Source organism: Leuconostoc kimchii IMSNU 11154 (assembly GCF_000092505.1).
GTDB lineage: Bacteria > Bacillota > Bacilli > Lactobacillales > Lactobacillaceae > Leuconostoc > Leuconostoc kimchii.
Window position 1 is genome coordinate 1,132,501 of the sequence record NC_014136.1, and the last position, 57,671, is coordinate 1,190,171.

Consider the following 57,671-nt stretch of genomic DNA (forward strand, 5'->3'; position numbering starts at 1 on the left):
CCACATTCTCCTTAGGTAAGTCTCAAGCAGAGAGTTACCGGAAATAATATAATCGCGGGATGGAGCAGTCTGGTAGCTCGTCGGGCCCATAACCCGAAGGTCGTAGGTTCAAATCCTGCTCCCGCAATTGGTCGCATGGTCTAGCTGGTTAGGACGCCTGCCTGTCACGCAGGAGATCGCGGGTTCGAGCCCCGCTGTGACCGTAGTATGAAAGTACTAAGATGGCGCTGTAGCTCAGTTGGTAGAGCATACGATTGAAGCTCGTAGTGTCGGCGGTTCGATTCCGTCCAGCGCCATAGGTACAGAGATGTATCGAAGCGGTAGTCTGCGAATGTAGTTCAATGGTAGAATTCCAGCCTTCCAAGCTGGCTATGCGGGTTCGATTCCCGTCATTCGCTTTTTTATATGCAGCGGGTGGTCATGGTCGCGCGGTATAAAAGAAAGGGGCCTGTAGCTCAGTTGGTTAGAGCACTGTGTTGATAACGCAGGGGTCACAGGTTCGAGTCCTGTCAGGCCCATGAATTAAGAAGCGAAGTCCTTGGGGCATCGCTTTTTTTGTGTGGGTTTCACGCCCGCTCTTTTTTAGCCTTACTTTCACTAACTTTTTGTTTATAAAATTTTTATAAAAGGTTATTTTGTCAACTTTTTTAACAAATTTATGAGAGAAAAAATATTTTTTTTGCGTCGCTTGTGAAAAAGTGGTATCCTAAAAATAACTGTTTCACGTTTACAATTTTTTCATGCAAGCGCACGGTGTAAAATTGAATGAAGGTTTCTGAAAAATGGATAGTACGCAAACAATCCTACGATTATCACCATCGCCAACATAGCTGAATGTATAACTGTTGAGCTGGTGAAAATTAAAGGATTACTCATGGAAGAAAAATTATTTAACAAAGGTTTTATTACAATCACAATTATTAACTTTATTGTGTATCTTGTTTATTACTTGATGATGGTTATTATTGCGGTTATGGCGCATAATGAACTACATGCATCATTTGGACAAGCTGGATTGGCATCTGGCATTTATATTATTGGTACATTACTTGCACGATTAATCATGGGTAAAGAATTAGAATTGATTGGTCGTAAGCGTGTTGCTCGATGGGGTGCCATCTTTTACTTAATTACAACGATTGCGTATCTTACAGTACCAACAATTGGTACTTTGGATATCGTACGGTTACTCAATGGGTTTGCCTATGGTATGACGTCAACAGCCTTGAATGCTATTGTAACGGAGTTTATCCCAGAAAAACGTAAAGGGGAGGGTATTAACTACTATGGCTTGAGCACAAGCTTAGCAGCTGCTATAGGCCCCTTTATTGGTTTACTGCTTTTCCATGCAACAAGTTTCCGATTTATTGTCATACTTTCAGTTGTTTTGATTGCTTTATCGATGCTCGCATTGTTTGCAATTCAAATTAATAACGTGGTATTGACAGAGGAACACAGAAAAGAACTAAAATCTTGGAAAGTTTCAAGTTTTATCGAATATAAGGTGTTGTTAATTGCATTTATAGGATTCTTGATGGGTCTATCATATTCGAGTGTCTTATCATTTTTGGCTTCGTATGCGGAGACTTTGAATTTAGTCGCAGTTAGTTCATTTTTCTTTGTGGTATATGCTGGTATTGTGACATTAACACGACCAATGTCAGGACGAATTTTTGATCGTTTTGGTGAAAATTATGTGATGTATCCTAGTTATATATTTTTGACAGTTGGTTTAATTGTACTAGGGTTGACAACTAATGCAACAATGTTATTAATATCAGGTGCATTTATTGGTCTTGGTTATGGTACGTTTATGTCAAACGGACAGGCAGTGACATTGAAGCTTGTAACGAGTCATCGTATTGGTATTGCTTTATCTACTTACTTTATAGGGTTAGACCTTGGTTTGGGTGTTGGACCGTATGTGTTTGGTGCGTTACATGCACAAATGCCATTCCGTGATCTCTACTTTATAGCAGCAGTTATTCCAATTGTTTCAGCAATTCTTTACTTAGTATTTTATCGGCCAAACAAGCATAGCAAACAAACATTGGAAGCAAATCAATTAGCCTAATGATATCATAAAAAAACGCATTGTTTCACGTGAAACAATGCGTTTTTTATATGATCCAGTCATCAAGTGTCTCAACTTCATGGGTTGGCTTTTTTAAGACACGATTAATCTGGTCATGTGTTGAAACACCTGAATAAACGAGTAGCGTGTCGATATTACTATTAATGCCGGCTAAAATATCGGTTTGGTAGTTATCACCAACCATAACGACGTCACTTTTTTGTACCGCCATACGTTGCAGGGCGCCAGTCATAATTGGCAGCTCCGGTTTAGCAATAACAAGGGGTTCGATTTGTGTTGCCGTTTTTACTGCAGCAATGATGGCGCCAGCGCCTGGTGTCATACCACGTTCGGTTGGCAAATTTGTGTCACTATTTGTTGCAATGAACTGTGCACCAGATTGAATTGCTAAGGTTGCTACTGTTAGTTTATCATAAGTTATATTACGATCTAACCCAACAACGACGACATCAACATCACTACGATTAACAACTTCAAAACCGGCATTGACGATGGCCTCTTGCAAGCCGTCTTCGCCAAGTACGTAAACGGTGGCGTGTGGTGCAACTGTGGCCTTTAAATAGTCGGCAGTTGCCATGGCACTTGTGTAAATCTGATCAGGTGTTGTTGCAATATCATGATTTTCTGTAAGATTTTTAGCGACTTCTATCGCACTTTTTGTTGAATTGTTCGTCACAAAGAGGTACGGAATTTGTGCCTTTTTAAGTCGATCTATAAAGCGTTTTCCTGATGGATATTTGATTTTACCTTGGTAAATCGTACCATCAAGGTCAATAAAATAAGTTTTATACTGTGACATCTTTAATCTCCATTTAACATCAGTGAATTATAGTATTATACATCAACAAGTGTTGATATTAAACAACGAATCAACGGACTTCTCTCTCCAATCTCAATCTCCTAATATAAAATCTCCCTAAAATATTTTATAAAACATGTCCGCCCGCAAGCAGTTGCGGGTTTTCGTTGCATTTGGGGGTATTTTGTGCAGATAATGGGTAAAACAGGTAAAATAGAATGGTACAACAACGCAGTATGATGATCATAATTAGCGTTTAAATAGTCGGGGAGAATTATGGCTAAAAAATATCGAACACCACCTTTTTTAACACCTTCCGCAATTGTATCACTTATCGTAGCTATCAGCGCAGGAAATATCGCTGTGAATGTGGCTACAGGTACAAATGAAGGTGGGCGCGTAGCGCCTAGTCAGAGTAGTCGTGTTAATTCATCAACATCATCAATTATGTCTGACAGCGATCGCTCTTCTAGCAGTGACAGCGATACAACAAGCACGGCTAATAGTGATAGTATAACATCTGCAACAAGCAGTGAAACAACAACATCTTCAACAGAAAAAAGTACAAGCACAGCTCCGGTGCCAGATAGTAGTCAGGCAACAACAAGTAGTAATGAGACGCCTGCTAGTTCAACGACAAGCAGTAGTACAGCACCAACATCATCGCCAGATACACGCCAAAGTAGCGTTTCAGGGGAGGGACAATAATGTTTACAGTTCTTGATTTGGTAAATCACTATTTAGGTTATTTCACGACGAATTCTAAAACTAAAGGCCGCATATACACAGTGGTAGCTGCTGGTGGTGTATGGTACTTATTGTATTTAGCGTACCGATTTTTTGCTAATGGCCGTTACTTGCGAGGCATGTTTATAGCAAGCTTATTTGTTTTACTATTGTATTTTGTTATATTGAATATTCTATATTATTTTACACAACAGACAACTAAGTGGGATGTGTCGCCACATATTGAAAAGATACTTGGGGGACCTCATCTTGAGGAAGATACTAAAAAAGAATCAATCATAGTTCCCGGTAATGGCATATATCAAAGTCAAAATGTGATGACAGGGGTTATTCAATCAGATAACATACAACAAAGGCATGTTACCACGTTAGCCCAAGAATTAAAGCAGTTAGGGATGATGAACAGTGATTATGGTCACCTTGGCGAACAGGCACAGCGACAAATCATTGCACAGCGAGATGTTATATTTGCTAATCATCCAGGCACGTTATTGCCTTATTTTGATATGGTTGTTACCGCTGAGGGCGAAACGAAGATCATGGGCGGGGTGAATCAATTACAAGCACACGATTTAGGGACACTCACGATGGTTGGTATGACGCCTACCAATCAAGCGTTATCGCACTATCGTTTGGCATTAGCTTCTGTTTTAATTACTGGTGGTAGTGGACATCAGGCAACACGGACTGAACTAAGCGATATAGAAAGGCCTTATAAAATTCAAGCAGTAGTGGCTTATGACAAAAAGAAATAATAATTAGTCCAAGTGTTTTTTCATGCTAATATGGACAATACCAGCATCTAAAAATTCTGAACCATAGGCTTCAAATTGAAGGTGTTCGTAAAAGGGTTTAGCTTGTACTTGCGCGCCAAGATCTAAGGTGTGAATATGATATTGCGGTGCGATACTTTCTATATAGGCAAATAGCTGCGAAGCAATGCCTTGTCCACGAAAAGAGGGCAGTGTTGCGACACGTTGAACATGCCATATGCCTGGTGTTTCTTCACGAACACGGGCAGTAGCAGCAGATATGTTATCTAAAAATGCTACCATGTGTAGCGCAGTTTCTTCTGCCAATTGATCAGCCATTTCGTCTTTGATAGACACGCCTTGTTCTGTTACAAAAACAGCCGTTCTAATAGTTAATGCTTCGTCATGAATAGGTCCAAGTCCGATTTGATGTTTAATTTTTATAGTCATATTGGTATTATAGCAAGATTTAATACAAGGTACACAAGTTATTGGTATAATGAAAGTTATGAAAAAACGCGTAAAAAAAAGTTTAAAACATTTCTGGTCTGATATACTTAGCCCTAAAAATTGGCAACGACAGCTGAATACACGACAAGGCTTTTTTACATGGATTGTTGTGTTATTAGCGCTTAAAACAGTTTTAGCTTATGGCGCGGATTTTGAGTGGCTTCATGTACAGGATCCCATTCAAGTATTTTTGATGTTAATCAATCCCATAGGTTTTACGATGGTCTTATTCAGTCTGACATTGTTTATTAAACCAAAGCAGCTCTATTATGGTGCATTATTATTTCTTGATATGCTCATGTCATTGTTATTATATCTTAATGTGATTTACTTTAGAGAATTTTCGGATTTTATGTCTGTTAATACAATGCTTGGGTATAACACCGTTAATCAAGGTGGTAAAGCTGCGGGCGCTATTGCGTTTTCACCACACGACGTTTTATTTTGGGTCGACATTATTGTGCTGATTGTGTTATTGGTCGTGCGTAAAATCCGTTTTGACAGTCATACTTTACCCAGATTTCAACCTTTTAAGATTTTAACGATTGGCTTTTTTGTGTTAACAGCTAATTTGTTGGTTTCAGATATTGATCGCCCACAGCTTTTAACGAGACAGTTTGATCGTGAGTATATGGTGAAGTATTTGGGTCTTGGGCCATTTATGATTTATGATGCGATTAATACCTATCAGACGGGTCAAGTACGTAAAAGCGCTACACCGGAAGAGTTTACACAAGTTAAAAATTATATTGCCAAAAACTATGCTAGTATTAATCCAGAATTTTATGGTAAAGCCAAGGGCAAAAATGTGATCGTCATTCATCTGGAAAGTTTTCAACAAATGTCTATTGATCGCAAAATTGATGGACAAGAAGTCACGCCATTTTTAAATAGTATCTATCACAGTAAAAGTACTTTGTCATTTGACAATTTTTTCCATGCTGTCGGACAAGGTAAAACTTCTGATGCAGAAAATATGTTGGAAACATCCACATATGGCTTGCCTCAAGGATCATTGTTTTCCAAACTAGGTAATGATCAAACATTTCAAGCGATGCCCGCAATTTTGAATCAACGGGCAGGGTATTCAAGTGCGGTTTTCCATGGTAATACGGGAGCCTTTTGGAATCGAAATAATGTTTATAAACATATGGGTTATCAAAATTGGGTGTCTGGGGACTACTTTGATTTGAGTGGGCAAAAAGCCACGACTTGGGGATTGAAAGACAAGTTATTGTTCAAGGAGTCTGTGCCTTACTTAGAAAACCTGCAACAACCTTTCTACGCTAAGTATTTAACGGTCACAAATCATACACCATATACCTTGGATCAAGAAGATCGTGATCCTAACTTTGTTACCACTGATAGTGGGTCAAAACTAGTGGATAATTATTTTGTCACGAACCATTATTTGGACCAATCAGTTAAAGAATTTTTCACTTATCTCAAAAAATCAGGGCTATATGATAAAACAATGGTTGTTTTATATGGCGATCATTATGGTATTTCAAATACGGATGCGCGCTATTTAGCACCTATTTTGGGTAAAAATACGGTAGACTGGAATGACTTAGATAACGCGAATCTACAGCGTGTTCCGTTTATGGTTCATGTACCGGGCTTAAAAAATGGTCATATTAATCATCAATATGGCAGTGAAATTGACGTGGCGCCCACAATTGAACACCTTTTGGGCATTAGTTCAGAACGCTATATTCAATTTGGTCAAGATTTGTTAAGTCAGAAGCATTCACAAGTTGTCGCTTTTCGTAATAAAGATTGGATCACGCCAGCGTATGCGAGTTTGTCTGGCCGATATTGGGATGTGAAAACGAATCAAATGATAACGGTGCCAAGTGAAGCGTTGCAAAATAAATTTGATAAAATACAAGCTGGTGTTGATGAAAAGTTAGCGATGTCTGATAATCTAAATCAAAAGAATTTGCTACGTTTCTATGAACCAAAAGATTTTAAAGAAGTTGATGCTAATAAATACGACTATAGTAAACGTGCCACGATTAGGCGTCTGAAAAAAGGCAACAAGACACTAGGGAACAAATCGAAAAGTGTCTTTTCTGAAAACGGTAATAAATCAACACTGAGCCAGTATGTGACAGATGCGCCAGAAGCAAACGATGAAAAGACCGATTCAACACGTCTTTTGCCACGTAATGCCGATGACTGGAGTCAAAGTGAATAACGCTTAAAAAAGCAATGCTGTTATGAGTGATAGTGCTGCTTTTTTTGTGAGTCAACAGCAGCCTGATTATGTTATAATTTAATCTTTGAGAGAACTAGAGCAAAATTTGACAACTAAGTTAACAAGAATATAATATGCTTAGAGGCCTATACGAATGAATTCAAAACCACATCCAAAAAAATTATTAAAAGTTAAAAAACCAACGCTAGATAACATGCAATTTCGCATTGGTGAATTAGCTCGGATGACCGGTGTATCAACACGGCAACTGCGCTATTGGGAAAAGCAAGGTTACGTTTCAACCATTGTGCGTGATGATGGTCAAGAGTCGCGATTATATAGTTTTAAAGCTTATGTTAAAGTATCAGTCATCAAGCAGTATTTAGATGCGGGAGAGGCTTTGCATGATGCTGTTGTAGCAGCCAATGTGACGCTTAAAGACGTTAAGGTGATTCAGCACATTATGCGGACAGCTTTTCAAGGGTTAGAAATGCATAATGATAAATTGATGGTTAATCTCGGTTTTTTCGATGAGCAAGAGACAAAACGGCTTTATGTTTCGATTGAATCAGGTAAAGTTAAGTATCAATTAGTTGATGTGCCTGATGAAGAGCCAAAATGATAGAGGGATGCAATGGCAGCAATATGGCGTTACCAAATGCTCGTGACGGACGTTTTATCTGGGCGAACAATTAAGCAGTTACTTGTGGGCTGGTTAATACCACAGCGTGTACGCGGCGCATTACGTATTAAGAAAAACTATCGGGTTAATGGTCAAGAGGTACCTACGAGCTATAATTTGCAGGTAAATGATATTTTGTCATTGATATTTGATGAGTCAGATTTTCGTACAGGCGTTTCACATTATGCGCCAAATAGCGAGAAGGTTGTTGATATTGTGTTTGAAAATGACGATTTAGTCGTTGTTAATAAACCTGCAGGCATGAAAATGCACCCGCATTCTGAAACAGAGGATGATACTTTATTAAATTATGTGGCGGCTAATTTTTTAGCACGAAGTGTTTTGAGCGCCGGTGTGCCGGCGAAACCCTACATGGTTCATCGTATTGACCGGGAAACATCGGGTGCGGTTATTATTGCTAAAAATCCAGTTGTCGTACCAATATTAAATCGATTATTGTTTGAAAAAAATATTCAACGTACTTATTTAGCATGGGTTGATGGGAATATGTCGGCAAAAGCAGGTGTTATTGATGCGCCAATAGGCATTGATCCTCAAAATAACCGTAAGCGCCTTGTGGATGGTATTGACGCGCAATCAGCAAAAACACATTGGACTCGTGTACATGTTGTTTATCAACATACTTTGTTACGATTGCAGTTAGATACGGGGCGTATGCATCAAATTCGTGTGCATTTGGCTAGTATGGGTCATCCGATCGTAGGTGATTCCTTATATGCTAGTAAAGTGATAACAACGCGAATGCTGTTGCATGCGGTATCAGTCGTCATACCGTTGCCCTTTAAAAATAAAACAGTTGTTATTAGTTGCCCTGTACCAAACGATTTTCCACGCCAGTTATTATCCACATAAAAAAGCATCTCTGCAGAGATGCTTTTTTATGTGGATAATGTTGTTTATGCTGCTTCTGGAACATCCTTGTTAAAGAAGTTAGCGACAAAGGCAGCCAGAACACCACCAAGTAGATCAGCAACAATGTATACCCAAACATGTCCTAGGGCTTTACCTTGAACAAAGATAGCAGGAGAAAGCGCACGTGCAGGGTTGAAGGCGCCACCAGTGATTGGTAGGGCAACAATGATCAAGACAGCCAACCATAAACCAATAATGATTGGTGCTGGAACATTAGCCAATTTTGTGACGATTGAAATAACCAAGATGAACAAGAATGTCAATACGAATTCGAACAAGAAGGCTGACAAAGCTTCACCATCGGCGAAGTTAGTTTGACCTAGACCAGCTAAATTAACGAATTGTGAGACTGTCATTTTTTGACCAGACAAAGCTTGTGAGACGGTTGGTGACTTCAAGTAAGTGGCAACACCACCAAAAACAGCAGCTGAGGCCACAATAGCACCAAGCAATTGTGCAATGACATAACCACCAAATTCGGTCCATGACAAGCGCTTTTGAATGGCCATTGATAGGGACACTGCAGGGTTAAAGTGTCCACCAGAGATATGACCAAAAGCAGCAATGGCAACAGCTAATGCCAAACCAAATGACAAAGCAATTGTTAATGGTGATGGTGTTGTAGCAGCTGAATAAACAACGCTACCAGTTCCAACGAACACAAGAATAAATGTGCCGAGGAATTCTGCGATATATTTACGCATGAATATATTCTCCTTAATATGTATGTAAAATTACCAATACAATCTATTATACACTTTTACATTAACTCACGTTTAAATTATGCAAAAAGGTTAAGTTGTGGTAAATATAGACCAGTATATTATGATTATTTATTCACAATATTATCAGTTAAAATGACTGATAGCAAAATGGTAGTATTTTGTTTTGACGTATGATAGTATAAATCAAGAAAGCGTTTACATTTATAGTAAACGGGTGCTTTTGAGTCGACAAAGAGTACGCTAAAGTTGTTTATGATAACACGTACAGCCAGAGGTTAACCATAGATTGGAGATGATGATATGATGTCATTTGTTGTACTTGCCGTGGGAATTTTATTTTTATTGTTACTTATTATCAGGTTTAAAATTAATACGTTTATCGCCTTAGTTTTGACTTCTGTTGTCGTGGGCGTTGGATTAGGCATGAAGTTAGACCAAATACCGATTTCAATACAAAATGGTATCGGTTCGTCGTTAGGTGAATTGGCAATTGTCTTTGGCTTTGGTGCGATATTGGGTCGTCTGGTGGCAGACGCAGGTGGTGCTTATCGTATTGCACATACGTTAATTTCAAGATTCGGTAAAAAGCGCGTTCAACTGGCTATTATGGTGGCAGCGTTTATTATAGGTATTGCCCTATTCTTTGAAGTTGGTATGGTTCTACTGATTCCTATTGTGTTTGCGATTGCTTTGGAAGCCTCGGTGCCGTTGTTGTATCTAGGTATTCCAATGGCGGCCGCATTGTCTGTGACACATGGTTTTTTACCACCGCACCCAGCACCAACTGCAATTTCTGGTGCTTTAGGCGCTAATCCAGGAACAGTCCTTGTTTATGGGTTGATTATAGCAGTGCCAGCAGCGATTATAGCAGGACCAGTTTTTACAAAATTAGCACAAAAATTTGCACCTGAGGCGTTTGTGATTAAACGGCAACTGAAAGCTTTCGGTGAGCAAAAGTCGTTTGCTTTGGAAGATACACCCAGTTTTGGCATTGCCGTTTTAACATCGTTATTTCCTGTTTTGATGATGGGGATAACAACTGTTTATACGATTGTCTTTAATGATGGCCAACCGTTTAGTAAACCAACAGGTTTTGATGCCTTTATAACCATGATTGGTAATCCTGTTGCTGCCATGATTATTTCGTTAGTGTTTGCGATGTGGTCAATGGGTTGGCACCAAGGTAGAAAAACCACCGACATGATGGGTACAGTTGAAGAAGCAATCAAATCAATTGCTATGTTATTACTCATTATTGGTGGTGGCGCAGCGTTTAAGCAAATTTTGATTGATGGTGGTATTTCTGGACAAATTTCTAACTTATTTATACATTCAGCTATCTCGCCATTGCTGCTAGCCTGGATTATTACTGTGGTATTACGTGTGGCTTTAGGATCAGCCACGGTTGCTGCGTTAACTGCAGCAGGCCTTGTTCAGCCGTTAATGGTTGCCTCTAGTGTTAATCCAGCATTAATGGTCTTAGTTATCGGCGCTGGTTCGTTAGCTGCTTCTCATGTCAATGATGCAGGATTTTGGATGTTTAAAGAATATTTTGATTTAAATGTGAAACAGACGCTGTTGATCTGGACCGTATTAGAAACAATTATTGCTGTTGTTGGTCTTGTTATGGTGTTAATATTGAGCCTGGTCGTTTAAATTTTTGCAAGATAGTTATATATATAGATAAAGCCGTTGCCTAACATTATGTTAGGCAACGGCTTTACTTAAGTTAATATCTTAGTGTCATGGCATTAAGTGCCACAATGATTGTTGAAAGAGACATCACAATGGCACCAACCATTGGATTAAGTGTTATACCGATAGGTGCTAGGACACCGGCAGCTAGTGGGATTGCAATGATGTTATAACCAGCTCCCCACCAGAGGTTTTGTGTTTGTTTTGCAGTTGCGTTTTTAATCAAGTGTAAGAAATTAATAATTTTAGGTAATTGGTTGGCAATAAGAACAGCGTCAGCAGATGCTTGTGCCACTTGCGTGCCCGCGCCAATTGCGATAGAAAAGTTGGCTTTTGCTAACGCAGGTGCATCATTAATACCATCCCCAATCATCATGACATCGCCGTTTTTTTGGTATTCAGCGACCAAATCAATTTTTTCTTGTGGTGAAACTTGCGCATGAATATCTGTGATACCCAGTTCATTGCCGACTAAGTGTGCTGCGTTGTGGTTATCACCAGTGACTAATATCGGTTGGATCCCTTGCTTAATGAGTTGCTTGATAAAGTCAGGTGCTGTGTCTTTAATTGTATCTCCTTGTACAATACCTGCAATAACATGCTGATGTTCTAGTAAATAAGAGATTGAGCCATTATCGTCTAGAGGTGTAAAGGTAATGTTGTTTTCAGTTAAGTAACGTGCTGATACTAATAAATAGTGTGCACCGTTAACCATACCTGATACGCCGTATCCAGCAATATTTTCGACGTGTGTTGCTTGTAACTTTTGTGCTTGAAGCGTTTTGGCATAAGCCACGATTGATTTGGCGAGGGGATGTGTTGACTGAGAATCAAGTGCTGAAGCAATAGCGATGGCCTGTGTCTCGTCAAAATCATGAGTCACCACACGCGTGACATTAAATGCACCAGTAGTGAGTGTGCCTGTTTTGTCCATTAATGCGTACTTTAAGTTGTTGGCAGCCGTCAATGCTTTACGGTTTTTAATTAAAATACCTTGCGCGGCAGCAATAGCTTTTGTGCGTTGAATAACGAGTGGTACGGCTAAACCAAGCGCGTGAGGGCACGCAATGACTAATACGGTCACAGCAATATTGATAGCGGTACCAAAACCACTGAGATGAGTCCAAACCACTAGTGCAGCAAAGGCAAATATCAATGCTAACCAAAACAGGTAGGCTGCTACACGATCAGCGAGTGTTTCAACGCGTGATTTTTGATCCTGTGAGGTAGACAAAGCAGATTGTAATTGTCCAATAAATGATTGAGAACCTACTTGAGTCAAACGGACATCCAATGAACCGTTTCCGTTTATAGTACCACCAACGACACGGCTGTTTTCAGTCTTGTCGATAAGTTTGCTTTCACCAGTCATAAGTGACTCATCAACTTGGCTTTGACCAGCTATCACCGTGCCGTCAGCTGGAAAAGATTCACCAGCTAGCACTTGAATAACCATATCATTTTCTAAAGTATTGACTGGCATATCCATTATCATGTCACCATGTTTGACGTGAGCAATATTTGGCAGCAAGGCACGTAACTTATCAGTGGCATCACCTGCTTTCATCGTTGCAGCCATCTCAATACGATGGCCTAATAGCATGATGACAGTTAGCGTGGCAAATTCCCAGAAGAAATCCATGATATGATCGCCATGAAAGAACTGATTAACCACTAAAGCGTATATAGAATACCAAAATGTGACAGTTAATCCCATACTAATCAAGCTCATCATTGCTGGTTTTTTTGCTTTGAGTTCGTTTTTTGCACCGTCAAAGAAAGGTTTTGTCCCGACAATGTAAAGCAGCAAGGATAAAAGTGCTGTGAGCCAGATACTACTTGGGAAAGTTAATGTCCATGGCAACGGCATACCCATGAAAGGTGTGATGATAATAATCGGTATCATCAAGCCAAATGACCACCAAAAACGACGTTTCATATCAGACATATCCATACTTGCCATGCCTGGATCATCAGACATGTGCATATGATGTGACGACATCCCTTGCATGTCTGCCATGTTCATGTCATCATGATGCTGATGTTCAGTAGGCATGGACATATTGCCCATAGCCATGTGGTCATCATGTTGGTGTTCTACAGATGACATTGGCATTTGATGTGGATGGTTTGAATCTGTATGATGCTCATGGTTCATGTTGTGATGTTTTGTGGTTGTCATTTTAATTCCTCCCAATGATTAGGCATACAGTTACACGTTACGGTTTCAGGTGCCGTGGCATATTTTTCCTTCAACACACGTTGTAAGTTCAAGATATCGCCTTGAGACAATTCTGTTGTTGCAATGACATTTGCCATGGCATCGCCAACACACATGGCGCACATTGCTTGGATTGTGTGATTGAGTGCATGCGTCATAGCATCGTGCTCTGCAACCGTCGGTATATACAATCGGTCCCGTGACGCGCCATTATCGGTTAAATAGCCTTTTGTTTGTAAGCGTGTTAGAAGGGTTTTAACCGTGGACGGGGCCCAATCCTTTTTAAGAGACATGATACGGATAATTTGTCGACTTGTTGCTTCACCTAGTGTCCAAATTACGCGCATAATTTCCCATTCGCTGTTTGTCATCGTTTGATTATGTTTTATCATATCTATAGTTTACATTTGTAGACTTAAAAAAGCAAGGCATATTTTGCAGTAGGTGGTATGGTAATATAGTTATTAAGAGGTTTTAAAATGGAGAATTGGTTAACAAAACGAGCGCGTCTAACACCAACACGTGTGGCCGTTACTGACGGTCAAAAACAAATGACTTTTTCAGAAGTCGCACAGGCAGCAGCAGCCATGGCAGGCAGAATCGCCATGTTGAAAAGTGCACAAAATCATGACCGTATCGCGCTTCTTATGGTTAACAACTTGAGTGGTTATTTAGTGATTATGGCGTTACAGCAATTAGGCAAGACGATTGTTTTTATTAATCGTCGGTTATCTGTAGCAGAAATTAATTATCAATTATCAGATGCAGATGTTGATATTGTGTTAACAGATGATCATTACGAACAAAAATTAGTTGTGCAACAGCAGGTGAAATTTTCTGATCTACCGATTGGCAAGCCAGTAACACCTACGAGTGACTATCCGGATGATTTTGTGACAAGTATTATGTATACGTCAGGCACAACTAGCCATCCTAAAGGTGTCATGCAAACATATCAAAATCACTTTATGTCTGCAATGGGAAGTGCCCTTAATTTAGGGCTCACCGCAAATGATGCTTGGCTGACTGTTGTACCCATTTTCCATATTAGTGGTTTTTCAATTTTAATGCGAAGCCTGCTATATGGGATGCGTGTGGTGTTGGTTGAAAAGTTTAATGCTTCTAAAATCAATGATTGGCTTATTCATGATACCATCACGACGATGTCGGTGGTGCCGGTGATGCTAAAAACACTATTAGCTGAGTTACCTGATGGTGTTAATTATAATGATCACTTTCGGGCGATGTTATTAGGTGGTGGTCCAACTGATAAACAAACATTGCAACAAGCACAGGCACATCACTTACCTATTATTCAGTCTTATGGTATGACTGAAACTGCCTCACAGATCGTGGCGCTGGCACCTGAAGATATTCAAGAAAAACTAGGCTCGGTTGGTAAACCGCTTTTCCCTGTGACTGTTGACATACGAGATGATCAAGGACAATCAACGGCAGTTGGAAATATTTGGGTTAAAACGCCCACTTTAACCCCTGGTTATTTAAACCAACCCGATCAATTAAATAAAAATATGTCATCAGGCTGGTTTAACACTGAAGATTTTGGTTATTTTGACACGGATGGCTTCTTATATATTCAAGGGCGTCAAGGTGATATGATTAGTTCTGGTGGTGAAAATATTTTCCCAGACGAAGTGGAGTCCGTGTATGCCAAAATGCCTGGACTAGAAAATATTGTCGTTATTGGCGTTCCTGATGAAAAGTGGGGAGCTATTCCTGTAGCTGTTGTATCAGGGACGCATTTATCAATGGCTGATCTTCGCACCTATGGACGTGAACGTTTAGCACATTATAAGGTGCCAAAACACTTTTATCGCGCTAAAACATGGTATCGTACTGCTAGTGGTAAGGTACAACGCCACCGTTTTGCGCAGGCATTAACTGAATTGCAAGCATTAAAATAATATAGGAGAAATACGTAACGAATTGATGTTACGTTTTAAAATTATGACACGATCACCAAAAAATACTGATGTTCAGGCACTATTTAATAAAATTGCACCTGAATATGACAAAATGAATAATATTATTTCCTTCGGTACGCATAAGTTGTGGCGTCAGAAAGTGATGGCTAGAATGACATTCCCAAATGGTGCGGACATCATTGATGTTGCTACAGGGACTGCTGATTGGGCATTGGCGTTGGCGGAAAAGAGTGATGAAACAGCGCATGTTACTGGGCTAGACTTTAGTGAAGAAATGTTGGCTATTGGGCAAGATAAGGTGGACATAAGTGATTACTCTGAGAAAATCACCTTGGTTCAAGGTGATGCTATGGCACTACCTTTTGATGATGCAGCCTTTGATATTGTGACCATTGGTTTTGGTTTGCGTAACTTACCAGACCCAGTGACAGGATTAAAAGAAATGTATCGTGTGTTGAAGCCAGGAGGGCAGCTTGTTATTTTAGAAACCTCACAGCCTGATAATCCCATTGTGAAACCATTATGGCAACTTTACTTCGGGAAAATTATGCCAGTGTTTGGTAAAGTATTTGCCAAGGGTAAGTATACTGAATATAAATACTTAGATGAAACGACAGAACATTTTATGGATTACATGACACTTGGTCAAGTGTTATTGAAAACAGGATTTAAAAAAGTGACCATTTCACGATTCAATTTAGGTGCGGCAGCTGTACATTATGCCACGAAATGAACAACTAGTTGTTCACTTCGTGGTTTTTTTATGATGTATAACTAAATAAAAAATGAAAACCACGAAAGTTATTATAACTTTCGTGGTTTTCATTTAAATATAATACTGCTCCACCTGGGATCGAACCAGGGACCTTCACATTAACAGTGTGCTATTCTACCGCTGAACTATAGAGCAATTAGTTGATTAATCAACTATTAAAGTATACCAAGATTAAAAATAAATGTCAATGGTTATTTTTAAGAAAGATAGTATTTAATTTGATCAAGCGACTTTAGCAATTGTTCTGTTGATATTGTGAGGGGCGGCAATAGTCTTAAGGTATTATTTCCGGCAGATAAGACAATAATATGTTCGCTTAGCAAATCAGAAACAACACGATTCACAGGAATATTTAATGTGATACCAGCCATCATGCCAAGACCATGAACAGATGTCACAGACGCCAACGTGTTAAACTCAGACAATTTTTGCCAGAAAAGGGTGATTTTGGCCTCTAATTCGGGTAATAGGCCTTCTAAGACAGTCAATGTTGCACTGGCAGCTGCCATGGATAGGGGATTTCCGCCAAATGTTGAACCATGAGTACCATAGGCTAGGGCAGGGGCTAATTTATTTTTTGCGAGCATAGCACCAACAGGGACACCGTTGGCTAAGCCCTTGGCACTAGTAAAAATATCAGGTTCAAAGTCATAATTTTCAAAGGCAAATTTTTTACCTGTTCGACCGATGCCGGTTTGCACCTCGTCAACGATAATTAAAATGTTGTTGTCATGAGCGAGTTTGACAAGTGCTGCAACGAATTCGGGTTCTGCCGGAATAACACCACCCTCACCTTGAATGAGTTCGAGCATAATTGCTGCAACATCATCGTTAATGAGCGCTTGTAAACTATTAATATCATTAAATGTGGCGTACTTAAAACCAGCTAACATGGGTAAACCGGCGTGAATACTGTCTTGTCCAGTAGCCGCCATTGCTGCGTAAGTCCGTCCGTGAAACGAATTTGAAAATGAAATAATTGTTGATTTACCAGTGGCTAATCGTGCTAATTTAATGGCCGCTTCATTGGCTTCAGCGCCAGAATTAGCAAAATAAGTGGTATAGGTGTCACCACCAAGTTTTTGAGCGACTGTTTCTTGTAATGGATTTTGGTACAAATTTGGCACATGCCAAATGTTTGCTGCCTGATCAGTCAAAGCTGTCAATACTTCAGGGTTATTTGCACCAACATTATAAACGCCAATACCACTACTTAAATCGCTATACGTTTGGTTATGGTCGTCAACCCAAGTGGCATTTTTAGCAGAAATAAATGTAACAGGTGCACGATGATAATTTGGAAATAAAGACATAATGATTCTCCTTGACTTGTTAGGTTATTACAACGTAATGATTGTGCCTGGATGTGTCACTGTATTCGTAATGTGAACATTGTGAACACCGCGTTCAACGGCATGAATGGCGCTGCTGATTTTTGGCACCATACCGCCAGTGATGACGTGCGATTCCTGTAGCTCTAAGGCTTTTTGTGGTGTGATTTTGTGCAACATATTGCCACTAACCTTAACGCCAGAGACATCAGTTAACAAATAAAGTTCGTCGGCTTGCATATACTTAGCAATGGCAGTAGCAGCATGGTCAGCATTAACGTTGAGCCATTGGCCATCATTTGACATGGCGAGTGGTGCAATGATAGGCACAAGATTTTGTTGCCACATATTTTGAATTAACTGGCTGTTAACTTGATGAATGGCACCGACATATCCATAAACGTCTTGATCTAACATATGACCTGTTAATAATTGATTACTACCAGCATTTAAACCAATCGCTGCGACTGAGTTTAAACGGAAAGTTTCGACTAAATCAGGTTGTACTTGGCCAAGCAAAGCCATTTTAGTGATTTCAATACCCTTTTGGGTTGTAAAGCGAATGCCATTAACTTTTTGGACAGGTTCGTTTAGTTGTGCCATGAGGGAGGAGATATGGTTACCGCCACCATGAACAATGATAATTTTAGCGTCCTGTTTTTGCCAGATTTTGATTGTTTCAAAAAATGCTGGTGATAGTTGTGTAGCGGCTGTGCCACCTATTTTAATGACTATTTTTTTTGTCATGACTGATTCCCCACGTTTGATTGTGGTAAGTTCATGGTCAGGTTGTGTAGAGTGCGTTGATTTTAACATATTCATATGTCAAATCGGATCCCCACGCCTGGCCACTTGCCTCACCGTTGTTTAAATTGATATCTATAGCAATGTTTTTTTGTTCCAATGCTGCGACCATACTTTCTTGATCAAAAGTTATGGGTGCCCCAGATTGCATAACTGGTATGTTGTTGAGCGCAATATCGATGATATCAGGATCAACAGCAACATCACTGGCACCAATAGCAGCAATAATACGCCCCCAGTTAGGGTCCTTGCCAAACATGGCAGTCTTAACTAATGATGAGCCCACAACCTTTTTAGCAATCATACGTGCTGCAGAGGATGATTGTGCGTGGGCTACCGTCACAGCTAATAATTTAGTCGCACCTTCACCGTCACTGGCGAGTGCAATGGCGAGCGCCGTTGTTACAGTATGTAGCATAGCTTTAAAGTGATCATAGTCTGCAGAAGCTGTGATAATTTTTTGATGGTTGGCTTGACCGTTTGCCATGACTAGGACGGTATCATTGGTACTTGTATCACCATCTATTGTAATTTGATTAAAACTGGTTTCGACATCTTCTGACAATGCTTGTTGTAGTAATTCAGATGAGATATTAACATCAGTTGTGATGAATCCAAGCATTGTTGCCATGTTTGGATGAAGCATGCCAGAGCCCTTAGCTACACCACTCATTGTGACAGTTTGATTGCCAATCTGACTTTGGATGGTAATTGATTTTTCCACGGTGTCTGTTGTCATAATTGCATGAGCAAATGCTTTCGAATCGCCTGAAATATGAAGTTGATGGATACCATGGACAACCTTATCAATTGGTAAAATTTGACCGATGATACCAGTTGAGGCGACAGCAACTAAGTTTGCGTCAATATTTAAGCTATCGGCAGCCGTTTGTTGCATCACGGCTGCATGTTCATAGCCAATCTTTCCAGTGACAGCATTGGCATTACCAGAGTTAACGATAATGGCTTGTAATTGGCCATCTTTGATCGTCGCCTTGTCTAGTTTGACGGGAGCGGCCTGAACTTGATTGGTTGTAAATACACCAGCTGCTGCCGCCGGAACATCGCTATAAATCCAACCAAGATCTTTGGATTTATGTTTAAGGCCGACATGTTGTCCATCAGCGTGAAAACCTAATGGTGCAGCAATATCGGCATCTGCTAACTGCTTAATTTTTTGAAGTGTATCTGTCATAGTTTCCCCTTGTAATGGTTTTGGTATTATGCGTATTGCGCAATGAGTTGTAAGCCTGTTGTTTCATCGAGATTAAACAAGTGGTTCATGTTTTGAATGGCTTGACCAGCGGCGCCTTTAATCATGTTGTCAATAACACTGACGATTGTGAGGTATTTTGTATCTGGGTTGTAGGTTAGACCAATATCTGCAAAATTAGTACCCACCACTTGTTTAATATTTGGCAAGTGATCTTTTGGCATGATACGTATAAACGGCTTGTCTTGGTAAGTTGTTTCGAAAATATCTTGCAAAGTATCGGCTGATACCTGCTTGTTGAGCTTGACGTAAGCACTGACAAAAATACCGCGGTTAATTGGCAGTAAAGATGTTGTAAATTGAATATGGTTAACATCTGGTTGCCATTGTTTGAGTTGTTGTGTAATTTCTGGGATGTGTTGATGTTGATTTGGCTTATACATACTGAAATTTTCATTGACGTTGACAAAGTGGCTGGATAAATTGAGTGACTTACCAGCGCCCGAGAGGCCGCTTTTAGCATCAATAATAATATTTTCTTGATCTAATAATTGCTGTTGCGCTAGCGGTGCCAAAGCTAATAATGTTGCTGTAGCGTAGCACCCAGGGTTTGCAATATAATGACGATCATTTTGATAAAAATCAGCGAGACTATAATTGGCCTGATCTAATAAAGCTTGTGTCGCAGGCGCTTTTTTATACCAAGTCTTATAGTCGGTAGCATTGAGTCGAAAATCACCGGAAAGATCAATTACAGGGAAGTTAGATTCAATGAATGGCTGTGCTAAATCCTTGGAAACACCACTTGAAGTCGCAAAGAATACTAAGTCAGCGGACTGCATAATATGCACAGGGTCAAAAGGCGTTGGCGTTATTTTATACATTGATTTGAGATGCGGATAACTGATACTAATCTCTTCTGAATCGGTTGAGGTGTTATGAATTGACACAACATGAACTGTCGGATGATTATGTAATAAACGCAGTAATTCAAGGCCACCGTATCCAGTAACGCCGACAATTGCGACATTGATTATTTTTTTATTCATGCTGTGCCTCCGTGATGAGTTAATGTTATAAATATAAACCTATATGTATTTAAATACAATAAATATGCAAAATGAGAGTGAATATTAGTTTCAATTTGTATAAAAATACATATAGACTAGCTTGTAAAGTATGATAGTCCATGTTAAACTAGCTATATTGTTTTACAAGTTAGGAGGTGTGACGTGTCAAAACTGAATACACAATTGTTAAAGGGATCACTTGAAGGCGCAATGTTATTGATTATTTCGCGAGAAAATGTGTATGGGTATGTATTAAATCAACGTCTACAAGCATCTGGATTTAATACAGTTGCTGATGGCACAATATATCCTGCATTGCAAAAGTTGCAGCGCGAGGGTTATATCATCGGGAAAATGCAACAATCACCTGATGGCCCCGCACGTAAATACTTTAAAATAACACCAGCGGGTAAGCAATATCTGGCATTGTTTATTAGCGCATGGGAGCAGTTGCAAACGAATATGGGGAGATTAATCGATGCGAACAAAACTATTAATTAAAGAAAATAATGCACTAAAAACGCAGTTGAATGTTGTGAATAGTGCTTACTATGAACAAGTCATTATTTATACGAGAGTACAGGCATTATTCAAACCCGATCGGATTGTTGAATCAATGTTATTGGATGTATTACGGGATATTTTGGCTGCACAAAAAGAAGGACAGATTGCCAACAACGTTTTTGGAGATGCAAGGGAATTAGTGAATAACACCCTTGCAGAAATACCTAACATGAGTTTGATGAGCACGTTAAAGTATTATTGGTTTGCGATTACAGTGGGCTTGCTTGCACAAATGTGGACACCACTGACTGAGTTATTAACCCACCATAGACTAAATGGAGCAACTATTCTAGCTAGTATCACTTTTCAAATGATGATATTATTTCTTATTTTTCGTTATCGTCAAAAATTTGCGACGATGTTGTTACAAAATAATAAATGGTTATTTTTTTATGGTGTCATGACAACGGTACTAATGATTGGCGGTTTTTGGTTGATAGATCTCATGACTAAAAACGCCTTAACGATACAATTCTAAATAAAAAACACTTCCGAAGAAGTGCTAATTACGGGCAGGCAGTTCTGAAATAGCCATAGCTAAGACATGGCCATTACTTTTTGTACGTAGTTCGTTAAGAAAAAAACCGTCTGTAATGTCTAGTTTCGTGTCTAGCGCGAACACACTGAGGGTATAATTGTGCGTTTGATCTGGTGGCATAGGCCCGATGTAGGCTTGATTAATGTCTGGATTTGCTGGCTCATTAGCTTTTTGAACCATATGCCAGGTTGAATTAGTACCAGAGATACCTTGTTTTGTCGCACGAAGATTTTCAGGAATATTGCTGACAGGTAAGTTAGCGGCCAGCCAGTGAATCCAAGGAAAACCTGTCACCGGTACGGCATCGTAATCAATTAGGCTGACTGATAAAGATTGCGTGCCTTCGGGGATGTCAGTAATCGTCACAGGAAAGTTGACGGTTGGCATGTCGTTGGTACGGTAATGACTAGGGGCAAATTTAGTGTATTTATCTGGTATGAATCCGTTATCTAATGTGACATGAATGTCCATATTATTCTCCTATTAATCTTTTTTTCGTTTGAGCTAAATGTGTGCGAACATTGATATTCATTTGTTTATTATACACGCGGATCTTGCTAATCGCAGTGATAACGGCTGCTGTGCGTTTATCCATGTCGGCAATCGATGCTGTTTCAGATTGTACCTGCTCTGCAAAACGATCAATGAATGCGATTTGTAAGGTGGGTTCGTTTGCACGTAGTGTTTCAGCTGCAGCAGTCTTACCTTCAGCTTCTAACTGAGCAATAGTATCATGATACCCAGTAAAAAAATCATCAGGAATCGTTGTGTTTTCCCAAGTGATCGGGTCAGATGTTGCCGCTTGATCAGGAGTGTTGTCAACACGTTGTGTCTTCTTTTTGAACAAATTAAAAAATGACATATTTTAAACCTTTCGTGTAAAATATTTATAACTTTATTGTACCGAACATTTGTTTTATTTGGTACAATAAATTTAACTTTTAAATCTTGGGGAAAAACATGACAGCACGTAAAACGGTATTTAATGATAAACAACGTATTCTACGACTTTATTCGGCATTGATTAGCCGACGAGCGTTATCAATTGAAGAAATTGAAGATATGTTTTTTATTGGCCGTAAAACAGTGCAACGTGATATTTCCGAAATTCGTGATTTTTTACATGATTTACAGGTTGGGGAGCCGATACAATCTGAGATAGTCTACGATCGCAATTCAAAAAAATATAAATTAACTGAGATGGAGAATCTCTTCCATGTCTTTGATAAAATTAATCAGATTGATGAGGATGAGAGTTGACTCGTTATTGTAAAGGAGGAACGTCATGATTATGCTAGTTGGGTACGTCCTTTAAGGGGGACGATGAATATCAAAATACCGTTTCTCTATTTAGATTGACGCAATTTAAAAATATGGAGAACGAACACATAACTATGGACTCAAATAATATTAGGAATTTTTCAATTATTGCACACATTGATCACGGCAAGTCGACGTTAGCTGATCAAATCATGACACTAACACATACTGTTGATCAACGGAGTGCAAAACCACAACTGCTCGATAATATGGCAGTTGAACAACAGCATGGTGTCACTGTAAAAGCGCAAACTGTGACAAATTTTTTTATTGCTAAAGATAACCAACGATACGCGCTTAATCTAATTGATACGCCGGGTCACGTTGATTTTTCTTATGAAGTATCGAAAAGCCTCGCTGCTACCGAAGGCGTTATTCTATTGGTTGATGCGACGCAAGGTGTTCAGGCACAAACTGTTGCGAATTTTAATTTGGCTAAAGCACAAAATATTAAAATACTACCTGTGATCAACAAAATAGACAGTCTAAATGCTGACGTGGCCATGGTCAAACAACAAATATTAGAGTTAGACGTCGATTTTTCGGATAGTGATATTTTAGAAGTTTCTGCCAAGCATGGGACTGGGGTTGAGAACTTACTAGAAGAAATTATCCAACGCATACCAATGCCAAAATTAGATCATTCTGTTTCTGGTCTTAAAGCGTTAGTATTTGATTTGTCATACGATAATTATCAAGGTATTATAGCGCATGTTCGATTATTTTCAGGTGAATTAAGAGCGAATCAAAAACTTCATTTGATGCATGCTGATAAAAAGTTTGAATCAAAAACAATTGGTATCTTTAATCCAAATATGGTTGAGAAAGATGCTTTACATGCTGGCGAAGTCGGATTTGTTGTTACCGGTATTAAAGAAACTGATCAAATTCGTGTAGGTGATACGATTACAACGCAATCATCGGGTGCTTTAGAACCGCTTCGTGGCTATGAAGCGGCTCATCCTGTTGTTTATGCTGGGATATTTCCTAAAGATGATTTTTTAACGATGAAATCTGCGTTATTCAAAATAGCGCTAAATGATTCTTCTTTGAGCATTGAGGAGGACTATTCTGACGCTTTGGGACCTGGATTTAGAGTGGGGTTCCTAGGAAATTTTCATTTGCAAATCATTAGAGAACGATTGAAATCAGAATATGACCTTGAGGTCATAACCACCTCACCAAATGTCACTTACAAAGTACACCTTAAAAACGCGCAGTTATTAGCTATTAATAATCCGATTAATTTTCCGGACTTTTCAGATATCGATTACGTTGAAGAACCGGTTGTAACTGTTCAAATCACAACATTACCTGAGACCGTGAACCAAGTGATTAATTTATCAGAAAAATATAAAGGCATATTAACAGATCTTAATAATCTCAGTAACCTAGTGCAACTCACCTATGACATGCCACTTTCAGAGATTGCTTACCATTTTTTTAATGCTTTAAAATCAGAAACCCACGGTTATGCAACGTTATCAATGGGTAAAATAGTCTATCAACCGGCAGATATTGTCAAAATAACGTTTGATATTAATTATAGTCGGGTGCCACAATTGACGTATCTCACACACAGAATTGATGCCAACAATGAAGCACAGGCGTTAGTTCACAAACTAAAATATACTGTGCCACGCCAACTATATCCAATGCCAGCGCAAGCCATTATTGAAGGCCATGTTATTGCGCGAGTCGATATTCCGCCCATCAGAAAGAACGCTGCTGTTTCTGGCGATAAAAAAAGTATCTCAAAACAACAAGCGTTACTTCGTAGGCAAAGCCTCAATAAGAGAAAATCAAAACAATTAACATTTGAATTGCCACAAAGCGTATTTGATATTTTCTTAGAAATATAAATCAACACAATGACTGTAGGTATATGCTAAGTCATAGGTCTTTTGTAGATTATGTCATATTTTGGTATACTGAGTGTAATTCAAAATAATTGATTACTAGGGGGGAATATTTTGGACGCAGTCAATCAAACGAGATTTAATGCACAAATGGCATTTTTAAAAACAGCAAACTTTGGTCAATATTTATATAAATGGCGTTGGTTTTGCATGACGATACCGTTAATTAGTCTGGTATTTAATTTTGATACGAACTCAATTGTGTTTAATGTTTTAAGAATGGCGATCATTGAAATTGTTGCACTATGGACCATCTATTCAATGTATCTATTTTTCAAACCTTTGGCTTCAACACACACGGTAGCATTTTCTAAAATGAAATTGTTCTTAATGTATTTTGTTAATATGACAGTGATGTGGTTTCTTTTAAATAGTCATCTCAATACAAGTCACTTCAGTATGCGGAATTTTCTAATTGAATTAGGTATTTCAATCGCCTTTGGTTTAATATTTTCTGGGATTATGGCTTCTTGTATGAATGAAAATATTAAGGTGTTTGTCCGAAATAAGGGGCATCAAATATGAGATGAAAAATGTGTAGACTGGATCAATATGGTTTGGTTTTATAAACATTTAATGTAGCCAGCAAAAATGACCATGTATATATATTCATACATGGTCATTTTTTGTTGTTCTAATTTAAGTATCGAGTGACAATGGATAAAGATGATAGTCACATGCTCAATCCAGAGAAAGCCAGCCATTGTAGGCCATTTGACCAGTCACCGCGCTGTAATTTTTCTAGTAGGGCATAACCTTGTTTTGAGAGACTTTGCTCTAAAGATAATTTTCGAAGACCAGCTATAAGTAAATTAATCGCTTTTTGTTCAGGTAATGTATGATTATTCATGTTTTCGATGACGTTAGCAATAAGATTGCGTTCCTGACTATTCAGGTCTTTTTCCTCTGATAGAAATGATGATAACGACGTTTTTTTAGTTTTTTTTGCCATTTTTACAACCATAGTCCTTAATAATTATATTTTCCGGAAACCCAATGACCCAATGTTGATGACCAGCCGTTCAGTTAAATTGTTTGCTTAAAATGAGTAATTCTTTTGCTTCTAAAGGTATATTTTATGACAATTATACTAGTTTTTATCATATGTTGTGAATGTGCCGTTCAATAATTATTTTTTAAAAAGTAAAACCATGCTATATTAGTAAGGTTATTTATTTTTTAGGAGAATAGAAATGATTAAGAAAGTTGTGCTTTTTGTTGTTGTGTTGAGTGGTGTGTTTGTGATGGATAATCATAAGGTTTTGGGAGATACGATGGGTGAATATAGTCAAAATTATCATTTGAATGCCAAATCAGGTTTTATGAATGATATTCAAAGTATTGTTTATGATGAAAAAACTCAGGAATATAAGTTCTACTATTTGCATAACAAGGATTTTAAGGTTGGTGGTAATGGCACGGAATGGGAAGCAGTGTCTACGAAAGATTTTGTACACTATAATAGCTTAGGAACAGCTATCAAAAAGTATACGACACCCAATGGGGATATAGCCTCCGGAACGATTTATAAAGACTATGATAATACGTTAGGATTTGGTAAAGATGCGTTAATTAGCTACGTCACTAGCTATGGCGAAAAAGGGCAAACACAAAATATTTGGTTTTCTGTAGATAATGGGTTAACTTTTCAAGCTTATAAAAATAATCCCATCATGACACCTGATAATAAAGATGCTAATTTCAGAGATCCGTATGTTTTCAGATTAGATGGTACTTTTTATATGTATCTCGCTGAAGGTAATAAAATTGGTGTTTACAACTCCAAAGATGGGATTCATTTTAATTACAAATCTGGTATTTATAATAAAATTGATCAATTAGGACTATTAGAGTGCCCTAACTTATTCAAATTAAAAACAACAGATAGTCATGAAGACAAATGGGTCATGTTGTTTGGTGGTAATGGTTATCAACGTCAAGAGACCACAGGTACTTATTACGTTGTCGGTAATCTAATTGATGGGGTCTTTCAACCAGAAACTGATGCCAGAAGAGTGGACGATGGTAGTGACTTTTATGGCGCCAAATTTATGCAAACCAACAATCATCAATTACTTGGCTTAGGGTGGCTGGGTAGTTGGGACTATAATAAGCAAGTGAAAACCAATACCGGCAAGGTTGGTTCTATGAGTATGGCACGTGTCTTGTCATTAACGCAAAAAAATAACTATCGTTTAATAACAAATCAATTTTTAACTTCGACTTTATTTAAAAACAAAGTTGATGAGCAAACGGTCTATACAAAAGAGACCACAGCTGATGCTTTAGGGTATAAAACTGTTGTTGATAAAAATATACCATTGAAGAGTTTTGCATTAAATCTAAATACCGTCAAAGATAACGAGGCTTTTCCGTCACATATACATATTGAAATTGACAATCAGGACAGTTTTTTCAAATTCGATTTGGATACAACTAATGGTTATTACATGGTCTCTAGAAACAGTACAAACATCAAAAATGAAGAAGATGCTTATGGCCATTATGCTAAAGCGCACGTGTCTAAAATAAATGCGGTCAATCAATTGAACGTGCAATTATTTGTTGATGCAGGAAGTATTGAAATGTTTTTCCCTGAAACTGGAGAAACCTACTCATTAGCTAAGTTTTCTGAATCAGCAAACAATCATGTCACAGTCAAAGTAAACGGTGATACGAGAGTAGCTTATAGTGTACTCGAATAAAATAATTAAAAGCGCAAAATACGGGACAGTGTTTTGCGCTTTTTGCTTGTTAAGCAGTCGGAGTTAGGAACACTGTGACTTTCGATATCGTTGGCTTAGAGGTAAATGGTAATGATAGATTTCGTTAAACACGATATAGTCATTATGTTGCAGCATTTTTAGCATGTGTATAAATTCATAGCAATTAGCTTCGTCATTTTTTTGATCTGATCCTAAATAGAGAAAAATGACCAATCTAGCAAAATCCATAGTGAGCTTAGCCGTAAAATCGGTTATTGCACTGTAGTAAGAATTATCAGTAATTTTCCTAAAACTGTTTGAATCATAGTTGAAATTGGTGAGTTCAATTTGAACATAATTCAGAACAATACTAGCGACGTTTTGTTCTATTATATAAGAATATTCTGTGAATTCTTTATATTTTTTATATAAATCATGAACCTTAGTCATACATTCGCGTAATTTTACTGGGTCTTTTCTAAAAATAAAAATACCATCAACAAATGCTCTTAATTCGAACACCGACCAATATTTAGTTTCGGTTAAATGTCTTTTTAATGGGTATGCAGGATCGACAGCCATTCTTAAAGGGTTATTGCCAATAATATATACCTTGATGTATGCAATAGCAGCGAGAATTTGACTTTCTAGAGATGGATCCTTTTTTAATGCAATATGTTTCTGCATTAACGTGGCTGTTTTCTTCATATTAGCATCACTGTCAATTTGGTTCAAAATGCTATTAAACTGATATTCGGAGTTATTATAGTGAATAAATTGAAATTCATTTGGAGAGACTTCTAATCTTTTGAGAATGGCAAATAGTTTTTCGGATTCAACACTGTTATGCCCATTTTCAAATCGTGATGCGAAATTTCTAGACACAATTCCCATATAAACTTCTTTTTGAGTGAGTTTTTTTTGTTTTCGAATTACTTTAATGGTGTCTCCAAGTGTTTTCATAATTCGTAGTTGTCTCCGCTTATATCCAATAACGTAAACTATACTACACATATTAATAAAATGTCTAGATATATTTGATGATAAATTGGAAACAAGGAAAGGGCGTACGATAATGTTCAATACAATTATAAAGACATCATTAATTAGCCTCGTTTTTAATTTATCGATAACCTCTTTAAATTTTTTTTTCGGATTGTACTTTTTACAAATAACTCGGTCAGCTTTCATTTTTGGAACACTAACAATTATTGGACCATTGGTCAGCCTATTACTGACACCGATTATGACTAGAATTGTAGACACAGTTGCACACAAAAAGATACTATTAACAGCTCAAATAGTTTCGTTAGTATTTCTTTTAGCTTATTGGGTCGTAGTTAGTGATCATTTAGATGTTGGTACACTCGTATATGTCTATATTTTGATGATTATTATTCGGGTTAGTGAGGAATTATTTATCGTCACGTTAAAAGCGTCTACTACACAGTTGGTTGAAAAGCACAAATATCAAAGACTGAATGCATCAGTCCAGTCCGCTACTTCGGTTGCAAATATTCTTGGTCCTATTGTAGGAGGACTAGCATTTAGCTTACTCACACTGCCATTCTTTGTTTTTCTAATAATTATTCTAGTTGGTGTGTCAATCTTATCCACCAGTACGTTAAAACTAGATCCGTTACATAGGATAGCAGCCACTGGCAAAAATTCCTTTTTGTTGGTTATAAAATTTATTAAAGGCCGGCCAGAAATTTTATCTCTTGTTATTATTGCGATGTTTATCAACTTATTCGCCTCAGCCATAACGATTGGTTTACCTGTACTTGTTATTAACCAATTGTCTCTGTCAAAATTAGTTTACAGTTTTTTGGAAAGTTTAACTAGCGTTGCAATGGTAGTAGGTGGCATCATATTGACTATTCACACCATTAAAGATAACTTAAAAATTATGTATCAGTCAATGTTTTACTTTACTATAATCATTATTTTGTTCGGGTTTCCAGAATTAATAACACATAGTGATTTAATAATTATTGGACTTCTAGGGGGATTAGTAGTTGCTTTCGGACTGATAGTCGTATTTGCTAATACAGCAATGACAACTTATTTACAAATGGAAGTGCCAGAAAATAAGCAGGGTGGTGTTTATTCAATCATCAATGCGGTTTCTCAACTGTTTGTCCCTCTGGGAGGATTATGTTACGGTCTCTTGTTTGATCATTTTGAAAGTTACCAAGTGTTTATTTCATCTGGATTTTTAGCCTTGGTTATTATAATTGGATTATTACTACTGACGAAAAAAAGGATTATTAAAAGGATATAATGGTGCTAGTCTAAAAACAGTAACGCATAAAAGTCACACCGCCCCCTCAAAATCCTATACAGATGACAATTTAAAAGACTTGAAAAGCGTGCCTTGAAAGCTGAATTAGAGTTGGATATCTTAAAAAAATCAGATTTAGTCCAATTCATTGCAGGTTGGTATAATCGCAAACGTATTCACGGGCAATTCCAGTGGCCTTTGAGCAACAATAGCTAGTCAAAGTAGAATGTACGTCCAGTTTACTGGCTAGTCTCGCGTCATATAGTAGTGTGGTGCTAGTTCTTTTTGTGTCAGTGTGCCAGAAAAATAGTCTTCTACGACTGCTACCTTCAGTTTTTTTTTGTATATAAATTAGGGTATAATAATGTATGGTTGTTGTGTGGTAGCCGCTGAAAGGTGGTGGTGCTTATGGTTTATCCATGTGTGTTGCTACTAGAAAGGTGGCACAATGTCAGGTTACGAAGTAACTATGATTGTGTTAGGCTCTTTGAGTTTAATGCTATCAATGTTGGCATTTGTTGTTGTATTGGTTAAAAGTATTAAAAAATAATCAATAAAAAAACAGCCACAATTGAATTTGACCGTTCAAGGCTGTTTCTTTATTGAAATAAGTAGTGGCGGTTATCTCAAGACAACCATGGGACTAGTTAGCGCTAGTCCTTTTATGTGTCTTTATTATAACATATTCGCAACTTTTTCATCAAGTAATTGCGCAATAAATTGCTAGACCAGTCAAGGTTAACGTAATGTACATTATCGAAATTAATGGTTTATCAAGGCTTCAAGAACCTAAATTTTATCTTGTGAAATATAAAACCTAACAATGCTGTTTTAAATCCATTTTTACACTTTACAAATCACCTGATTTATCAGATTTCACAAAATAAAATACGTGTCTGATTTATTGACGTAGATCTGCTATAGCTAAGTCTGTTTTTTTGGAAATCATTTCAGAAAATTAGTGACTATAAAAAGTGGCGTAAATGACATGAGCTTATGGAAATATTTTTTTCTTAAATATGCGTTCTAATGACTTTATGAAATGTGAAGGGATCCAAGAAAGTTAGATTTGTGTCTAACTTTCTTGGATCCCTTTTATTGTGACAAGATATTGATTTTCAACATGTAGCGATATAAAAACAACAGATGTCAACGACAAAGCCAATTATTATGCGTATCAATCTATACCACATCTAACTATATTGTATGCGAAGAAAATATTGACAAATAATAAAAAATTAGCGTATGCTTGTTTCATGACATTAGAACAAACAGATTTACAGAGAACAGAGATTTTCAAAGTCCTTTCAGATATTAATCGCTTGCGCATTATCCGGGTTTTGCATCATGCCCAACGTGAAATGACTTGCGGAGAGATTGGTGAAAAATTAAATATTAGTAAGTCTACAGTATCATATCATTTTAAAATGTTGCGTCAGGTAGGTTTAACGAATACTAGGAGAGCATCGCAAAGTAAGTATTTATCGCTGAATGATCATACCTTTAACAATTTTTTACCAGGATTTTTGGATTCACTTTGAATCTTTTTATTTTTAACTATTAGTTCTAATATTATAAAACAATCGAATAAATAACAAAGCACATTGATTTGGGGAGAGAACTTGATACAAGAAAATAGAACAACAAACAATAAAAATTTTATTATGATGGCTATCTTGATTGCAACGTTCATGACTTCGATTGAAACGACAATTATAACGACCGCATTGCCAACAATTGTCAGCCAACTCAATGGCATATCACTACAAAGTTGGGTATTTGCTACATATCTGTTACTGACAGCAGTCACGACACCTATTTATGGCAAATTTGCTGATCGAATTGGCAGAAAACCAGTATTTTTAACTGGTCTCATTATTTTTACAATTGGATCGTTTTTGTGTGGCGTATCAAACAACATGACTATACTAATCATATTTAGAGCTTTGCAAGGTATTGGTGCCGGTGCAATCATGCCTATTACGTTCACAATGATTGCAGATTTGTTCGACTATCAGAAACGATCAAAAATGTTGGCTATGAATAACACAGCTTGGGGGATATCAGCACTGTTAGGACCCTTGTTGGGTGGCTATATTGTTGATAAATTAAGTTGGCATTGGGTGTTTTTTATCAATGTACCAATTGGCATTCTTGTGATCTTAATCATTTCATTTAAATATAAGGAGAAGCGAAAAAAACATATCAAAAGGCCCTTAGATATTAAAGGTATTTTATCCTTATCAGGTCTTCTGATACTGGTTTTAACTTTTTTCCAAACATTAAGTCAGGCCAATGTTTCATCGATTCAAATGTTGGTTATTTTATTCCTAATTGTTATGTTTGTTATAGCGTTTATTATTTTCGAACGGCAGGCAAGTGACCCAATTATACCGTTCACGTTATTTCATAACAGGCTGTTTTCAATTCAAATCACGACAGCTTTATTGTTAAGTGCGATTCAAATAGGTTTTCAAACGTATTTTCCGATGTGGTTACAGAGTATTTATAAAACAACAGCCACTGTTGCTGGGTTATCGGTATCACCTAGTCCGATATTTTGGTTACTATCTTCTTTTTTTGTCGGCACACTTGTTAAACGTCGGTCACCAAAATATATTACTTTACCACTCATTGCATTGATGATGGTAGCCTATTTACCGCTTCTTTTTATTGATAGTCGCTTCAACCAGACAATTTTCTTTGTTATTTCTGGCATAACAGGCGTGACGTTAGGCATAACGATAACAATGAACACACTTGTTGCTCAGAGAATTGTTCCCGAAGAAAGTTTAGGCACTGCTTCATCAATGATCACTTTAGGTAGAACGCTAGGACAGACATTAGCTGCAGGGACTTTTGGTTTAGTATTCAATATGAGTTTAAATTCGGGATTAAAGAAACATGCCACTGTTGATCAGAATATGATTGATCAGTCTATAAAAGGCGTGTATCAATCGCCATCGATTGCAGATGAGGACACAATCAATCAAATCATCTTAACAGGCATGCATACAGTATTCAGTGTCGCGCTCATACTGTTTGTCATCGTTTTGATTGTTAATTTAGCAGATCGAAATCGGGAAGTAATTAAGTGACGAATAATTGTTTGTCATCGAAAATCTAGTCATTTCAAAATAATTGAGTAAAAGAGTGGCATTTGGCTAAATCATGTGCATTGACGCAATTTTATACCTAACTTACCCCACCAACCCCAAAGCTAATTCATGTAACTTCACCCAAAGCGGTTTATACTATAGGTAACGTGAGCGTTAAACGGTTTTGTGTTTAGCGTGAGTTCTTAGTATGCCATTGGAGGTTAATGAATGACAAAGCAATATGATTATGATGTGTTATATCTTGGTAGTGGGCATGGTACGTTTGACGGGGCGATTCCGTTGGCACAATCGGGTGTCAAGGTTGGCATCATTGAAGCTGATATGATTGGTGGCACGTGTCCTAACTATGGTTGCAATGCTAAAATCACACTTGATGCACCTGTAACATTAACGCGAGCAGCCGAGCGCCTATCGGGTATTGTTCAGGGAAATCTGACAATTGATTGGACGCAGAATGAGGCTCATAAGGAAGCGGTCATTAATGAGTTGCCGGATATGATTGGTGGGTTATTAGATCAGTCTGGTATCGACGTGATTCACGGACGTGGCGTTTTTGAAGATAATCATACAATCATTGTTGACGGTAAGGCAGTAACTGCTGACAAGATTGTCATTTCGACTGGGTTACGTCCGCATCGTTTGGATATTCCTGGTACGGAATTGGCACATGACAGTCGTGATTTCATGGCATTGAAGACTTTGCCACAAAAGATAGCCATTATTGGCTCGGGTTATATTAGCATGGAATTTGCGACCATTGCGAATGCAGCTGGTGCTGAGATTACTGTGCTCATGCATGGCGACCGTGCATTACGACAATTTCACGCGCCTTATGTTGACAAAGTCGTGACCGACTTAGAGCAACGCAATGTCACGTTTGTGCCAAATGCTGATGTCACTGCCTTTGAAAAACATGGGGATCAAACGCAAGTGACATATAGCGATGGTCAGTCTTTGTTAGTTGACTGGGTGTTGGATGCTTCAGGGCGAATCCCCAATGTAGAAAACATTGGTTTAGAAACAATTGGCGTCACTTATAATCAATCAGGTATTCCTGTCAATGATTATCTGCAGACAAACGTTGATAACATTTATGCATCAGGGGATGTGCTTGATAAAACGCAACCTAAGTTAACACCAACAGCTATTTTTGAATCGACGTATCTTTTCAAACAATTCTCTGGTCAAACAAAATCGCCAATTCAGTATCCTGTTGTACCCTCAGTTGTCTTTACGTCACCAAGAATTGCGCAAGCAGGGGTTTTGGTAGCAGATGCTGAACAAGGGGATTATGAGGTGCAACAGACCGACCTCACCAAAGATTGGTATCGTCAAGTTGACAACGAAACGATTGCTGATAACACGTTGATTTTTGACAAGCAACATCATTTGATCGGTGTGACTGAAGTCAGCGAACAAGCTGAAAATGTCGTTAATACGTTATTACCAGCCATTGAATTTAAGTTTGGACCAGATGAAATTGGTCGATTAATTCATTTATTCCCATCGATTAGTATGGCAACTTGGGGGCAGTTATAATATGAACCGACAGGCGTGGCTTTTGTCGCGCTTTTTTGTTGCTGTGCTGATTTGTGTGACAATCAATTTCTTTGAGTGGTCATCGACCAATATGCATCTCGTGTATAATAAAAGTAACAAACAGATGGAGGTTATTTTGATGGCGATGAAGGGCAGAGAAATCATTTTGGGTATTTTACAAAGTGGGCCGCATACAGGTTATGAAATTAATGAGATTTTACAAACACGGCTAGATCATTTTTTTGATGCGACTTTTGGCATGATTTATCCCACCTTAAAAAAATTGGAAGCTGAAAAATTAGTCACCAAACAACAAGTATCACAAACTGACCGTCCTAATAAGAATATATATACCATTACAGCAGCTGGGCAAGCAGTATTTTCTAAAGCAATCAATGAACCTACGTCTGATGAAATACTTAAATCTGATGTTCTGATGCGACTTTACTTTAGTCAAGATTTACCAACCGAACAGGTATCAGAATTTCTTCAGGAAGAAATTGCACGTAAGGAAGCGAAACTAGCTACGTTGCAGTCACAATTGGCAACTTGGCTGGCAGATGGTATGACAGATCGACAAAAAATAACTTTTGATTATGGGATTGCTTATTACACAGCGACACTAGAAGTTTTAAAGTCTTCCCAAACAAAACTACTGTCATCACAAAAAGAGTGACAGGTTAACATTGAAATCATGAAAGGGGCTATATCAAAATGGCAATTAGGCATTTGTATCATACTGAGGTTGAAAATACAGCAGGCTTAGTTGGACGTGTGCAGACGGTTACCGGGGATGGGTTAGACGTGATGACGAGTGGCCCTTTAAGTACGACACCGGGAACTAATCCGGAGCAGTTATTGGCAGCAGCTTTTGCTACTTGCTTGAATGCGACGATTGAAGCCGAGGAGAAGCGGCGGCAAATACCGCACAAGAGCATTGTTCGCGTGGGTGTTGATATGGCACCAGATCATGAAGGATTTCAGTTTTTTGTTCATGCACAGGTGAAAATACCACAGGTTAATGAACAGGAGGCATTAGATATTTTAGCAATTGCTGAGAAACGGTGTCCGGTATCTAAACTATTGGCAGGTAGTTCGAATGTTGATATATCATTAGTGGATGTATTCGACCTACAGTAGAAAATGAAGGCTGTTACATTTTTTGTAACAGCTGTTTTCTTGCTTACTTATAGTTAGTTAACGTAGTTTTAATCTTGATAAGATATAATTCAGTCAGGCATGATGCTATGAATTTAAGGAGGTGTCAATGTGAAAATTTCTAGAATTGTTAAACTGATCATTGTCATCGTCGGTATCACGTATTTGATCCAAAACCCCAGTAAAGTGGCTGAAGGTAAGGTTTGGGTAGGTAATCAGGTTCAACAATGGGTGGCCTTGTTTGATAAAAATACTAGCCTACCAAATGATCAAGTAAGCGCGGAACCAGGCACCGTTAATACAACAACAGATCATCAGGACGCGACGCATTTAAACGGTGCAGTATGGGCAAAAAAAACGCTTAATGTTTATTTTGATGTCGCAGCTGACCAGCAACCTGCTTATTTGCAAGCCTGGCAGCAAGCATTTAACAATTGGAATGACGTTCAAGTGTTAACATTAGTGCAGGTGCAAAATAAAAATCAGGCGGATATTGTGTTAACAACTGAAAATCGTGGTGATACGTCACAAGCAGGTGTTGCCGAGACACGCTTTTTAGTTAACCCGGTTACTGGTAAAAAGGTCATGACTCACGTGGTAGCCAAACTAAACACGCATTATTTAGATGACTATACTATGGCACGCAAGATTAACACAGCAGAACATGAATTAGGTCATGCACTCGGGTTGGACCACGTTTCCAATCGTGTGTCTGTTATGCAGCCGCAAGGTTCTGATTATGGCATTCAACAATCTGATGTTAGTCAACTACAGGCACTGTATGCACACTAAAAAATCATAAAGCTTGACGAGTCAAAAAAAAGATGGTAATCTACACATGTGGAAGCGCTTACACATGCAATGATTAGCAACTTTTATTTTTTTGAACAAAAAGTAAAACGTTTTACCTAAAAGGAGAAAAGCATTGTGAAAAAAAACGGCATTATAAATTCTCAGATTGCGGCTGTGGTCGCTGATATGGGTCACATGGATTGGCTAGCGGTTGGAGATGCTGGGACACCGGTCCCAAAGACTGTAAAAAAAATTGATTTAAGCGTTGTACTTGGCAAACCAGAATTTATTGACGTGTTAGACGCTGTATTATCGGAATTGGCAGTTCAGAAAATTTATTTGGCGGAAGAAATCAAACTAGAGAATGCCGCGATGTTGGAAAAAATATATGAGCGATTTTCTCAAGATGTTGAGATTGATTTTATATCTCATGCCCAACTCAAACAACAGTTAAAGGAGAGCAAGGCATTTGTTAGGACTGGTGAGGCAACACCTTTTGCCAATATTATTTTAGAAAGCGGTGTGGTTTTTTGATTTAACAGCGAGCAAATGGAGGAATTATGAAGATAGATATGGTTGGTATTTCTAAGTCGTTTGGTAATAATCATGTTCTCAGGGATGTTAATTTTCATTTGGGAGAGGCCGAAGTGCATGCGTTGATGGGTGAAAATGGTGCCGGTAAGTCAACACTCATGAACATTATGACTGGTTTGTTACCCTTAGATAGTGGGCAAATCATGGTGAACGATGAGTCTGTGGCGTTTAAGGGGCCAAAAGATGCAGAAGAACACGGTATTAGTTTTATTCATCAAGAGATGAATAACTTTTCTGAAATGACCGTTTTAGAGAATATGTTTTTAAATAAGGAGGAAAAGACAAGTTTTGGTTTGATTGATGACAAAAGCATGCGTGATCAAGCGGAAAACATATTCAAAACGTTAAATATTAGTTATGATTTGGACGCGCCAATTGGTAGCTTAAGTATTGGCGCGCAACAAATGATTGAAATTTCAAAAGCGATGATGACTGATGCCAAAGTGATCATTATGGACGAACCAACGGCCGCTCTAACAAGTTCAGAAATACACGCGCTTTTTGAAACGGTGAATCATTTAAAATCACGAGGTGTGAGCTTTATTTATATTAGTCACCGTATTGAAGAAAATATGGAGATCGCAGATAAAATAACAATTATGCGAGACGGTCATACGGTCAGTGAGTCTAATATTGTGGATACAACTGTGGCTGAAATTGTTAAAAACATGGTAGGACGTGATATTGGTGAATTCTATCCTGATCGACACCCAAAGTACGGGCAAAATGTGCTTGATGTTGCTAATTTTACCAGTCATGATAAATTTCACGATATTAGCTTTTCTGTTCGTCAAGGTGAAATATTGGGTTTCTCAGGCCTAATGGGGTCTGGGCGTACTGAGGTCATGCGCGCTATCTTCGGCGTAGATCATAGAGATTCAGGCAACATCAAGGTTGACGGTGCACCAGTCAAGATTATGAAACCAGCCGATGCCATTCATCAAGGGCTTGGGTTTGTCACAGAAAATAGAAAAGATGAAGGGTTAATCTTAGATTTCTCAGTAGCAGAAAATATCATTATGCCGAGTTTACAAGAATTGGTCAAAAATCATATGATTGACGAAAAAGTTAAGACAGATTTTGTTGACTTTTTGATAAAACGTTTAACCGTTAAAACTGATGGGCAGGATATTAATGTTGACCGTTTATCTGGTGGTAATCAACAAAAAGTTGTCTTGGCCAAGTGGATTGGTGCGGGTAGTAAATTATTGATTTTAGATGAGCCAACACGTGGTGTTGACGTTGGTGCTAAAAGAGAAATCTATCAATTGATGAATGAATTAACTGATAGAGGTGTGGCAATCATTATGGTGTCTAGTGATCTGCCAGAAGTTATTGCTATGAGTGACCGTATTGCGGTGATGTACGAAGGCGGGTTAATGGCAATTGTTGACAACAGTGAGCATGTTCAAGAGTCAGACATTATGACACTTGCTACAGGAGGAAGAAAATAATGGTTAGTACGAAGCACACAGATAAGGCATCAGTGGTCGTTAAGGACAAAAATCTTATCAGCAGGTTGTCAGGGCTGGGACCCGTTTTAGCATTGATCGTGCTGGTTATCATCACCACGATTATGAATCGTAATTTTTTAGATCCGAATAATCTACTCAATTTGTTGCGACAGGTATCAATTAATGGTCTGATTGCTTTTGGCATGACATTTGTTATTTTGACTGGTGGCATTGACTTGTCAGTCGGTGCAATACTAGCTCTGACGTCGGCTTTGTCAGCTATGATGATCACAAGTGGTGTGCCAACCGTCATCGCGATGGTTATTGGCATTGTTATTGGCGGTTTATTAGGCGGTGTTAATGGTCTTATTATTACCAAAGGTGGGGCAGCACCTTTTATTGCCTCACTTGCGACAATGACAATTTTCCGAGGTGCAACTTATGTTTTTACAGATGGTAATCCGATTACTGGGAAAATTATGAACAACAGTTTTATGTTTCAATTCATTGGTCGCGGTTATTTCTTTGGTATACCGGTACCTGTGATTATCATGTTAATCGCGTTTTTAATCTTATTTATTTTGTTGCACAAAATGACATTTGGTCGAAAAACCTATGCTTTGGGTGGTAATGAAAAGGCTGCATTTGTGTCTGGCATTAAAGTTAATCTCACAAAAACATGGATATACGTTATTTCTGGTATCATGAGTTCTGCTGCTGGAATGATACTGATTTCGCGTTTGAGTTCGGCTCAACCAGATGCTGGCACTGGTTTTGAAATGGACGCCATTGCGGCAGTTGTTTTGGGTGGTACTTCTTTAGCTGGTGGACGAGGTCGTCTATTTGGGACACTTATTGGTGCGTTAATTATTGGTACGCTAAATAATGGCATGAACTTGATCGGTATCTCTAGTTTTTATCAGCAAATCGTCAAGGGTATTGTGATTATTATAGCAGTATTACTTGATCGTAAGAAAAACGCATAAAGGCGGTAATTAAAATGACTAAAAAGATTATTGGTAGTATTGTCGTCGTTGCAGTATTAGTTTACGGCATTTTCTTTGTCACGTCAGGACGGCCAGTTTTTTCGATTAGCAATCCTTTCCAAAGCAATACCACAGTGCAACATAAGAAACCAAATGAGTTGACCATTGGTGTGTCACTCTCAACCCTAAATAACCCGTTTTTCATTTCAATAAAGGATGGCGTTAATGAAATCGCCAAAGCATCAGGGTCAAAAGTACAGGTTTACGATGGTCAAAATAATACAAACAAGCAAAGCAATGATGTTGAAGATTTGATTCAAAAAAAGGTCGATGTCTTGATTATTAATCCCGTGGATTCTTCTGCAATTACACCAGAAGTGAAGTCTGCTAATGAGGCAGGGATTCCCGTTATTGCTATAGATCGTTCATCTGACGGTGGTAAAGTACTCAGCCTTGTGGCATCAGATTCACGAGCAGGTGGTAAAATGGCAGCAGACTTTATGATCAAAACATTGGGTCAAAATGCCAAGATTGCTGAGTTACAAGGGACACCAGGTGCTTCTGCAACACGTGAACGTGGTGCTGGATTTGATCAGACAGCAAAGGGACACTTGGATATTGTGACTAAGCAATCGGCAAACTTTGATCGTACAGCAGGGCTAAATACGTCTGAAAATATTGCGCAAGCACATCCAAATATCAAAGGACTATTTTCACAAAATGATGAAATGGCTTTGGGTGCGGTCCAAGCGTTAAAGAGCAACCCTGATATTGTTATTGTTGGTTTTGACGGGTCAGAAGACGGTATGACCGCTGTTAAAAAGGGTCAAATGGCAGCAACTGTTGCTCAAAAGCCAAAGGAAATGGGGAAATTAGCGGTTCGGGCAGCATACGATCACTTCCAAGGTAAATCAGTATCCAAAAATATCAAATCGCCACTAGAATTAGTTGTAGCTGACAAATATAAGTAGTCAAATATTATGTATTTTAATTCACATAATGATAAAATGTTTATCTTTAAATTGCAATTAATGTCATAAAAGTCCTAGAAAGCTATTAAAATATACCTTTTTAAATTCAAAGTGGTATAGTGTAAATATAAATATGTTTTGAATGATTTTCAAAATATAAATTTTTTGGGGGCTTATTTATGAGTACTGTTCAAGAATTGACCGACATTGTGGGTCATAATCACATCATCACCTCAGCTGCAAAATCATTACGTTATCGTAAGGGTTATCGCAGTGGTCGCGGGGATGCATTAGCAGTTGTGTTGCCAGGCAGCTTAATGGAGTTGTGGCAAGTATTGAAAGTGCTTCACGCCCATAATATTATCATTATTATGCAGGCATCTAACACGAGTTTAACAGAAGGGTCAATTCCAGCACCAGGATATGATCGAGAATGTGTGGTGGTCAATGGTAGCAGAATTAAAGGTGTTCAATTGATCAATAAAGGTCAAGAGGCACTTGCATTCCCAGGAACCACACTATTTAAATTGGAAAACGCACTGAAAGCCATTAATCGTGAACCACATTCTGTGATTGGTTCTTCGAATTTAGGTGCATCCGTTATTGGTGGTATTAACAATAATTCAGGTGGTGCTTTGATCCAACGTGGGCCAGCATACACAGAATTATCATTATTTGCGCAAATTGATGCCAATGATGAACTACACTTGGTCAATCATCTCGGAATTGATTTGGGTAATACACCAGAAGAGATGATTAATAACCTCGAAAATCGCAATTTTGATATTGATCATGTTAAAAAAGATGATAAGCGTGTCGGTCATAACCGTGACTATGAGGCGCGAGTTCGTAATATTGGATCACATACCCCAACACGTTATAACGCTGATCCCAACGAATTATATGAAGTATCGGGTTCGTCAGGTAAATTAGCTGCGTTTGCTGTTCGTCTAGATACATTTCCAAAAGAAGGTGCCTCACAGGTATTTTACATTGGTACAAACGAGCCAGCGGTGTTGGAAAAATTGCGACGTCATATCCTATCTGAATTTAAGAATTTACCCGTATCTGGGGAATATATGCACAAAGAAGCCTATGATTTAGCTAAAAAATATGGCAAAGATTCATTGCTTGTGATTGATACAATAGGGACAAATATGTTGCCATACTTGTTTAGTTTGAAATCAACAGCTGAACGCATACTAGGGCATATTCCGACGTTTAAGCCATACTTTCCTGACCGTATGTTACAACATGTTGGTCAAATATTTCCTAATCAGTTACCAAAACGTGTTGAGGAATATAATGAGAAGTATGAACATTATCTACAGTTGAAAATGGTTGGTGAAGGTATTGATGAAGCACGTCAATACTTAAAAGAATTTTTCAAAACGGAATCAGGCGATTACTTGGAGTGCACACCTTCAGAGGCAGACAGGGCAGCTACGCATCGTTATGTCACAGCTGGTGTCGCCATTAGGTATCAAGAAGTTTTCCAAAATAAGAAGTTGGATATTTTACCATTAGATATTGCTTTACCTCGCAATGAGTTTGATTGGTTTGAACACTTGCCAAAGGAAATTGAAGATAAAATTGAACACAAGCTATATTATGGTCATTTTCTTGATCACGTCATGCACCAAGATTATATTTTGAAGCCGGGTGTTGATCCACATGAACTTAAATTAGAAATGTTGAAGTTACTTGACAAACGTGGGGCGATTTATCCCGCTGAACATAACGTTGGGCACTTGTACCATGCTGCTTCAACGTTAGTGAGCCACTACAAGCGTAATGATCCAACAAACAGTTTCAATCCTGGTATTGGTTTAACGACTATGGAAAAATACTGGGGTAATTATTAATCAAAAAAACACCAAAAATGTTAATATTTTTGGTGTTTTTTTGATTAACTTATTTATTGGTCATTTGATCAAAGTCATCGACCATGTCTTTTGGACCAACGACAGATAAGATGTCTTTGTTGTGTATTTCATATTTGGAATCAGGTGCGACGATCACCTCGCCGTCATGACGTACGGCAATGACGTTTAGTCCGAATTTTTTGTGAATATTAAGTTCCGAAATCGTTTTCCCAGCAAAAGCCGGATTGACAATTTGCACTTCTGCCATGGAATAATCATCGGACAGTTCAATAAAATTGAGCATGTTTGGCGCTAATAATTTACGTCCGATACGTTCCCCCATTTCACGCTCAGGTTGAACAACTAGGTCGGCTCCAATTTTTGTGAGAACGCGTAAGTGGGTGCGATTTTCGGCTTTGGCAATGACATTCTTAGCGCCGAGGTCTTTCGCGTTGATGGTTGCTAAAATGCTTGCTTGCATGTTATGTCCGATGGCAATCACAACATGATCAAAACTGGCAATATCTAATTTTCTTAAAACGTCATCTTCTTGTGCATCAGCAATGACAACTTGCGTTGCAATATCACGATAATCGTTAACATGTTCCTCGTTGATGTCAATGCCAAGCACGTCTTGACCATTTGCAATAAGGGTTTCAAGTAGTGCCCCACCAAAACGACCGAGGCCAATGATAGCATATGTTTGACGCATAATGAGTTTCTCCTAAGTTTGGTATGATGTTGTGATTGGGTTAACCGATAATAACTGTTTCTTCTGGGTATTGATAAGGTGCGTGATCGGCGTGTACATTTAGAATTGAGAACATCACGGTGTAGACACCCACACGACCAATGAACATTGTTAACATGATAACACATTGTCCAAAAACATTTAAGTGTGGTGTGAGCCCAAGTGTCAATCCAGCTGTTGCGAAGGCGCTAACAACTTCAAAAATGATATATTCTAGCCCGTATTTGGAATCAGTGCCTTGTGTGAGCATGAGTAAGAATGATAGAACGCCTAAGAAAAGTAAGGAGACAAATATTAACAAAAGTGATCGTGAGATGTTTTCGTTGGTTAGTCGACGATGTGCAAAAGTAACATCTTTTTTACCACGTAATGCAGCATGTGTTTTGAGTAGCAAAACGCCTAATGTCGTTGTTTTGATGCCACCAGCCGTTGAACCAGGTGTACCGCCGATATACATCATCATAATGGTTAATAGAATTGTAGCTGGAGCCATTTGGTTGAAACTGAATTGTGAAAAACCGGCTGTTCGATAAGAGATTGACATAAATAAAGTGTTGGCAACGCGATTAAAGCCAGATAAATGTGATGCAATTGCTAAATTACTTTCAGTTAATTCAAACAATAACCAACCGCCAACAATGAGTGCCCCAGTCATCATAAGCGCGAGCTTTGAATGTAAGGTCAATTTATGGGAATGATGATACAGTAGGACATCACGCCAGACTAGAAATCCTAAGGAGCCAGCAATAATCAAAGCAGCAATGATTAATAAAATCCAAGGCTGATTGGCATAAGCCATATCACCAGCTGGCAGTATGGAAAAACCAGCATTACCAAAAGCAGAAACAGCGTGAAAAACAGCATAGAATAGGCCACGTTTGATACCAAAATCATGAATGAAAAATGGCGTTAGTAAGATAGCACCTGCCATCTGAATGATAACCGACAGTTTGATGACGTAACCAAAGACAGCACGTGTGTCGTAAAGACTTTCTAAACTGTAGACTTCTTGTACCATCATTTTATCGCGCAGATTCATTTTTTTGCGTGTTGCTGTAAAAAGTAACACCGAAAATGACATGAATCCCAAGGCACCAATTTCAATCAAGCACATGATCACAATTTGTCCAAAAGTTGTCCAATGTGTTGCCGTATTAACAACTGTCAAACCAGTAACAGAGGCTGCTGAAGTCGCTGTAAATAGGGCATCCATGAATGAATGTCCCATATCGCCATTATAGCTAAAAGGAAGCATGAGTAATAATGCGCCAACCGTAATGACGGATAAAAAACCTAACGTCAAACGTTGTGGCATAGAGAGTCGGGACAGAAATGTACGGCGTTGAGATTGGTTATGAAATTTTTTCATCTCTGCTTCTGTTGGGAGTTCTATTTTCCGTGACATATTTTGTGTAATTTAACTTCCTTTATATTAAAAGTGAGGATTTAACCATTTTAACATGCTTTATTTCATTATACACGGTATAGAACTGTTGATTTGTCTCACGTCACATAGTTTGTCAATTTAAATCTCGAATATCAAGTGAGTTGATGTATAAACATTTGAAATTGATCGTCAATTTGTTGCTCTTTTAGTGTACCAGTCAATGCCATGATACTCATACCTTCAATGAGCAGCATGAAACTATCAGCAAGTTTTTTTGTACTGTGATTCGTTATTTTATGTTGTTTGACACCAAGATCTAAAATAGATCTCACTGTCGCTTTTGTGGCATTCATTTGTTTTTGTTTTAAATGGTTATCACGAGCATCATGATGAGTAAAAGAATACTCATACATGGCGCGGAGTAGCGATGGGGCACCCTGTATATGATTGATTAGTCGAGTTTTATGTTCACTGAGGTAGGCGCTGAGTAGGTCATCGAAAAGTGGTTCATTGATAACAGCTTTACGAATATCATCAAATTGGCGCACAGAACGCTGTGTTATCGTTTCAAAAAAAATATCATCAGTTGTATGAAAATATAGATAAATACCACCACGACTAATGCCGCAGGCATCAATAATATCTTGCATGGTCACATTCAGAAAGCCTTTTTCTGAAAAAACTTTTTGAGCGCCAATTAAAATCGCCGCTTTTTTTGTTTCACTTCGTTTGTTGGAAACACTTCTATTCATGCGCACACACTTTCTAAATTTAATATGACACAACTGTCATTATGTAGTATAATTCATTTTATGAAATGACACAACTGTCATTTTAAGGAAAGAGGGTTTGACTTCATGAATTTATCGATTCAAAAAGTAACAGGGGTTGCAATGTTAATTGCAATCAACATCATACTTGGAAAAATTAGTGTTGGGCCTGCATTTGCTGCTGTGAATTTTGGTTTTATCGCTTTAGTGTTAGCTGGCTACCTATATGGCGTCAAACTAACGATGTTGGCTGCCGTTTTAGCTAATTTGCTGACTTTTACGATTATGGGTAGTGGTGCGTTTTCATTTTGGTTTGTTATACCGGCGGCCTTGGCAGGAGCAACATATGGCTTATTGTATCAACCATCTTTACTTCGTATTTTTATTGTTAACATTGTTGTTGTCGTAGGTATTAGTTTTTTGTTGAACACGAGCTTAATTGGCTATGTTTACCATTTGAATTATGAAATACTATTAACAACAAGAATATTTAAAATGATTGCTAGCCTTATTGTGCAAACGATAGTTACTTATGTATTATTGAAACACACGGCTATTATTAACTTAAAAAAACAACGGTAGTAGAGATATTGTAATACACAACTAAAAACTGCAGAAGTTCTAAGGTTATTGTCGAAAGTAACCTTGGGCCTCTGCAGTTTTTATTTTAGAATATCTTGAATAACGTGAGCTAGTGAGATGGTTTTCATTTGGTCATACGCAGCGGATTCAATATCACTATAAAAGTGATTTAATGTTTCTTGAATATGGCCACCAACTAAACAGTTTGGGTTTGTTTTGGGATCAATATTGAGTAGATTATGTGGCATGCTAATCGCGCAATAAACATCATAGATGCTAATATCATCCGGTGATTTTGCTAATTGTGGTGTAGCGACACCTTGATGCGTTGTGAGTAGATTGGCCGATCGGAGATCAAGCATTAAATTACGTACAACACTGGCGTTTGCACCAATGCTAGCTGCAATCGATTTACTGGATAAATCCTGTTTTTTCAATATTTCAATGTAAGCTAAAATGTGTATTGCGTCGCTTAATTTATATGAAAGTCCCATATTCCTATCCTATCAGTTGGTTATTCAAGCATTATAGCATAATTCAAGAAACAAAAAAGGCATCTAAATAATGATGCCCGCTGATAACTTTAGTTCCGTGCTAGAATTTCTTTGAGCGCTGCAGGTAGTGGTGTTAAGTCGCGACCTAAAACATCAGGTAAGTCATTTGAGGACACATTTAATGAGCCTTCGTCAATTGGTGATTGGAATGAGGCAAACAAAGCTGCTAAGTCATGAGACAAACCACTTTTTTCCAATGTGGTAATATAGTCATCTCGTGTTTCTTTTGTTACGGTAATTTTTTCTCCTGTCGCTTGCGTTAAAGCTAAGCCCAATGACTCATAATCATTGATTGATCCAGAAAATTCGTAAACAGTTTTTGGTGCCTCATTGACAAGCACTTTAGCAGCAGCTTCCGCATACTCACGTTCTAAAGCCCAACCGGCATGACCAGACGCCCAATAAGATGTGGCATGTTGGTTAGCACCTGAGGTGATAAAGCCCATTTCATTTTCGAGGTACCAATTATTTCTGAGTAGTGAATGTGACAGACCTGATTTTGATAATGCTTTTTCAGTTGCTAAGTGGTCACTTGCTAGGGCACTAACTGACTGATCTGCTCGAATGAAACTTGTGTAGGCAACAAAGGATACGTTGTTAGCTACTAGAGCGTCAACGACATTTTGATGTTGTGTCTCACGTGGTACTGGGCCACCTGGTTGAGAGGAAATAAACAAGACGCGATCGACACCAGCTAGGGCGCGTGTCATTGCGTCGGTATCGTCGTAATCTGCTTGGCGGACATCAGCACCGGCAAATAATTCCTGTGCCTTTTCTAAGTTTCTAGCAATGACGACAATATCTTGAACGTCGACTAATTCTTGTAAATAATGGTAAGCTAATTGGCCAAAGTGACCTGTTGCAGCGGTAATTGCATATTTCATAGTGTTTTTTCCTTTTCTGTTTTCTATACAAGTATTATAGCACAACTTGTTGTTTATAAAACAACAAGTTGTGAAATGATGCGTGGTTTATTTTTTATTGACTTTTAGCCAACAATTCATCTATAGTTGATAGTAGATTAAATAAGGCATATAGCGTGTATCAAAGCTGAACGACCAAATATGGGAGATCAGTTTTTATTTTGGATATCAAGGAGTTCATGTTATGAAAGAAAACACATCGTTAAAAACAACTTTAAATATTGTGGCAATAGCTCTAGTGGCATTTTCAGGAATCATGGCGGAAACAGCAATGAATGTGACGTTTCCAGCTTTGTCGCATGAATTTCATACTAATCTGAATGCTATTCAGTGGGTGACCACTGCTTATCTACTTGCTGTGACGATCATGATAACAACCAGTTCGTATCTTATTAAACGCTATAGCAGCCGTCATCTTTGGCTTGCCAGTATTGTTTTCTTCGTAATTGGGACATTAATCTGTGGGCTGTCATCCAATTTGACGTTCTTAATTTTAGGGCGCGTATTAGAAGGTATTGCTGCTGGTATTGCCATGCCATTAGTCTTTAATATTGTTGTGGCAACAGTACCAGCTGCTAAAATTGGCGCTTGGATGGGCATCGCCTCGATGATAATTAGCTTAGCCCCTTCATTCGGACCAACATATGGTGGTGCTTTGGCTGATACATTTGGCTGGCGATCAATCTTTTTTATTTTACTCATTGCGCCAACAATATCTTTGATTTTAGGTTGGAAAACAGTTTTTGCAATAGAGCGGCATGAAGTACAAGGCTCATTTGATGTGTTAGCCTTTTTATCATTAGCCATATTTTTAACAAGTTCGTTACTGTTAGTCAATAAACTAGAAAGTGGCAAGGTTGATTGGTCATGGCTCATGATAGCAGTCATCACACTCATTCTGTTTGTACTGCGGGGGACCACTTCCAAGGCTAATTTTATAAATCTCAAGTTATTTACACATCCAAAATTCATCGCATTATTGATACCTATTGCCGTCTACATGTTCATTCTACTTGGCTTAAATCTCATTATCCCAACTTATTTGCAGTATTTTTTACATGTTTCCAGTTTTTGGGCAGGATTTTCCTTATTACCAGGTGCACTAATTGGTGCACTCTTGGCACCAATGTTTGGTCGATTATACGATTTAAAGGGTGCTAAATTGCCTCTGTACTTGGGAAATGCTATTTTTACAGTAATCATCATTATGATGACGCTCTGGATTCCGAGATTATCGCTACCGCTCATTATTACCCTTTATATTCTGTTTATTATTGGTCGCAACATGGCATATACAAGCGCACAAACTGCTGTTATTGTAGATGAAGATCCACTTGAAAAAGCTGATGCCATGGCTATTGTACAAACCTTACAAATGTTTATGGGTGCACTTGGTACAACTGTAGGTGCGCTATTACAAGCAAAGTATGGTGCTGTTAATGGTTTGCAGCATTTTTCTTGGTTATCAGTGGTTTTGGCCATACTGATTTTTGGATTGTTTGCTGTTTACTTTTCTAGAAAACTTCAAGTTAAGCGCGTTTAAAAGAGATTAAATTGTATCAGGGCTCTTATAGTTATTGAATGATTATGATCGTTCAATACATGTGACTCGTCTGGTAGGTCGGGCCTTTTCGTAAAAAAACGATATTAATATCAATATATAAACAAGGTAAAATTAAGAAAAATGGGTGGATTGAGTTGACGTGATTGATTTATTGGGAATGATTGTCATATTTGCTGATGAGCTATTTGATGTGGATGATAAAAGGCCCTTTGGCTTTAAATTTTGGCTATCTGTGGTTGTGTGGCTCGTTTCTTTGGGCTTTTTAATGACAGCCATTGTTTTTGCGCTGATTTTATTACCCATGCTAAAATCAGACATATGGTGGGTCATTGCAATCGTAGATAGTCTCTTCATCTTGTTTTCTTTTTACACTGGCAAAAGAGTGATCTTATGGGCATATGCCATCATCAACAATATCAAGGCACATACTTAAAATAATAAAACCCGATAACTTAAACGCCGTAGACGTCTAAGTTATCGGGTTTTATGTCATGTTCATGCGATTAATCCGTCACACGCCTATCTGAAAATAAAGCAATAGGCGAACAAATTACTAACAGCAGGGCACAAATGAGATAGGTCTTACTAAAGGCTTGGCTCATTTGTGTATTTTTTTGTGTTTTAATTTGATTTAATGCGTCTTGCAATTCATCTTTCTGTGCTAAAAGTTGAACTGCGGTTGCCGTTTTGTTTTGACCCTGTTCAAGCGTGGTGCTACCATTTATGAGCGAGCCAATGAGTGTTGTTACTTGTGCATTTGAAGCTGTCAAATGACGCGTTTTTTGAAGTGCTTCGGTTAATTGATTTGTACCTGCACTTAGTTTTTGTGTGGCGTCGTAGAGCTTTCTATAATCTGTATCTGCTGCAGGGATAGGAAGATGACTTTGATCTGAAGCAGCCGTTTTAAGTTTATGCGTGAGCTGTTTTTGTTTCGCCGCATAATCCGTGTTTTTACTGTCATCTTTTGAAAAGAGGGTCTTAATTTCGGTCGTTGCGACATGACGCGTATGGTCAGAAATGTTTTTGCTGTTAACAACTGCAATCGCGGTGTCGCGTATATCATTTTTAGCTGTCGCAACATTGGCATTGAGTATGGTCACCAATACGGCAATCCCTAAACACATACCAATTTGACGTGCAGAATTAGCAATGCCAGATCCTGTACCGGTTTTTGCTTGTGGTAAATGCTTAACTGAGGATACGTAAGATACAGTGGAAAAACCAAATCCGGCACCACTAATAATCAAGAATACGATCATTACTGTTCGAGAAGTATCTGTGGTGATTAATGATAGCGTCAGAAAGCTCGCTGATATGAGCAGTATACCAACAAAATTAACCGGATGAGCACCAATTTTATCGGCTAATCGTGTACCTAATGGCATGGCGACAACGATTGCCAGAGATACTGGGATAATTGTTAATGCGGCATGCAGCGCAGTATAGTTTAAAACGTTTTGCAAATAATAATTAAAAATCACACTTGGGACAACCAAAGCAAAACCAGTGATCAAATAGACAATGCTTGAGGCAGTGAATGTTTTCTCACGGAATAGATTGAATTCAACGATAGGGGACGACACTTTGAGTTCAACAAAGATAAATAAGATGAGACCAACGATACCGGCACCAAAACTTGATAAGATTAGGGTTGAAGTCCAGCCGTATTCTCTGCCCTCTAATAGACCAAATGTCAAACCACCTAAGATCAGTGTTAACATGAGCATACCCAGTATGTCGAATTTGCCGACTAAGGTGTCATCATAAGATTCCCTTGTAAAGATGAGTACAAGTAAGAAAGCAATCACACCAATTGGCACATTTAAACCAAAAATCCAATGCCATGAGGTGTATTCAAGAATCATACCACCGGCAGCAGGCCCACTAGCAGCAGATAGGGCCGTAAACTCACCAACAACGGCAGCAATCTTAGATATGTTGTGTTTTCCCAAAAGATTAATTCCTATGGGTAGCACAAGTGGTGTGATAATTGCCCCGCCAATGCCTTGGAAAAATCTAAACACGAGTAACATGGATAACGAGTTGGCGTACATACAAGCTGCAGAAAATAAAGTAAAGAAAGCCAATCCTAATAACATGATCTTTTTACGGCCAAATTTGTCAGCGAGTTTAGTTGCCGAAATCATAAATACCGCCAGTGCTAAGGCATAAATTGTTGCCACCCAACTCGCACCAGATAAATTAGTGTTAAATTCGGTCATCAGTTTAGGTAAGGCGATGTTAACAATTGTGCTATCAAGCGTGCCCATAAACATGGCTATGATCAGACCTGAAAAACCTAATATTTTTCCTGTTTTACTCATGAAAAATCCCTGCCTTTTTGAATATCATTGTTCATTTCCTCCTTTTTGACAATTTATAAGTGCCATAATTTTTGTCACTTGTGTGACATCAGTGTATAGTGTACGCTAAATACAGTGAAGGAAACGTGATGTGAATACTATTTTAACTAGTGACGCATTTTTAAAAATGTGTGTCTCATGGTGTCGAGAGTCAAAGGAGAATAACATGAAAAATAGAATAGCGGTACAGACTAAGGGTAGAATTAGGGGTGCCTTGCTGACATTATTAAAAGAAGAACAGAACCTGGGGATGATAACTATAGCAGCATTGAGTGATGAGGCAGGTATTTCTCGTAGAACTTTTTATCGCTATTATGCATCTAAAGAAGAAATCTTGACAACTTATATCACCAGTTTGATTAATGAATACATTGTAGAATTGAAGCAAAGTCGTCTCGAAAAATTCGAAGATTTGGTCATTTTTTTCTTCAATTTTTGGACGCAGTATGCTGACGAATTATCTGTTTTTCAGAAAGCAGGATTATTTTCGATCATTGTGGAAACAAGCAACAAGGTGCTGCCTGATCTATATCCGACGGTTGGTGCACCATGGCAGATTGCATCAAAAAATCAGCAAGATATTGTGTATGCAATAAGATATGGCATTGGCGGATTCTGGAATGTGTTGAGTCAATGGTTAGCATGTGATAGAGAAAATGTTAGTGTGCCAGAGTTGTCACGTATGCTGTTGAATGCTATGAATTCAGCTCAAGAGAGTTGATGGTGTGTATTCACAGTAATGAAGGTAAAAACGCAACAATAAAAGTACGATTATTTAAAAAGTAGCATTAACGTGCTGCTTTTTTTGTGATTTAAATGCGTACGTCATCGGCAGGTGTTATTTTTAAGATCACCCATCATTAAAAATAGCCTTGACAAAGTTATTAATAATGTTAATATTAACATTATTAATAACGAAAAGGTGATTGATGATGAATAACAGTAAGTTAAAACTGACAATTTTTGTTTTTGGCATATTTATATGTATGCTTGATACGACAGTCATGAATGTCGCTCTCCCAGAGATTAGTGTGGCGTTTTCTACGCCACTAAACAACTTATCTTGGGCTCTCAATATCTATACAATTTTGTTTGCCGCCTTGACGATTCCTTTAACAAGAGTAGCTGAAAAGTTTGGTATGAATAAAGTTATCATGTTAGGTTTTATAGGTTTTGGTATTGGATCGTTGATTTCAGGATTATCAAATGGGATAGCAATATTGGTGTTTGGTCGCGCAGTTCAAAGTATTGGCGCTGCATTAATTTTCCCACTATCAATGATACTGGGAATTAGATTAGTAGAAACTGATAAAAGAACAGGGGTTATTGCATTATTGGGTGTGACTCAGGGGCTTGCTGCTGCGTTAGGGCCAGTAATTGGTGGTATTCTTACACAATATTTATCTTGGCGCTGGATTTTCTTTGTGAATTTGCCAATTGTTACTTTAATCTTGATTATTGGCTGGCGAATACTTAATTTTAGTGAAAAGAACAATGATATTCACAATTTCGATATCTTGGGATCAAGCCTAAGTGTGTTATTTCTATTAAGCTTAACAACTGTTTTAACACAAGGCAGAAGTTGGGGGTGGACATCTACAATTTCATTGATAGTTATGTTAAGTGCGGCTGTTTTTCTTGTCGCCTTTCTGTTTGTTGAACTTAAAGCAGACCAGCCGATGATACCATTACAACTTTTTAAAAATAGGAATTTTATGGGTGCCTCTGTTGTGATAATTCTAAGTAACCTATTTTTAGTGGCTGTTACAGTCATTTTGCCAACGTATTATACGAATGTCAAAAACTTTGATGCGTTACATGCATCGTTTATGCTAATCCCGATTACCTTATTTATTTTTATAACATCACCAATTTCAGGTTTTGCATTGAATAAGGTTGGCCCTAAAATTTTGATTTCGTTTGGATTTGGATTAATGTTAATCGGATATATTGGCTACACGTACAATGGCTTAGATAAGCAATTATATTCGTGCGTGTATGGGGCACTTGTAGGCTCTGGGTATGGTTTAATTACCGGACCTATAACTGTGATTGCTGCTTCTGATTTTACTGGTGAATTACTTTCTTCATCCCAAAGTGTCACAGGCGTATTACGACAATTTGGTATTGTATTGGCAGTTGCGCTTTTTGTCACTGGCTTATATTCAAACTTGAGTGATGCACAGGTTAAATCCGAAAGATATGTATCATCAACTGTATCAAAGCTAAGCATTCCCGAAGAAATAAAATTACATCTAATCGATAAATCTAACGAGGGGATTAAAAGTCAAGGCGCAGCAAAAATTCCTAAAAAGCATACTGGAAATCGAACAATCGATCATCAGATCAATGTTGCATTAAGGAACATAAAAAATACGGCACAGAATAATGTGAGACATGCCTTTAAATTGTTGTACCAAAAAGCCGTACCTTTCTTGATAATGACCATTATTTTAGCGTTACTATTTTGGCAAAATAAATTCAAAAACGACGCATAGGTCACATATATGAATAATCGAGTAGGTTATGTTGTTAAAAATTTCAACAACCCCAATAATTGTCCAGTAAATTAATTGAAACAATAGGATCGCAACAAACATGATATAATATTCTTTAACGGAAATGCCACGAACACGTGTGTTCGTGGCATTTTTAAAAATATTTTAGAAAGTAGAATTGCGTGAATTATAGCATAGTTCACGCTTTGGTAAAATATAATGACCGAATCAACACCAGTCATTGAAATGCAACATATTATCAAAAAATTTGGTGATTTTGCAGCCAATGATGACATTAACCTACAAGTCCAACAAGGTGAAATTCACGCGTTACTTGGTGAGAACGGTGCGGGAAAATCAACATTAATGAACATTCTAACAGGTTTACTTCAGCCAACATCAGGAGAAATCCTGATTAATGGCAAAAAAGTGACGGTAGACTCACCATCAAAATCTGATGCACTCGGGATTGGTATGGTGCATCAACACTTTATGTTGATTGATGCTTTTATCGTAACAGAAAATATTATGTTAGGGTCAGAAATTACCAAGGGTTTGACTTTGGATACTAAAACGGCAGCTCAAAAGATCAAACAATTATCTGAACAGTATGGCTTACAAGTTGACCCTTATGCTAAAATTTCAGATATTTCAGTTGGTCAACAACAGCGCGTTGAGATCCTAAAAACACTATATCGTGGCGCTGATATTTTGATATTTGATGAACCAACAGCTGTGTTGACACCACAGGAAATCGATGAGTTAATCACAATTTTCCACAATTTAGCCAAAGAAGGCAAATCAATTATTTTAATTACACATAAACTCGATGAAATTCGTGCTGCTGCGGATACGGTAACGGTTATTCGTGCAGGCAAGTCAATTGAGACCTTCCCAGTTGCTGGTGTATCATCCCAAGAACTCGCTGACCTGATGGTCGGTCGTGAGGTGCATTTTAAAACAGTTAAAGATACAGCTGAAGTCGGCAAAACCATTCTAAAAATAGATAAGATTGAAGTTCAAAATGCACGTGGCGTTGCGGCTGTCAAAGATTTCTCCTTAGAAGTGCAAGCGGGTGAGATTGTCGGTATTGCCGGAATTGATGGTAATGGGCAAACTGAATTAATCCAAGGTATTACTGGACTAACGAAAGTGCAATCTGGGGCGGTACTGTTACATGGTAAAGATATGACGAATAAAACACCACGTCAAATTACTGAAACGGGTGTTGGGCATATCCCAGAAGATCGCTTACGTTTTGGCATGGAAGTCGATATGACTTTATCCGAAAACTTAGCATTGCAAACGTACTACAAAACACCACTGTCAAAAGCTGGGGTGCTACAACCAGCTGAAATGGATAAATTAGCTCAAAAGTTAGTTGAAGAATTTGATGTGCGTTCAGCTGGTATCCAAGTGACTGCGGGCTCAATGTCTGGTGGTAATCAGCAAAAAGCAGTGATTGCACGTGAACTCAATCGTGATAATGACCTTATCATTGCTGCCCAACCCACACGTGGATTAGATGTTGGTGCTGTTGAATATATACATCAACGTCTTATTGCGCAACGAAATGCCGGCAAAGCAGTCTTGGTTGTCAGCTTTGAGTTAGATGAAATATTGAACTTATCAGATCGTATTGCTGTGATTAATGCCGGTCAAATTGTTGGTATTGTTAATGCAAAAGATACAAATAAACAAGAATTAGGGTTGTTAATGACAGGAATGAGTTTGACAGATGCACGCGCAGCACTTAAAGAAACGGTGAACGCCTCATGACAACACAAAAAAATTCGCTTTCAATTGCCCTATTTTCAGTTCTTTTCGGCCTTATTATTGGTGCCGTCATTATGTTGGTATTTGGTTATAATCCGATTGCGGGTTATATGGCACTACTTGGTTCAGCTTTTGGATCAATGCAAGATGTTGGTGGTGTTTTGACGCAAATGACGCCACTAATTCTAACAGCTCTAGGTTTCACAGTGGCTCAAACAGCTGGCTTCTTTAATATCGGGTTATCTGGTCAAGCCTTGGCTGGCTGGGTTGGTGCAATTTGGTATAGCCTCAGTTTCCCAAATATGCCGGCTTATCTCATGATTCCCAGCGCGCTGATTATAGGTGCAGGACTAGGTGCCTTAGCAGGTGCCATTCCAGGTTGGTTACGGGCACAATTTGGTGCCAGTGAAGTGATCGTCACCATTATGATGAATTATATTTTACTATTCTTAGGTAATAATATTTTACAAAACACGATGTCTAAAGGCATTAAAGAATCTGCAGAGACCACAAAACAAGTGGGTGCAAATGCCTCTTTGCAAATGAAATGGTTAACTGATTTAACCCAAGGTTCTAGTATTTCGGCGGGTATTTTCATTTCATTAATGATGATCGTTGTGGTGTGGTTTATCATGACAAAAACGACACTTGGTTTTGAGATTCGTGCGGTTGGCTTGAACCCAGATGCTGCAAAGTACGCAGGTATGTCAGCTAAACGCAATGCCGTTGTCGCCATGGCTATTTCCGGTGGTTTGGCTGGTTTAGCCGGCACAATTGAAGGTCTAGGCAATTATTTGAATTTCTTCACTCAAAATGGGTCACCGTCCATTGGCTTTGATGGTATGGCTGTTGCGCTATTAGGTGGCGGGTCTTATCTCGGTATTCTTGGTGCTGCGGTGATCTTATCGGTGCTCAAAATTGGTGGTTTGGGCATGCCAATGTCTTCTGGGGTACCATTTGAATTAGTTGATATTGTGACGGCATCGATTATTTTCTTTGTGGGTGCCAGCTATTTGATTAAGCTCATGCAAGCACGCATCAAAGCCATGGATGAAAAAGCCGCACAAACAACTAAAGCTAAAAAACAAGCCACTATTGGTTCGGCAAACGGCAGTAATCAGAAGGACGGTGAATAAATATGTCATTAATGGCGATGTTAGCACTTATTATTTCTAGTACATTAGTCTATTCCGCACCGTTAATTTTCACGTCAATTGGTGGTACTTTTTCGGAACGTTCTGGCGTTGTTAACGTTGGTTTGGAAGGCATTATGGGCATCGGTGCTTTCGCATCAGTTGTTTTTAACTTAACATTTGCAGATACTTTAGGCGCTGCAACACCTTGGTTAGGATTACTAGCCGGCGCCGTTGTCGGACTATTGTTTTCATTACTGCACGCAGTTGCGACAGTCACATTACGTGCTGATCATATTATTTCGGGTACAGTAATTAACTTAATGGCACCAGCATTGGGTGTCTTCTTAATCAAAGTGCTTTACGGTAAAGGCCAAACGGCACCAATTGCACAGGATTTTGGTTATACATCTGTACCTGGTTTGTCAAAAATTCCTTTCTTGGGACAATTGTTTTTTGAAAAGACTTCTGGACCAGCATGGTTGGCAATATTTGTTGCAGTTATTTCATGGTATATTATTTTTAAAACAAAATTTGGTTTACGTCTAAGATCAGTTGGTGAAAACCCACAAGCAGCTGACACACTTGGATTAAGCGTGGCACGGTTACGTTATTCAGGTGTGATGATTTCTGGTTTACTGGGTGGTGTTGGTGGTGCCGTTGTCGCACAATCGATTTCCTTGAACTATTCTGCTAGTACCATTGTCGGACAAGGATTTATGGCGATGGCGGCCATGATATTTGGTCGTTGGAATCCTATCGGGGCGCTATTTGCTTCACTTTTCTTCGGATTGTCACAATCATTAGCAGTGGTTGGTGCACAATTACCAGGATTGAACAATATACCATCTATATGGCTACAAATTGCACCGTATGTCTTCACGATTATCGTACTGGTATTCTTCTTTGGTAAAACACGGGCGCCTAAGGCTGATGGTGTGAATTATATTAAGGCAGCTTAGTTGTTGAAAAACTATTCTAAACTAATGGCTTAAAAGTCATATTTTTGTTAATTTTTAAAAATATGGCTTTTTTTGATACTCAATATAAAAGTGTGTTCCTTT

Annotated in this window: 54 protein-coding genes and 7 tRNA genes (1 of these 61 running past the window's edge); 41 read left to right on the forward strand and 20 right to left on the reverse strand. The window is 38.3% G+C overall.

Annotation, left to right across the window (positions count from 1 at the left end; all coding sequences use genetic code 11):
* The 7 genes from LKI_RS06170 to LKI_RS06200 form a co-directional block, all read left to right on the forward strand.
* Positions 1 to 12 (forward strand) — tRNA-Ser (locus LKI_RS06170); it begins 78 nt to the left of the window's first position.
* Positions 13 to 53: 41 nt separating this feature from the next.
* Positions 54 to 127, forward strand: a tRNA-Met gene (locus LKI_RS06175).
* 2 nt (positions 128 to 129) lie between these two features.
* Positions 130 to 203 (forward strand) — tRNA-Asp (locus LKI_RS06180).
* Between the two features lie 20 nt (positions 204 to 223).
* Positions 224 to 296, forward strand: a tRNA-Phe gene (locus tag LKI_RS06185).
* A 31-nt stretch (positions 297 to 327) separates the two neighbouring features.
* A tRNA-Gly gene (locus LKI_RS06190) sits at positions 328 to 398 on the forward strand.
* A 46-nt stretch (positions 399 to 444) separates the two neighbouring features.
* Positions 445 to 518, forward strand: a tRNA-Ile gene (locus tag LKI_RS06195).
* A gap of 356 nt (positions 519 to 874) precedes the next feature.
* Positions 875 to 2,074, forward strand: coding sequence for an MFS transporter (locus tag LKI_RS06200; protein WP_013103300.1), 1,200 nt, complete (start codon positions 875 to 877; stop codon positions 2,072 to 2,074).
* A 46-nt stretch (positions 2,075 to 2,120) separates the two neighbouring features.
* Here LKI_RS06200 and LKI_RS06205 read toward each other — a convergent pair whose 3' ends face one another.
* On the reverse strand, positions 2,121 to 2,894 hold the full coding sequence (locus LKI_RS06205) for a TIGR01457 family HAD-type hydrolase (protein WP_013103301.1): 774 nt from the start codon (positions 2,892 to 2,894) through the stop codon (positions 2,121 to 2,123).
* Between the two features lie 276 nt (positions 2,895 to 3,170).
* On the opposite strand from LKI_RS06205, the gene LKI_RS06210 reads away from it, so the two are divergent.
* Both LKI_RS06210 and LKI_RS06215 read left to right on the forward strand, forming a co-directional pair.
* Positions 3,171 to 3,602, forward strand: coding sequence for a hypothetical protein (locus LKI_RS06210; RefSeq protein ID WP_013103302.1), 432 nt, complete (start codon positions 3,171 to 3,173; stop codon positions 3,600 to 3,602).
* Positions 3,602 to 4,396 carry a DUF6681 family protein gene (locus LKI_RS06215; RefSeq protein ID WP_013103303.1) on the forward strand — a complete coding sequence of 265 codons (795 nt, stop codon included), beginning with the start codon at positions 3,602 to 3,604 and terminating at the stop codon, positions 4,394 to 4,396. Before LKI_RS06210 ends, LKI_RS06215 begins: the two co-directional genes overlap by 1 nt.
* Before the next feature lie 3 nt (positions 4,397 to 4,399).
* Here LKI_RS06215 and LKI_RS06220 read toward each other — a convergent pair whose 3' ends face one another.
* On the reverse strand, positions 4,400 to 4,843 hold the full coding sequence (locus LKI_RS06220) for a GNAT family N-acetyltransferase (RefSeq protein WP_013103304.1): 444 nt from the start codon (positions 4,841 to 4,843) through the stop codon (positions 4,400 to 4,402).
* Between the two features lie 49 nt (positions 4,844 to 4,892).
* On the opposite strand from LKI_RS06220, the gene LKI_RS06225 reads away from it, so the two are divergent.
* The 3 genes from LKI_RS06225 (at position 4,893) to LKI_RS06235 (ending at position 8,658) form a co-directional block, all read left to right on the forward strand.
* Positions 4,893 to 7,103 carry an LTA synthase family protein gene (locus LKI_RS06225; protein WP_013103305.1) on the forward strand — a complete coding sequence of 737 codons (2,211 nt, stop codon included), beginning with the start codon at positions 4,893 to 4,895 and terminating at the stop codon, positions 7,101 to 7,103.
* Positions 7,104 to 7,257: 154 nt separating this feature from the next.
* Positions 7,258 to 7,725: a MerR family transcriptional regulator gene (locus LKI_RS06230; protein WP_013103306.1), complete on the forward strand. Its 468-nt coding sequence runs from the start codon at positions 7,258 to 7,260 to the stop codon at positions 7,723 to 7,725.
* Between the two features lie 12 nt (positions 7,726 to 7,737).
* Positions 7,738 to 8,658 carry an RluA family pseudouridine synthase gene (locus tag LKI_RS06235; protein WP_013103307.1) on the forward strand — a complete coding sequence of 307 codons (921 nt, stop codon included), beginning with the start codon at positions 7,738 to 7,740 and terminating at the stop codon, positions 8,656 to 8,658.
* 44 nt (positions 8,659 to 8,702) lie between these two features.
* Here LKI_RS06235 and LKI_RS06240 read toward each other — a convergent pair whose 3' ends face one another.
* A complete protein-coding gene (locus LKI_RS06240; RefSeq protein ID WP_341271172.1) occupies positions 8,703 to 9,428 on the reverse strand; it encodes an MIP/aquaporin family protein in 726 nt (241 codons plus the stop codon).
* A gap of 315 nt (positions 9,429 to 9,743) precedes the next feature.
* On the opposite strand from LKI_RS06240, the gene LKI_RS06245 reads away from it, so the two are divergent.
* Positions 9,744 to 11,099 (forward strand): gluconate:H+ symporter, encoded by a 1,356-nt coding sequence (locus LKI_RS06245; RefSeq protein ID WP_013103309.1) that lies wholly within the window; start codon positions 9,744 to 9,746, stop codon positions 11,097 to 11,099.
* A 73-nt stretch (positions 11,100 to 11,172) separates the two neighbouring features.
* On the opposite strand, the gene LKI_RS06250 is transcribed toward LKI_RS06245, so the two are convergent.
* Together LKI_RS06250 and LKI_RS06255 are read right to left on the reverse strand one after the other, a co-directional pair.
* Entirely contained in the window at positions 11,173 to 13,320 is a 2,148-nt protein-coding gene (locus tag LKI_RS06250; RefSeq protein ID WP_013103310.1) for a copper-translocating P-type ATPase, read from the reverse strand.
* Positions 13,317 to 13,751 (reverse strand): CopY/TcrY family copper transport repressor, encoded by a 435-nt coding sequence (locus LKI_RS06255; protein WP_013103311.1) that lies wholly within the window; start codon positions 13,749 to 13,751, stop codon positions 13,317 to 13,319. Before LKI_RS06255 ends, LKI_RS06250 begins: the two co-directional genes overlap by 4 nt.
* 87 nt (positions 13,752 to 13,838) lie before the next feature.
* Here LKI_RS06255 and LKI_RS06260 point away from each other — a divergent pair, with 87 nt between their 5' ends.
* Positions 13,839 to 15,284, forward strand: a complete 1,446-nt coding sequence (locus tag LKI_RS06260; RefSeq protein WP_013103312.1) for an o-succinylbenzoate--CoA ligase — start codon at positions 13,839 to 13,841, stop codon at positions 15,282 to 15,284.
* A 43-nt stretch (positions 15,285 to 15,327) separates the two neighbouring features.
* Positions 15,328 to 16,038: a bifunctional demethylmenaquinone methyltransferase/2-methoxy-6-polyprenyl-1,4-benzoquinol methylase UbiE gene (gene ubiE / locus LKI_RS06265; RefSeq protein ID WP_041762808.1), complete on the forward strand. Its 711-nt coding sequence runs from the start codon at positions 15,328 to 15,330 to the stop codon at positions 16,036 to 16,038.
* Between the two features lie 105 nt (positions 16,039 to 16,143).
* On the opposite strand, the gene LKI_RS06270 is transcribed toward ubiE, so the two are convergent.
* From LKI_RS06270 to argC, 5 genes are all read right to left on the reverse strand, one after another.
* Positions 16,144 to 16,215: transfer RNA gene (locus LKI_RS06270), tRNA-Asn, on the reverse strand.
* 62 nt (positions 16,216 to 16,277) lie between these two features.
* Positions 16,278 to 17,393: an aminotransferase class III-fold pyridoxal phosphate-dependent enzyme gene (locus tag LKI_RS06275; protein WP_013103314.1), complete on the reverse strand. Its 1,116-nt coding sequence runs from the start codon at positions 17,391 to 17,393 to the stop codon at positions 16,278 to 16,280.
* A 27-nt stretch (positions 17,394 to 17,420) separates the two neighbouring features.
* Positions 17,421 to 18,158: an acetylglutamate kinase gene (argB, locus tag LKI_RS06280; RefSeq protein ID WP_041762805.1), complete on the reverse strand. Its 738-nt coding sequence runs from the start codon at positions 18,156 to 18,158 to the stop codon at positions 17,421 to 17,423.
* Between the two features lie 37 nt (positions 18,159 to 18,195).
* Positions 18,196 to 19,410, reverse strand: a complete 1,215-nt coding sequence (argJ, locus tag LKI_RS06285) for a bifunctional glutamate N-acetyltransferase/amino-acid acetyltransferase ArgJ (protein ID WP_013103316.1) — start codon at positions 19,408 to 19,410, stop codon at positions 18,196 to 18,198.
* A 26-nt stretch (positions 19,411 to 19,436) separates the two neighbouring features.
* Positions 19,437 to 20,477 (reverse strand): N-acetyl-gamma-glutamyl-phosphate reductase, encoded by a 1,041-nt coding sequence (argC, locus tag LKI_RS06290; RefSeq protein ID WP_013103317.1) that lies wholly within the window; start codon positions 20,475 to 20,477, stop codon positions 19,437 to 19,439.
* Positions 20,478 to 20,660: 183 nt separating this feature from the next.
* Between argC and LKI_RS06295 the strand changes: the two genes are divergently transcribed.
* Positions 20,661 to 20,999, forward strand: a complete 339-nt coding sequence (locus LKI_RS06295) for a PadR family transcriptional regulator (RefSeq protein ID WP_013103318.1) — start codon at positions 20,661 to 20,663, stop codon at positions 20,997 to 20,999.
* Positions 20,977 to 21,540 (forward strand): hypothetical protein, encoded by a 564-nt coding sequence (locus LKI_RS06300; RefSeq protein ID WP_013975218.1) that lies wholly within the window; start codon positions 20,977 to 20,979, stop codon positions 21,538 to 21,540. The genes LKI_RS06295 and LKI_RS06300 overlap by 23 nt, the downstream gene beginning before the upstream one ends.
* A 24-nt stretch (positions 21,541 to 21,564) precedes the next feature.
* On the opposite strand, the gene LKI_RS06305 is transcribed toward LKI_RS06300, so the two are convergent.
* Both LKI_RS06305 and LKI_RS06310 read right to left on the reverse strand, forming a co-directional pair.
* Positions 21,565 to 22,071 (reverse strand): YbhB/YbcL family Raf kinase inhibitor-like protein, encoded by a 507-nt coding sequence (locus LKI_RS06305; protein WP_013103320.1) that lies wholly within the window; start codon positions 22,069 to 22,071, stop codon positions 21,565 to 21,567.
* Between the two features lies 1 nt (position 22,072).
* Positions 22,073 to 22,462: a hypothetical protein gene (locus LKI_RS06310; protein WP_013103321.1), complete on the reverse strand. Its 390-nt coding sequence runs from the start codon at positions 22,460 to 22,462 to the stop codon at positions 22,073 to 22,075.
* Positions 22,463 to 22,560: 98 nt separating this feature from the next.
* Here LKI_RS06310 and LKI_RS06315 point away from each other — a divergent pair, with 98 nt between their 5' ends.
* The 3 genes from LKI_RS06315 (at position 22,561) to LKI_RS06325 (ending at position 25,364) form a co-directional block, all read left to right on the forward strand.
* Positions 22,561 to 22,860, forward strand: a complete 300-nt coding sequence (locus LKI_RS06315; protein ID WP_013103322.1) for a hypothetical protein — start codon at positions 22,561 to 22,563, stop codon at positions 22,858 to 22,860.
* Positions 22,861 to 22,994: 134 nt separating this feature from the next.
* Complete coding sequence (gene lepA, locus LKI_RS06320; RefSeq protein ID WP_013103323.1) at positions 22,995 to 24,782, forward strand: translation elongation factor 4; 1,788 nt, start codon at positions 22,995 to 22,997, stop codon at positions 24,780 to 24,782.
* A 111-nt stretch (positions 24,783 to 24,893) separates the two neighbouring features.
* A complete protein-coding gene (locus LKI_RS06325; RefSeq protein WP_013103324.1) occupies positions 24,894 to 25,364 on the forward strand; it encodes a hypothetical protein in 471 nt (156 codons plus the stop codon).
* A 148-nt stretch (positions 25,365 to 25,512) separates the two neighbouring features.
* On the opposite strand, the gene LKI_RS06330 is transcribed toward LKI_RS06325, so the two are convergent.
* Positions 25,513 to 25,791 carry a hypothetical protein gene (locus LKI_RS06330; protein ID WP_242651951.1) on the reverse strand — a complete coding sequence of 93 codons (279 nt, stop codon included), beginning with the start codon at positions 25,789 to 25,791 and terminating at the stop codon, positions 25,513 to 25,515.
* 241 nt (positions 25,792 to 26,032) lie between these two features.
* Here LKI_RS06330 and LKI_RS06335 point away from each other — a divergent pair, with 241 nt between their 5' ends.
* Positions 26,033 to 27,544, forward strand: a complete 1,512-nt coding sequence (locus tag LKI_RS06335; protein WP_013103326.1) for a glycoside hydrolase family 32 protein — start codon at positions 26,033 to 26,035, stop codon at positions 27,542 to 27,544.
* 63 nt (positions 27,545 to 27,607) lie between these two features.
* On the opposite strand, the gene LKI_RS06340 is transcribed toward LKI_RS06335, so the two are convergent.
* Positions 27,608 to 28,507: a helix-turn-helix domain-containing protein gene (locus LKI_RS06340; RefSeq protein WP_013103327.1), complete on the reverse strand. Its 900-nt coding sequence runs from the start codon at positions 28,505 to 28,507 to the stop codon at positions 27,608 to 27,610.
* A 112-nt stretch (positions 28,508 to 28,619) separates the two neighbouring features.
* Between LKI_RS06340 and LKI_RS06345 the strand changes: the two genes are divergently transcribed.
* The 12 genes from LKI_RS06345 to dld all read left to right on the forward strand — a co-directional run bounded on the left by LKI_RS06345 (position 28,620) and on the right by dld (position 42,306).
* Positions 28,620 to 29,828 (forward strand): MFS transporter, encoded by a 1,209-nt coding sequence (locus LKI_RS06345; RefSeq protein ID WP_013103328.1) that lies wholly within the window; start codon positions 28,620 to 28,622, stop codon positions 29,826 to 29,828.
* Positions 29,829 to 31,084: 1,256 nt separating this feature from the next.
* On the forward strand, positions 31,085 to 31,369 hold the full coding sequence (locus LKI_RS06350; protein ID WP_013103330.1) for an ArsR/SmtB family transcription factor: 285 nt from the start codon (positions 31,085 to 31,087) through the stop codon (positions 31,367 to 31,369).
* 81 nt (positions 31,370 to 31,450) lie between these two features.
* On the forward strand, positions 31,451 to 32,926 hold the full coding sequence (locus tag LKI_RS06355; RefSeq protein WP_013103331.1) for an MFS transporter: 1,476 nt from the start codon (positions 31,451 to 31,453) through the stop codon (positions 32,924 to 32,926).
* A 228-nt stretch (positions 32,927 to 33,154) separates the two neighbouring features.
* Positions 33,155 to 34,486: a dihydrolipoyl dehydrogenase family protein gene (locus LKI_RS06360; protein ID WP_013103332.1), complete on the forward strand. Its 1,332-nt coding sequence runs from the start codon at positions 33,155 to 33,157 to the stop codon at positions 34,484 to 34,486.
* Positions 34,487 to 34,625: 139 nt separating this feature from the next.
* Positions 34,626 to 35,162 carry a PadR family transcriptional regulator gene (locus LKI_RS06365; RefSeq protein WP_041762800.1) on the forward strand — a complete coding sequence of 179 codons (537 nt, stop codon included), beginning with the start codon at positions 34,626 to 34,628 and terminating at the stop codon, positions 35,160 to 35,162.
* A gap of 38 nt (positions 35,163 to 35,200) precedes the next feature.
* Positions 35,201 to 35,626 (forward strand): OsmC family protein, encoded by a 426-nt coding sequence (locus tag LKI_RS06370; RefSeq protein WP_013103334.1) that lies wholly within the window; start codon positions 35,201 to 35,203, stop codon positions 35,624 to 35,626.
* A 129-nt stretch (positions 35,627 to 35,755) separates the two neighbouring features.
* Positions 35,756 to 36,436 (forward strand): matrixin family metalloprotease, encoded by a 681-nt coding sequence (locus LKI_RS06375; protein ID WP_013103335.1) that lies wholly within the window; start codon positions 35,756 to 35,758, stop codon positions 36,434 to 36,436.
* Between the two features lie 135 nt (positions 36,437 to 36,571).
* Positions 36,572 to 36,970, forward strand: coding sequence for a D-ribose pyranase (gene rbsD, locus LKI_RS06380; protein WP_013103336.1), 399 nt, complete (start codon positions 36,572 to 36,574; stop codon positions 36,968 to 36,970).
* 26 nt (positions 36,971 to 36,996) lie between these two features.
* A complete protein-coding gene (locus tag LKI_RS06385) occupies positions 36,997 to 38,484 on the forward strand; it encodes a sugar ABC transporter ATP-binding protein (protein WP_013103337.1) in 1,488 nt (495 codons plus the stop codon).
* Positions 38,484 to 39,470, forward strand: a complete 987-nt coding sequence (locus LKI_RS06390) for an ABC transporter permease subunit (RefSeq protein WP_013103338.1) — start codon at positions 38,484 to 38,486, stop codon at positions 39,468 to 39,470. The genes LKI_RS06385 and LKI_RS06390 overlap by 1 nt, the downstream gene beginning before the upstream one ends.
* Positions 39,471 to 39,484: 14 nt before the next feature.
* Positions 39,485 to 40,441: a D-ribose ABC transporter substrate-binding protein gene (locus LKI_RS06395; protein ID WP_013103339.1), complete on the forward strand. Its 957-nt coding sequence runs from the start codon at positions 39,485 to 39,487 to the stop codon at positions 40,439 to 40,441.
* A 179-nt stretch (positions 40,442 to 40,620) separates the two neighbouring features.
* Positions 40,621 to 42,306 carry a D-lactate dehydrogenase gene (gene dld / locus LKI_RS06400; protein ID WP_013103340.1) on the forward strand — a complete coding sequence of 562 codons (1,686 nt, stop codon included), beginning with the start codon at positions 40,621 to 40,623 and terminating at the stop codon, positions 42,304 to 42,306.
* A gap of 49 nt (positions 42,307 to 42,355) precedes the next feature.
* On the opposite strand, the gene LKI_RS06405 is transcribed toward dld, so the two are convergent.
* From LKI_RS06405 to LKI_RS06415, 3 genes are all read right to left on the reverse strand, one after another.
* Entirely contained in the window at positions 42,356 to 43,018 is a 663-nt protein-coding gene (locus LKI_RS06405) for a potassium channel family protein (protein ID WP_013103341.1), read from the reverse strand.
* A gap of 40 nt (positions 43,019 to 43,058) precedes the next feature.
* Positions 43,059 to 44,462, reverse strand: coding sequence for a TrkH family potassium uptake protein (locus LKI_RS06410; protein WP_013103342.1), 1,404 nt, complete (start codon positions 44,460 to 44,462; stop codon positions 43,059 to 43,061).
* A gap of 134 nt (positions 44,463 to 44,596) precedes the next feature.
* Entirely contained in the window at positions 44,597 to 45,196 is a 600-nt protein-coding gene (locus LKI_RS06415; RefSeq protein WP_013103343.1) for a TetR/AcrR family transcriptional regulator, read from the reverse strand.
* Between the two features lie 105 nt (positions 45,197 to 45,301).
* On the opposite strand from LKI_RS06415, the gene LKI_RS06420 reads away from it, so the two are divergent.
* On the forward strand, positions 45,302 to 45,796 hold the full coding sequence (locus LKI_RS06420) for a folate family ECF transporter S component (RefSeq protein WP_013103344.1): 495 nt from the start codon (positions 45,302 to 45,304) through the stop codon (positions 45,794 to 45,796).
* 80 nt (positions 45,797 to 45,876) lie between these two features.
* On the opposite strand, the gene LKI_RS06425 is transcribed toward LKI_RS06420, so the two are convergent.
* Together LKI_RS06425 and LKI_RS06430 are read right to left on the reverse strand one after the other, a co-directional pair.
* On the reverse strand, positions 45,877 to 46,290 hold the full coding sequence (locus LKI_RS06425; protein WP_013103345.1) for an Rrf2 family transcriptional regulator: 414 nt from the start codon (positions 46,288 to 46,290) through the stop codon (positions 45,877 to 45,879).
* 89 nt (positions 46,291 to 46,379) lie between these two features.
* Positions 46,380 to 47,234 carry an NAD(P)H-binding protein gene (locus LKI_RS06430; protein WP_013103346.1) on the reverse strand — a complete coding sequence of 285 codons (855 nt, stop codon included), beginning with the start codon at positions 47,232 to 47,234 and terminating at the stop codon, positions 46,380 to 46,382.
* Between the two features lie 223 nt (positions 47,235 to 47,457).
* Here LKI_RS06430 and LKI_RS06435 point away from each other — a divergent pair, with 223 nt between their 5' ends.
* Positions 47,458 to 48,816, forward strand: a complete 1,359-nt coding sequence (locus LKI_RS06435; RefSeq protein WP_013103347.1) for an MFS transporter — start codon at positions 47,458 to 47,460, stop codon at positions 48,814 to 48,816.
* 160 nt (positions 48,817 to 48,976) lie between these two features.
* Complete coding sequence (locus LKI_RS06440) at positions 48,977 to 49,270, forward strand: hypothetical protein (RefSeq protein WP_013103348.1); 294 nt, start codon at positions 48,977 to 48,979, stop codon at positions 49,268 to 49,270.
* 70 nt (positions 49,271 to 49,340) lie between these two features.
* Here LKI_RS06440 and LKI_RS06445 read toward each other — a convergent pair whose 3' ends face one another.
* Positions 49,341 to 51,161: an MFS transporter gene (locus tag LKI_RS06445; protein WP_013103349.1), complete on the reverse strand. Its 1,821-nt coding sequence runs from the start codon at positions 51,159 to 51,161 to the stop codon at positions 49,341 to 49,343.
* 205 nt (positions 51,162 to 51,366) lie between these two features.
* On the opposite strand from LKI_RS06445, the gene LKI_RS06450 reads away from it, so the two are divergent.
* The 5 genes from LKI_RS06450 to LKI_RS06470 all read left to right on the forward strand — a co-directional run bounded on the left by LKI_RS06450 (position 51,367) and on the right by LKI_RS06470 (position 57,569).
* Positions 51,367 to 51,921: a TetR/AcrR family transcriptional regulator gene (locus LKI_RS06450; protein ID WP_013103350.1), complete on the forward strand. Its 555-nt coding sequence runs from the start codon at positions 51,367 to 51,369 to the stop codon at positions 51,919 to 51,921.
* A gap of 211 nt (positions 51,922 to 52,132) precedes the next feature.
* The gene (locus LKI_RS06455; RefSeq protein WP_013103351.1) at positions 52,133 to 53,698 is read left to right on the forward strand and encodes an MFS transporter; all 1,566 of its coding nucleotides are present in this window, start codon (positions 52,133 to 52,135) and stop codon (positions 53,696 to 53,698) included.
* A 219-nt stretch (positions 53,699 to 53,917) separates the two neighbouring features.
* Positions 53,918 to 55,477, forward strand: coding sequence for an ABC transporter ATP-binding protein (locus LKI_RS06460; protein WP_013103352.1), 1,560 nt, complete (start codon positions 53,918 to 53,920; stop codon positions 55,475 to 55,477).
* Entirely contained in the window at positions 55,474 to 56,610 is a 1,137-nt protein-coding gene (locus LKI_RS06465) for an ABC transporter permease (RefSeq protein WP_013103353.1), read from the forward strand. Before LKI_RS06460 ends, LKI_RS06465 begins: the two co-directional genes overlap by 4 nt.
* A 2-nt stretch (positions 56,611 to 56,612) precedes the next feature.
* Positions 56,613 to 57,569 (forward strand): ABC transporter permease, encoded by a 957-nt coding sequence (locus tag LKI_RS06470; RefSeq protein ID WP_013103354.1) that lies wholly within the window; start codon positions 56,613 to 56,615, stop codon positions 57,567 to 57,569.
* Positions 57,570 to 57,671: the final 102 nt, after the last annotated feature.

Coding starts and splice junctions, on each gene's coding strand:
- LKI_RS06225 (WP_013103305.1), top strand. CDS start 4,893: ATGAAAGTTATGAAAAAACGCGTAAAAAAAAGTTTAAAACATTTCTGG.
- LKI_RS06235 (WP_013103307.1), top strand. CDS start 7,738: ATGGCAGCAATATGGCGTTACCAAATGCTCGTGACGGACGTTTTATCT.
- LKI_RS06350 (WP_013103330.1), top strand. CDS start 31,085: ATGACATTAGAACAAACAGATTTACAGAGAACAGAGATTTTCAAAGTC.
- LKI_RS06260 (WP_013103312.1), top strand. CDS start 13,839: ATGGAGAATTGGTTAACAAAACGAGCGCGTCTAACACCAACACGTGTG.
- LKI_RS06420 (WP_013103344.1), top strand. CDS start 45,302: ATGAATTTATCGATTCAAAAAGTAACAGGGGTTGCAATGTTAATTGCA.
- LKI_RS06220 (WP_013103304.1), bottom strand. CDS start 4,843: ATGACTATAAAAATTAAACATCAAATCGGACTTGGACCTATTCATGAC.
- LKI_RS06275 (WP_013103314.1), bottom strand. CDS start 17,393: ATGTCTTTATTTCCAAATTATCATCGTGCACCTGTTACATTTATTTCT.
- LKI_RS06470 (WP_013103354.1), top strand. CDS start 56,613: ATGTCATTAATGGCGATGTTAGCACTTATTATTTCTAGTACATTAGTC.
- LKI_RS06465 (WP_013103353.1), top strand. CDS start 55,474: ATGACAACACAAAAAAATTCGCTTTCAATTGCCCTATTTTCAGTTCTT.
- LKI_RS06300 (WP_013975218.1), top strand. CDS start 20,977: ATGCGAACAAAACTATTAATTAAAGAAAATAATGCACTAAAAACGCAG.
- dld (WP_013103340.1), top strand. CDS start 40,621: ATGAGTACTGTTCAAGAATTGACCGACATTGTGGGTCATAATCACATC.
- argC (WP_013103317.1), bottom strand. CDS start 20,477: ATGAATAAAAAAATAATCAATGTCGCAATTGTCGGCGTTACTGGATAC.
- LKI_RS06340 (WP_013103327.1), bottom strand. CDS start 28,507: ATGAAAACACTTGGAGACACCATTAAAGTAATTCGAAAACAAAAAAAA.
- LKI_RS06250 (WP_013103310.1), bottom strand. CDS start 13,320: ATGACAACCACAAAACATCACAACATGAACCATGAGCATCATACAGAT.
- LKI_RS06210 (WP_013103302.1), top strand. CDS start 3,171: ATGGCTAAAAAATATCGAACACCACCTTTTTTAACACCTTCCGCAATT.
- LKI_RS06310 (WP_013103321.1), bottom strand. CDS start 22,462: ATGTCATTTTTTAATTTGTTCAAAAAGAAGACACAACGTGTTGACAAC.
- LKI_RS06415 (WP_013103343.1), bottom strand. CDS start 45,196: ATGAATAGAAGTGTTTCCAACAAACGAAGTGAAACAAAAAAAGCGGCG.
- LKI_RS06455 (WP_013103351.1), top strand. CDS start 52,133: ATGAATAACAGTAAGTTAAAACTGACAATTTTTGTTTTTGGCATATTT.
- ubiE (WP_041762808.1), top strand. CDS start 15,328: ATGACACGATCACCAAAAAATACTGATGTTCAGGCACTATTTAATAAA.
- LKI_RS06405 (WP_013103341.1), bottom strand. CDS start 43,018: ATGCGTCAAACATATGCTATCATTGGCCTCGGTCGTTTTGGTGGGGCA.
- LKI_RS06200 (WP_013103300.1), top strand. CDS start 875: ATGGAAGAAAAATTATTTAACAAAGGTTTTATTACAATCACAATTATT.
- LKI_RS06425 (WP_013103345.1), bottom strand. CDS start 46,290: ATGGGACTTTCATATAAATTAAGCGACGCAATACACATTTTAGCTTAC.
- LKI_RS06230 (WP_013103306.1), top strand. CDS start 7,258: ATGAATTCAAAACCACATCCAAAAAAATTATTAAAAGTTAAAAAACCA.
- LKI_RS06435 (WP_013103347.1), top strand. CDS start 47,458: ATGAAAGAAAACACATCGTTAAAAACAACTTTAAATATTGTGGCAATA.
- LKI_RS06360 (WP_013103332.1), top strand. CDS start 33,155: ATGACAAAGCAATATGATTATGATGTGTTATATCTTGGTAGTGGGCAT.
- LKI_RS06385 (WP_013103337.1), top strand. CDS start 36,997: ATGAAGATAGATATGGTTGGTATTTCTAAGTCGTTTGGTAATAATCAT.
- LKI_RS06460 (WP_013103352.1), top strand. CDS start 53,918: ATGACCGAATCAACACCAGTCATTGAAATGCAACATATTATCAAAAAA.
- argJ (WP_013103316.1), bottom strand. CDS start 19,410: ATGACAGATACACTTCAAAAAATTAAGCAGTTAGCAGATGCCGATATT.
- LKI_RS06330 (WP_242651951.1), bottom strand. CDS start 25,791: ATGGCAAAAAAAACTAAAAAAACGTCGTTATCATCATTTCTATCAGAG.
- LKI_RS06390 (WP_013103338.1), top strand. CDS start 38,484: ATGGTTAGTACGAAGCACACAGATAAGGCATCAGTGGTCGTTAAGGAC.
- LKI_RS06345 (WP_013103328.1), top strand. CDS start 28,620: ATGTTCAATACAATTATAAAGACATCATTAATTAGCCTCGTTTTTAAT.
- LKI_RS06445 (WP_013103349.1), bottom strand. CDS start 51,161: ATGAGTAAAACAGGAAAAATATTAGGTTTTTCAGGTCTGATCATAGCC.
- argB (WP_041762805.1), bottom strand. CDS start 18,158: ATGACAAAAAAAATAGTCATTAAAATAGGTGGCACAGCCGCTACACAA.
- LKI_RS06255 (WP_013103311.1), bottom strand. CDS start 13,751: ATGATAAAACATAATCAAACGATGACAAACAGCGAATGGGAAATTATG.
- LKI_RS06365 (WP_041762800.1), top strand. CDS start 34,626: ATGGCGATGAAGGGCAGAGAAATCATTTTGGGTATTTTACAAAGTGGG.
- LKI_RS06205 (WP_013103301.1), bottom strand. CDS start 2,894: ATGTCACAGTATAAAACTTATTTTATTGACCTTGATGGTACGATTTAC.
- LKI_RS06335 (WP_013103326.1), top strand. CDS start 26,033: ATGATTAAGAAAGTTGTGCTTTTTGTTGTTGTGTTGAGTGGTGTGTTT.
- LKI_RS06215 (WP_013103303.1), top strand. CDS start 3,602: ATGTTTACAGTTCTTGATTTGGTAAATCACTATTTAGGTTATTTCACG.
- LKI_RS06245 (WP_013103309.1), top strand. CDS start 9,744: ATGATGTCATTTGTTGTACTTGCCGTGGGAATTTTATTTTTATTGTTA.
- LKI_RS06430 (WP_013103346.1), bottom strand. CDS start 47,234: ATGAAATATGCAATTACCGCTGCAACAGGTCACTTTGGCCAATTAGCT.
- LKI_RS06450 (WP_013103350.1), top strand. CDS start 51,367: ATGAAAAATAGAATAGCGGTACAGACTAAGGGTAGAATTAGGGGTGCC.
- LKI_RS06410 (WP_013103342.1), bottom strand. CDS start 44,462: ATGTCACGGAAAATAGAACTCCCAACAGAAGCAGAGATGAAAAAATTT.
- LKI_RS06305 (WP_013103320.1), bottom strand. CDS start 22,071: ATGGACATTCATGTCACATTAGATAACGGATTCATACCAGATAAATAC.
- LKI_RS06315 (WP_013103322.1), top strand. CDS start 22,561: ATGACAGCACGTAAAACGGTATTTAATGATAAACAACGTATTCTACGA.
- LKI_RS06370 (WP_013103334.1), top strand. CDS start 35,201: ATGGCAATTAGGCATTTGTATCATACTGAGGTTGAAAATACAGCAGGC.
- LKI_RS06395 (WP_013103339.1), top strand. CDS start 39,485: ATGACTAAAAAGATTATTGGTAGTATTGTCGTCGTTGCAGTATTAGTT.
- lepA (WP_013103323.1), top strand. CDS start 22,995: ATGGACTCAAATAATATTAGGAATTTTTCAATTATTGCACACATTGAT.